The sequence below is a fragment of the Pseudomonas frederiksbergensis genome, assembly GCF_001952935.1.
In the GTDB taxonomy this organism is placed as follows: domain Bacteria; phylum Pseudomonadota; class Gammaproteobacteria; order Pseudomonadales; family Pseudomonadaceae; genus Aquipseudomonas; species Aquipseudomonas frederiksbergensis.
In genome coordinates, this window is the sequence record NZ_CP018319.1 from 3,430,001 (window position 1) to 3,487,671 (window position 57,671).

43 protein-coding genes, 1 tRNA gene, 2 rRNA genes and 5 pseudogenes (2 of these 51 running past the window's edge) are annotated in these 57,671 nt (G+C 55.4%); 24 read left to right on the top strand and 27 right to left on the bottom strand.

Features of this window, described 5'->3' with window-relative positions; translation table 11 throughout:
- From PFAS1_RS15920 to PFAS1_RS15940, 5 genes are all read left to right on the top strand, one after another.
- A 23S ribosomal RNA gene (locus PFAS1_RS15920) occupies nt 1-2,664 on the top strand (it extends 228 nt beyond the left edge of the window).
- Nucleotides 2,665-2,833: 169 nt separating this feature from the next.
- Nucleotides 2,834-2,949: ribosomal RNA gene (gene rrf, locus PFAS1_RS15925) — 5S ribosomal RNA — on the top strand.
- Nucleotides 2,950-3,098: 149 nt separating this feature from the next.
- A complete protein-coding gene (locus PFAS1_RS15930) occupies nt 3,099-3,758 on the top strand; it encodes a paraquat-inducible protein A (protein WP_076029750.1) in 660 nt (219 codons plus the stop codon).
- Nucleotides 3,745-4,368 carry a paraquat-inducible protein A gene (locus PFAS1_RS15935; protein ID WP_076029751.1) on the top strand — a complete coding sequence of 208 codons (624 nt, stop codon included), beginning with the start codon at nt 3,745-3,747 and terminating at the stop codon, nt 4,366-4,368. Before PFAS1_RS15930 ends, PFAS1_RS15935 begins: the two co-directional genes overlap by 14 nt.
- The gene (locus PFAS1_RS15940; RefSeq protein WP_076029752.1) at nt 4,361-6,664 is read left to right on the top strand and encodes a PqiB family protein; all 2,304 of its coding nucleotides are present in this window, start codon (nt 4,361-4,363) and stop codon (nt 6,662-6,664) included. Before PFAS1_RS15935 ends, PFAS1_RS15940 begins: the two co-directional genes overlap by 8 nt.
- Nucleotides 6,665-6,880: 216 nt before the next feature.
- On the opposite strand, the gene mksF is transcribed toward PFAS1_RS15940, so the two are convergent.
- Genes mksF through mksB form a run of 3 tightly spaced genes read right to left on the bottom strand, consistent with a single transcriptional unit; the run spans nt 6,881 to nt 11,686 of the window.
- Nucleotides 6,881-9,721, bottom strand: coding sequence for an Mks condensin complex protein MksF (gene mksF / locus PFAS1_RS15945; RefSeq protein ID WP_076029753.1), 2,841 nt, complete (start codon nt 9,719-9,721; stop codon nt 6,881-6,883).
- Entirely contained in the window at nt 9,718-10,419 is a 702-nt protein-coding gene (mksE, locus tag PFAS1_RS15950) for an Mks condensin complex protein MksE (RefSeq protein ID WP_038981553.1), read from the bottom strand. The genes mksF and mksE overlap by 4 nt, the downstream gene beginning before the upstream one ends.
- On the bottom strand, nt 10,409-11,686 hold the full coding sequence (gene mksB, locus PFAS1_RS15955; protein WP_162556247.1) for an Mks condensin complex protein MksB: 1,278 nt from the start codon (nt 11,684-11,686) through the stop codon (nt 10,409-10,411). The genes mksE and mksB overlap by 11 nt, the downstream gene beginning before the upstream one ends.
- Nucleotides 11,687-11,892: 206 nt before the next feature.
- Between mksB and PFAS1_RS15960 the strand changes: the two genes are divergently transcribed.
- Complete coding sequence (locus tag PFAS1_RS15960; protein WP_076029755.1) at nt 11,893-12,642, top strand: energy transducer TonB; 750 nt, start codon at nt 11,893-11,895, stop codon at nt 12,640-12,642.
- Nucleotides 12,635-13,087 carry a ribosomal protein S18-alanine N-acetyltransferase gene (rimI, locus tag PFAS1_RS15965; protein WP_008145534.1) on the top strand — a complete coding sequence of 151 codons (453 nt, stop codon included), beginning with the start codon at nt 12,635-12,637 and terminating at the stop codon, nt 13,085-13,087. Before PFAS1_RS15960 ends, rimI begins: the two co-directional genes overlap by 8 nt.
- Nucleotides 13,088-13,194: 107 nt before the next feature.
- Here the strand turns inward: rimI and PFAS1_RS15970 are convergent, their stop codons facing one another.
- Nucleotides 13,195-13,599 (bottom strand): serine kinase/phosphatase, encoded by a 405-nt coding sequence (locus PFAS1_RS15970; RefSeq protein WP_076029756.1) that lies wholly within the window; start codon nt 13,597-13,599, stop codon nt 13,195-13,197.
- A 152-nt stretch (nt 13,600-13,751) separates the two neighbouring features.
- Between PFAS1_RS15970 and can the strand changes: the two genes are divergently transcribed.
- A complete protein-coding gene (gene can / locus PFAS1_RS15975) occupies nt 13,752-14,396 on the top strand; it encodes a carbonate dehydratase (RefSeq protein ID WP_074880312.1) in 645 nt (214 codons plus the stop codon).
- A 6-nt stretch (nt 14,397-14,402) separates the two neighbouring features.
- Here the strand turns inward: can and PFAS1_RS15980 are convergent, their stop codons facing one another.
- The 3 genes from PFAS1_RS15980 to PFAS1_RS15990 all read right to left on the bottom strand — a co-directional run bounded on the left by PFAS1_RS15980 (nt 14,403) and on the right by PFAS1_RS15990 (nt 17,777).
- Entirely contained in the window at nt 14,403-14,927 is a 525-nt protein-coding gene (locus PFAS1_RS15980) for an SET domain-containing protein-lysine N-methyltransferase (protein WP_076029757.1), read from the bottom strand.
- A gap of 146 nt (nt 14,928-15,073) precedes the next feature.
- Nucleotides 15,074-16,246: a hypothetical protein gene (locus PFAS1_RS15985; RefSeq protein WP_076029758.1), complete on the bottom strand. Its 1,173-nt coding sequence runs from the start codon at nt 16,244-16,246 to the stop codon at nt 15,074-15,076.
- 112 nt (nt 16,247-16,358) lie between these two features.
- The gene (locus PFAS1_RS15990; protein WP_076029759.1) at nt 16,359-17,777 is read right to left on the bottom strand and encodes a short-chain fatty acid transporter; all 1,419 of its coding nucleotides are present in this window, start codon (nt 17,775-17,777) and stop codon (nt 16,359-16,361) included.
- 200 nt (nt 17,778-17,977) lie between these two features.
- Between PFAS1_RS15990 and PFAS1_RS15995 the strand changes: the two genes are divergently transcribed.
- The 5 genes and pseudogenes from PFAS1_RS15995 (at nt 17,978) to PFAS1_RS16010 (ending at nt 21,999) form a co-directional block, all read left to right on the top strand.
- Complete coding sequence (locus tag PFAS1_RS15995; RefSeq protein ID WP_076029760.1) at nt 17,978-19,291, top strand: MFS transporter; 1,314 nt, start codon at nt 17,978-17,980, stop codon at nt 19,289-19,291.
- 59 nt (nt 19,292-19,350) lie between these two features.
- Nucleotides 19,351-19,905, top strand: coding sequence for a UDP-4-amino-4,6-dideoxy-N-acetyl-beta-L-altrosamine N-acetyltransferase (gene pseH, locus PFAS1_RS16000; protein ID WP_074880295.1), 555 nt, complete (start codon nt 19,351-19,353; stop codon nt 19,903-19,905).
- Between the two features lie 210 nt (nt 19,906-20,115).
- Nucleotides 20,116-20,754: pseudogene (locus PFAS1_RS30400) on the top strand (PAS domain-containing protein); the annotation flags it as partial.
- Between the two features lie 150 nt (nt 20,755-20,904).
- Nucleotides 20,905-21,342: pseudogene (locus PFAS1_RS30405) on the top strand (methyl-accepting chemotaxis protein); the annotation flags it as partial.
- Between the two features lie 57 nt (nt 21,343-21,399).
- Entirely contained in the window at nt 21,400-21,999 is a 600-nt protein-coding gene (locus PFAS1_RS16010) for a flavin reductase family protein (protein WP_076029762.1), read from the top strand.
- A gap of 12 nt (nt 22,000-22,011) precedes the next feature.
- Here PFAS1_RS16010 and PFAS1_RS16015 read toward each other — a convergent pair whose 3' ends face one another.
- Both PFAS1_RS16015 and PFAS1_RS16020 read right to left on the bottom strand, forming a co-directional pair.
- Nucleotides 22,012-22,380, bottom strand: coding sequence for a cupin domain-containing protein (locus PFAS1_RS16015; RefSeq protein ID WP_076029763.1), 369 nt, complete (start codon nt 22,378-22,380; stop codon nt 22,012-22,014).
- Between the two features lie 77 nt (nt 22,381-22,457).
- Nucleotides 22,458-23,267, bottom strand: a complete 810-nt coding sequence (locus PFAS1_RS16020) for an AraC family transcriptional regulator (protein WP_076029764.1) — start codon at nt 23,265-23,267, stop codon at nt 22,458-22,460.
- A 149-nt stretch (nt 23,268-23,416) separates the two neighbouring features.
- Here PFAS1_RS16020 and PFAS1_RS16025 point away from each other — a divergent pair, with 149 nt between their 5' ends.
- A complete protein-coding gene (locus PFAS1_RS16025; RefSeq protein ID WP_076029765.1) occupies nt 23,417-24,058 on the top strand; it encodes a LysE family translocator in 642 nt (213 codons plus the stop codon).
- Between the two features lie 10 nt (nt 24,059-24,068).
- The gene (ddlA, locus tag PFAS1_RS16030; protein WP_076029766.1) at nt 24,069-25,163 is read left to right on the top strand and encodes a D-alanine--D-alanine ligase; all 1,095 of its coding nucleotides are present in this window, start codon (nt 24,069-24,071) and stop codon (nt 25,161-25,163) included.
- A gap of 110 nt (nt 25,164-25,273) precedes the next feature.
- Here ddlA and PFAS1_RS16035 read toward each other — a convergent pair.
- Nucleotides 25,274-25,426 (bottom strand): annotated as a pseudogene (locus PFAS1_RS16035) (transcriptional regulator); the annotation flags it as partial.
- 181 nt (nt 25,427-25,607) lie between these two features.
- Nucleotides 25,608-27,440 (bottom strand): gamma-glutamyltransferase, encoded by a 1,833-nt coding sequence (ggt, locus tag PFAS1_RS16040; protein WP_076029767.1) that lies wholly within the window; start codon nt 27,438-27,440, stop codon nt 25,608-25,610.
- Nucleotides 27,441-27,560: 120 nt separating this feature from the next.
- Here ggt and PFAS1_RS30410 point away from each other — a divergent pair.
- Nucleotides 27,561-27,680, top strand: a pseudogene (locus PFAS1_RS30410) (DUF2817 domain-containing protein); the annotation flags it as partial.
- A 134-nt stretch (nt 27,681-27,814) separates the two neighbouring features.
- Here PFAS1_RS30410 and PFAS1_RS30545 read toward each other — a convergent pair.
- The 3 genes and pseudogenes from PFAS1_RS30545 to PFAS1_RS16065 form a co-directional block, all read right to left on the bottom strand.
- Nucleotides 27,815-28,495 (bottom strand): annotated as a pseudogene (locus PFAS1_RS30545) (bestrophin-like domain); the annotation flags it as partial.
- 143 nt (nt 28,496-28,638) lie between these two features.
- A tRNA-Met gene (locus tag PFAS1_RS16060) sits at nt 28,639-28,715 on the bottom strand.
- 116 nt (nt 28,716-28,831) lie between these two features.
- Nucleotides 28,832-30,889 carry a methyl-accepting chemotaxis protein gene (locus PFAS1_RS16065; RefSeq protein WP_076029771.1) on the bottom strand — a complete coding sequence of 686 codons (2,058 nt, stop codon included), beginning with the start codon at nt 30,887-30,889 and terminating at the stop codon, nt 28,832-28,834.
- A 331-nt stretch (nt 30,890-31,220) separates the two neighbouring features.
- Here PFAS1_RS16065 and PFAS1_RS16070 point away from each other — a divergent pair, with 331 nt between their 5' ends.
- The 3 genes from PFAS1_RS16070 to PFAS1_RS16080 all read left to right on the top strand — a co-directional run bounded on the left by PFAS1_RS16070 (nt 31,221) and on the right by PFAS1_RS16080 (nt 33,248).
- A complete protein-coding gene (locus tag PFAS1_RS16070) occupies nt 31,221-32,438 on the top strand; it encodes an MFS transporter (protein ID WP_076029772.1) in 1,218 nt (405 codons plus the stop codon).
- Between the two features lie 80 nt (nt 32,439-32,518).
- Nucleotides 32,519-33,010 (top strand): hypothetical protein, encoded by a 492-nt coding sequence (locus tag PFAS1_RS16075; RefSeq protein ID WP_076029773.1) that lies wholly within the window; start codon nt 32,519-32,521, stop codon nt 33,008-33,010.
- A gap of 4 nt (nt 33,011-33,014) precedes the next feature.
- Nucleotides 33,015-33,248: a hypothetical protein gene (locus PFAS1_RS16080; protein ID WP_076029774.1), complete on the top strand. Its 234-nt coding sequence runs from the start codon at nt 33,015-33,017 to the stop codon at nt 33,246-33,248.
- A 756-nt stretch (nt 33,249-34,004) separates the two neighbouring features.
- Here the strand turns inward: PFAS1_RS16080 and PFAS1_RS16090 are convergent.
- From PFAS1_RS16090 to PFAS1_RS16105, 4 genes are all read right to left on the bottom strand, one after another.
- Entirely contained in the window at nt 34,005-34,637 is a 633-nt protein-coding gene (locus PFAS1_RS16090) for a hypothetical protein (RefSeq protein WP_083671741.1), read from the bottom strand.
- Between the two features lie 331 nt (nt 34,638-34,968).
- Nucleotides 34,969-35,391: a hypothetical protein gene (locus tag PFAS1_RS16095; RefSeq protein WP_076029776.1), complete on the bottom strand. Its 423-nt coding sequence runs from the start codon at nt 35,389-35,391 to the stop codon at nt 34,969-34,971.
- A 252-nt stretch (nt 35,392-35,643) separates the two neighbouring features.
- Nucleotides 35,644-35,841, bottom strand: coding sequence for a hypothetical protein (locus tag PFAS1_RS16100; RefSeq protein WP_076029777.1), 198 nt, complete (start codon nt 35,839-35,841; stop codon nt 35,644-35,646).
- 99 nt (nt 35,842-35,940) lie between these two features.
- Entirely contained in the window at nt 35,941-36,183 is a 243-nt protein-coding gene (locus PFAS1_RS16105) for a hypothetical protein (protein ID WP_076029778.1), read from the bottom strand.
- A 263-nt stretch (nt 36,184-36,446) separates the two neighbouring features.
- Here PFAS1_RS16105 and PFAS1_RS29525 point away from each other — a divergent pair, with 263 nt between their 5' ends.
- Nucleotides 36,447-37,085: a hypothetical protein gene (locus PFAS1_RS29525; RefSeq protein ID WP_156886723.1), complete on the top strand. Its 639-nt coding sequence runs from the start codon at nt 36,447-36,449 to the stop codon at nt 37,083-37,085.
- A gap of 67 nt (nt 37,086-37,152) precedes the next feature.
- On the opposite strand, the gene PFAS1_RS16110 is transcribed toward PFAS1_RS29525, so the two are convergent.
- The gene (locus PFAS1_RS16110) at nt 37,153-37,791 is read right to left on the bottom strand and encodes a glycoside hydrolase family 75 protein (RefSeq protein WP_076029779.1); all 639 of its coding nucleotides are present in this window, start codon (nt 37,789-37,791) and stop codon (nt 37,153-37,155) included.
- A 447-nt stretch (nt 37,792-38,238) separates the two neighbouring features.
- Here PFAS1_RS16110 and PFAS1_RS16115 point away from each other — a divergent pair, with 447 nt between their 5' ends.
- Nucleotides 38,239-39,429 carry a hypothetical protein gene (locus PFAS1_RS16115; protein WP_076029780.1) on the top strand — a complete coding sequence of 397 codons (1,191 nt, stop codon included), beginning with the start codon at nt 38,239-38,241 and terminating at the stop codon, nt 39,427-39,429.
- The gene (locus PFAS1_RS16120) at nt 39,426-41,579 is read left to right on the top strand and encodes a hypothetical protein (protein WP_076029781.1); all 2,154 of its coding nucleotides are present in this window, start codon (nt 39,426-39,428) and stop codon (nt 41,577-41,579) included. The genes PFAS1_RS16115 and PFAS1_RS16120 overlap by 4 nt, the downstream gene beginning before the upstream one ends.
- Nucleotides 41,580-41,837: 258 nt before the next feature.
- On the opposite strand, the gene PFAS1_RS16125 is transcribed toward PFAS1_RS16120, so the two are convergent.
- Nucleotides 41,838-42,149, bottom strand: coding sequence for a hypothetical protein (locus PFAS1_RS16125; protein WP_076029782.1), 312 nt, complete (start codon nt 42,147-42,149; stop codon nt 41,838-41,840).
- Between the two features lie 435 nt (nt 42,150-42,584).
- Between PFAS1_RS16125 and PFAS1_RS29745 the strand changes: the two genes are divergently transcribed.
- Nucleotides 42,585-47,666 carry a hypothetical protein gene (locus PFAS1_RS29745; protein ID WP_198044916.1) on the top strand — a complete coding sequence of 1,694 codons (5,082 nt, stop codon included), beginning with the start codon at nt 42,585-42,587 and terminating at the stop codon, nt 47,664-47,666.
- Nucleotides 47,667-48,185: 519 nt separating this feature from the next.
- Here PFAS1_RS29745 and PFAS1_RS16140 read toward each other — a convergent pair.
- The 3 genes from PFAS1_RS16140 to PFAS1_RS16150 all read right to left on the bottom strand — a co-directional run bounded on the left by PFAS1_RS16140 (nt 48,186) and on the right by PFAS1_RS16150 (nt 52,005).
- Nucleotides 48,186-48,806 (bottom strand): hypothetical protein, encoded by a 621-nt coding sequence (locus PFAS1_RS16140; RefSeq protein ID WP_083671742.1) that lies wholly within the window; start codon nt 48,804-48,806, stop codon nt 48,186-48,188.
- A gap of 181 nt (nt 48,807-48,987) precedes the next feature.
- Nucleotides 48,988-49,479, bottom strand: a complete 492-nt coding sequence (locus PFAS1_RS16145; protein WP_076029784.1) for a FliH/SctL family protein — start codon at nt 49,477-49,479, stop codon at nt 48,988-48,990.
- Nucleotides 49,480-49,491: 12 nt separating this feature from the next.
- The gene (locus PFAS1_RS16150) at nt 49,492-52,005 is read right to left on the bottom strand and encodes a DotA/TraY family protein (protein ID WP_076029785.1); all 2,514 of its coding nucleotides are present in this window, start codon (nt 52,003-52,005) and stop codon (nt 49,492-49,494) included.
- Between the two features lie 236 nt (nt 52,006-52,241).
- Between PFAS1_RS16150 and PFAS1_RS16155 the strand changes: the two genes are divergently transcribed.
- Nucleotides 52,242-52,841, top strand: coding sequence for a hypothetical protein (locus tag PFAS1_RS16155; protein WP_232252137.1), 600 nt, complete (start codon nt 52,242-52,244; stop codon nt 52,839-52,841).
- On the opposite strand, the gene PFAS1_RS16160 is transcribed toward PFAS1_RS16155, so the two are convergent.
- The 4 genes from PFAS1_RS16160 to PFAS1_RS16175 all read right to left on the bottom strand — a co-directional run.
- The gene (locus PFAS1_RS16160) at nt 52,838-53,197 is read right to left on the bottom strand and encodes a hypothetical protein (RefSeq protein ID WP_232252139.1); all 360 of its coding nucleotides are present in this window, start codon (nt 53,195-53,197) and stop codon (nt 52,838-52,840) included. The two genes, PFAS1_RS16155 and PFAS1_RS16160, sit on opposite strands and share 4 nt — an antisense overlap.
- Nucleotides 53,198-53,219: 22 nt before the next feature.
- A complete protein-coding gene (gene traI, locus PFAS1_RS16165) occupies nt 53,220-55,631 on the bottom strand; it encodes a TraI/MobA(P) family conjugative relaxase (RefSeq protein WP_076029787.1) in 2,412 nt (803 codons plus the stop codon).
- A complete protein-coding gene (mobA, locus tag PFAS1_RS30415; RefSeq protein ID WP_076029788.1) occupies nt 55,621-56,007 on the bottom strand; it encodes a plasmid mobilization protein MobA in 387 nt (128 codons plus the stop codon). The genes traI and mobA overlap by 11 nt, the downstream gene beginning before the upstream one ends.
- A 723-nt stretch (nt 56,008-56,730) precedes the next feature.
- Nucleotides 56,731-57,671, bottom strand: partial view of an ATP-binding protein gene (locus PFAS1_RS16175; RefSeq protein WP_076029789.1) — the 3' portion only. It continues 847 nt past the right edge of the window; the window shows 941 of its 1,788 coding nt (coding positions 848-1,788); its start codon lies beyond the right edge, outside the window — the gene reads right to left on this strand; it ends in the stop codon at nt 56,731-56,733.

Genomic DNA, 57,671 nt, shown 5'->3' on the forward strand with positions numbered 1-57,671 from the left:
CGAGATTCCCTTAGTAGTGGCGAGCGAACGGGGACTAGCCCTTAAGTGGCTTTGAGATTAGCGGAACGTTCTGGAAAGTACGGCCATAGTGGGTGATAGCCCTGTACGCGAAAATCTCTTAGTCATGAAATCGAGTAGGACGGAGCACGAGAAACTTTGTCTGAATATGGGGGGACCATCCTCCAAGGCTAAATACTACTGACTGACCGATAGTGAACTAGTACCGTGAGGGAAAGGCGAAAAGAACCCCGGAGAGGGGAGTGAAATAGATCCTGAAACCGTATGCGTACAAGCAGTGGGAGCCCACTTTGTTGGGTGACTGCGTACCTTTTGTATAATGGGTCAGCGACTTATTTTCAGTGGCGAGCTTAACCGAATAGGGGAGGCGTAGCGAAAGCGAGTCTTAATAGGGCGTCTAGTCGCTGGGAATAGACCCGAAACCGGGCGATCTATCCATGGGCAGGTTGAAGGTTGGGTAACACTAACTGGAGGACCGAACCGACTACCGTTGAAAAGTTAGCGGATGACCTGTGGATCGGAGTGAAAGGCTAATCAAGCTCGGAGATAGCTGGTTCTCCTCGAAAGCTATTTAGGTAGCGCCTCATGTATCACTGTAGGGGGTAGAGCACTGTTTCGGCTAGGGGGTCATCCCGACTTACCAAACCGATGCAAACTCCGAATACCTACAAGTGCCGAGCATGGGAGACACACGGCGGGTGCTAACGTCCGTCGTGAAAAGGGAAACAACCCAGACCGTCAGCTAAGGTCCCAAAGTTATGGTTAAGTGGGAAACGATGTGGGAAGGCTTAGACAGCTAGGAGGTTGGCTTAGAAGCAGCCACCCTTTAAAGAAAGCGTAATAGCTCACTAGTCGAGTCGGCCTGCGCGGAAGATGTAACGGGGCTCAAACCATACACCGAAGCTACGGGTATCACTTAGGTGATGCGGTAGAGGAGCGTTCTGTAAGCCTGTGAAGGTGAGTTGAGAAGCTTGCTGGAGGTATCAGAAGTGCGAATGCTGACATGAGTAACGACAATGGGTGTGAAAAACACCCACGCCGAAAGACCAAGGTTTCCTGCGCAACGTTAATCGACGCAGGGTTAGTCGGTCCCTAAGGCGAGGCTGAAAAGCGTAGTCGATGGAAAACAGGTTAATATTCCTGTACTTCTGGTTATTGCGATGGAGGGACGGAGAAGGCTAGGCCAGCTTGGCGTTGGTTGTCCAAGTTTAAGGTGGTAGGCTGGAATCTTAGGTAAATCCGGGATTTCAAGGCCGAGAGCTGATGACGAGTTACCCTTTGGGTGACGAAGTGGTTGATGCCATGCTTCCAAGAAAAGCTTCTAAGCTTCAGGTAACCAGGAACCGTACCCCAAACCGACACAGGTGGTTGGGTAGAGAATACCAAGGCGCTTGAGAGAACTCGGGTGAAGGAACTAGGCAAAATGGCACCGTAACTTCGGGAGAAGGTGCGCCGGTGAGGGTGAAGCATTTACTGCGTAAGCCCATGCCGGTCGAAGATACCAGGCCGCTGCGACTGTTTATTAAAAACACAGCACTCTGCAAACACGAAAGTGGACGTATAGGGTGTGACGCCTGCCCGGTGCCGGAAGGTTAATTGATGGGGTTAGCTAACGCGAAGCTCTTGATCGAAGCCCCGGTAAACGGCGGCCGTAACTATAACGGTCCTAAGGTAGCGAAATTCCTTGTCGGGTAAGTTCCGACCTGCACGAATGGCGTAACGATGGCGGCGCTGTCTCCACCCGAGACTCAGTGAAATTGAAATCGCTGTGAAGATGCAGTGTATCCGCGGCTAGACGGAAAGACCCCGTGAACCTTTACTATAGCTTTGCACTGGACTTTGAATTTGCTTGTGTAGGATAGGTGGGAGGCTTTGAAGCGTGGACGCCAGTTCGCGTGGAGCCAACCTTGAAATACCACCCTGGCAACTTTGAGGTTCTAACTCAGGTCCGTTATCCGGATCGAGGACAGTGTATGGTGGGTAGTTTGACTGGGGCGGTCTCCTCCTAAAGAGTAACGGAGGAGTACGAAGGTGCGCTCAGACCGGTCGGAAATCGGTCGTAGAGTATAAAGGCAAAAGCGCGCTTGACTGCGAGACAGACACGTCGAGCAGGTACGAAAGTAGGTCTTAGTGATCCGGTGGTTCTGTATGGAAGGGCCATCGCTCAACGGATAAAAGGTACTCCGGGGATAACAGGCTGATACCGCCCAAGAGTTCATATCGACGGCGGTGTTTGGCACCTCGATGTCGGCTCATCACATCCTGGGGCTGAAGCCGGTCCCAAGGGTATGGCTGTTCGCCATTTAAAGTGGTACGCGAGCTGGGTTTAGAACGTCGTGAGACAGTTCGGTCCCTATCTGCCGTGGACGTTTGAGATTTGAGAGGGGCTGCTCCTAGTACGAGAGGACCGGAGTGGACGAACCTCTGGTGTTCCGGTTGTCACGCCAGTGGCATTGCCGGGTAGCTATGTTCGGAATAGATAACCGCTGAAAGCATCTAAGCGGGAAACTAGCCTCAAGATGAGATCTCACTGGGACCTTGAGTCCCCTGAAGGGCCGTCGAAGACTACGACGTTGATAGGTTGGGTGTGTAAGCGCTGTGAGGCGTTGAGCTAACCAATACTAATTGCCCGTGAGGCTTGACCATATAACACCCAAGCAATTTGCTGACCCTTCTTTATAAATGAAAAGGGGCACCAGATTGCGGTGTGTGAAGACGATACAAAGTCGAAAATTCGAAACGAAACACACAAATCTATTACATACCCATTCGCTGGAGCGTGAACCGTAAGGTAAACGACCTGGCTACCGAATTTCTTGACGACCATAGAGCATTGGAACCACCTGATCCCATCCCGAACTCAGCAGTGAAACGATGCATCGCCGATGGTAGTGTGGGGTTTCCCCATGTGAGAGTAGGTCATCGTCAAGATTAAATTCCGAAACCCCTATCTGCGTATGCAGGTAGGGGTTTTGTTTTTGTCCGCGGGAAAGTGCCTTTCAGTTAAAGCACAAATTTGCACAGTTATTTTCGATCCATGACACTAGAATAGGTCCAACTTTTTCGGAGCCAGAGCCTTTATGCCAGAACCGGTTGACGCCCCAGGGCTGTCAGAATTACCGCTGGACGACTTGGTAGCGTGTCATGAGTGCGATTTGTTGATGCGCAAGCCCGAACTCGCCCATGGCGAGAAAGCCCTCTGTCCGCGCTGCGGCTACGAGCTCTACGCCCATCGGCATAACGTCGTACAGCGCAGTCTCGCGTTGGTTCTCGCCGCTCTGTTGTTGTACATCCCGGCGAACTTTTTACCCATCATGGAGCTCCATCTACTCGGGCAGTCATCGCACGACACCGTCTGGAGCGGCGTTGTTGGCCTTTTCGATACCGGAATGCAGGGCGTTGCAGTCGTGGTGTTTCTCTGCAGCATGGGAATCCCGCTGCTCAAGTTACTTTGCCAACTGGTTGTACTGCTGAGTATTCGTTTTGATATCGGACGCAGTTACGGCCTGTTGCTCTACCGCATTTATCACCACTTACGCGATTGGGGGATGCTCGAGGTCTACCTCATGGGCGTACTGGTGGCGATCGTCAAATTGGCAGATATGGCAGCAATTACCGTCGGGTTTGGCCTGGTGTGCTTCATCGGTTTGTTGTTGGTTCAGGTCTGGTTGGAGGTTGTGATGTCGCCCCATCAGATCTGGCAGGCTTTATCAGGAGAGGATGCCCATGCGGGCGATTGATGCAGGCATTCTGATTTGCGTCGAATGCCATGAATTGAACAAGCAGGAAGCCGATACCGACGAGCAGGTCTGCACCCGTTGTGGTGCGCTGGTTCACGCCCGTCGTCCGAACAGTGTGATGCGTACCTGGGCGCTGCTGGTGACCGCTGCGGTTCTCTACATCCCGGCCAACGTGTTGCCGATCATGACCGTCAGTTCACTGGGGCAGGGCGATCCCAGCACGATCATGTCCGGTGTGATCCAGCTCGTTCAGCACGGCATGATTCCCATCGCCGCCGTGGTTTTTATCGCCAGTATTCTGGTGCCAACGTTCAAATTGGTGGGCATCGCACTGCTGCTGTTTTCCGTGCAGCGCCGCCAACCCCTGTCGGCTCGCCAACGTATTTGGATGTACCGCTTTATTGAGTTCATTGGCCGCTGGTCGATGCTCGATATCTTTGTGATCGCCATCCTGGTGGCGGTTGTGAATTTCGGACGGCTTGCCAGCATCGAAGCCAATCTTGGCGCCATCGCTTTCGCCAGTGTGGTGATTCTGACGATGCTTGCCGCAGTAACTTTTGATCCCCGACTGATTTGGGATAACACGGAGTCGGACGACGACCATGACTGATTTGCCTACAGCAAAAACCCGACCGGCCTCGAACTGGTCAGCTATTTGGGTGTTGCCCCTTATTGCACTGATCATCGGCGGCTGGCTTGGCTGGCGAGCCTACAACGAGACTGGCATCGAGATTCAGGTGCGATTCGAAAGCGGTGAAGGCATTCAGGCCAACAAGACCGAGGTCGTCTACAAAGGTATGTCGGTCGGGAAGGTAAAGACCCTCAAACTCGATGACGAAGGCAGCTCCAAAGGCGTAATCGCTACCGTCGAGATGAACAAGGACGTGGAGCCATACTTGCGGACCAGCACCCGTTTCTGGCTGATCAAGCCGAGTGTGACGCTGGCCGGCATCACTGGCCTGGAGACACTGGTCTCGGGGAACTACGTGGCGATCAGTCCGGGCGAAGGTGAGCCGACCCGCAAGTTCAAAGCCCTGGCTGAAGAACCACCACTGTCGGACGCCCAGCCCGGTCTCCACTTGACCATCAAGGCTGATCGTCTCGGTTCACTCAATCGCGGTAGCCCGGTGTTTTACAAGCAGATCAAGGTCGGCCAGATCAAAAGTTATCTGCTGTCCGAAGACCAGAGCACCGTCGAACTCAAGGTTTTCATCGAGCCCACCTACGCCAAACTGGTGCGCAAACACACGCGTTTCTGGAATGCCAGCGGCATCAGCATCGACGCCAACCTGTCGGGTGTGAAAGTGCGCAGCGAGTCCCTGGCCAGCATCGTTGCCGGCGGTATCGCGTTTGCCACGCCGGAGAACCGCAAGGACAGCCCGCCCACCGACCCGAGCCTGCCGTTTCGTCTCTACGAAGATTTCGATGCGGCGGCGGCCGGTATTCGGGTCAAGGTCAAACTCAGCGACTTCGAAGGCATGCAGGCGGGTCGCACACCGGTAATGTACAAAGGCATCCAGGTCGGCAATCTGAAAGCGCTCAAGGTCGATCCTGATCTATCCAGTGCCACCGCCGAATTGACCCTCGATCCTCTGGCCGAAGATTACCTGGTCGAAGGCACCCAGTTCTGGGTGGTCAAACCGTCGATTTCGCTTGCCGGTATCACCGGTCTCGAAGCGTTGGTCAAAGGTAATTACATTGCCGTGCGTCCCGGGGACAAAGGCGCCGCACCGCAGCGCGAGTTTGTCGCACGGCCGAAGGCACCCCCGCTCGACTTGCGTGCGCCAGGATTACACCTGGTGCTGTTCACCGAAAACCTCGGCTCGCTGGAAGTCGGCAGCCCGATTCTCTACAAGCAGGTCAAGGTCGGTTCGGTCCAGAGTTATCAGTTTTCCCGCACCAAAAAACAGTTGGTGATCGGTGTTCACATCGAGAAGGAATACGAAGGGCTGGTCAACGCCTCGACACGGTTCTGGAATGCCAGCGGCATCACGCTCACCGGCGGGTTGACCGGTGGAATCCAGGTCAAAAGTGAGTCGCTGCAAAGCCTGATGGCTGGCGGCATTGCCTTTGAAACCCCGGAAGCCAAGGCGCCGTTGCAGAAGCGGATTCCACGTTTCCGTTTGTTCACCAGTCATGATGAGGCGACGCAAAAAGGCGCCGTGGTGACGATCAGGGTTGATCGCGCCGATGGCCTGCACAGCGGCACACCGATTCGCTTCAAAGGCCTGGATGTTGGCAAGATTGAAGACGTCGACCTCAGCGATGACCTTCAGTCGGTGCTGCTGACTGCACGAATCACCGAAGTGCCGGAGCGTATCGCCCGGGTCGGCAGTCAGTTCTGGGTCGTCAAACCTGAACTGGGTCTGATCAAGACATCCAACCTGGAAACGCTGGTCACTGGCCAATACATCGAAGTGGAACCGGCCGCGAAAAACCTCGGTCCGCAGAAGAACTTCGTGGCCCTGAGCAATCCACCGGAAACCGCTAAACAGGAAGCCGGTTTGAGTCTGGTGTTGAGCGCTGCTCGCCGTGGTTCGCTGAAAACAGGTGTGCCGGTCACTTATCGCGAAATCACCGTGGGCAAGGTGACAGGCTATGAACTCGGCCAGACGGCGGACCGTGTGTTGGTGCACATTCTGATCGAGCCGAAGTACGCGCCGCTGGTGCGCAGCGGTACGCGTTTCTGGAACTCCAGTGGTTTTGGTTTTGATTACGGCTTGTTCAAAGGTGCGACGATGCGTACCGAATCGCTGGAGACCCTGATTCAGGGCGGCATCGCTTTCGCCACACCGGACGGCGAGCGCATGGGCAGCCCGGCGCGACCTGAGCAAACGTTCCCGCTGTTCGATAAGTTCGAAGACGAATGGCTGACCTGGGCGCCGAAGATTTCAATCGGTAAGTAATCTATCGGCGTCTGCGCTGCCGCCTTCGCGAGCAAGCCCGCTCCCACAATGGATCGGTGACATACACAAAATCTGTAAATGACACTGATCCATTGTGGGAGCGGGCTTGCTCGCGAAGAGGCCCTCAAGTTCACTCAGCTTCAAGAATGTACCCACAAGTAAAAAGGCCGCGATCCATTGGATCGCGGCCTTTTTAATGCCTTCGATTAATGCAAATCAGACGGCATCCAGCTCCGGCTCATCCGCTTCAACATTAACGGCAGCCTTCACCTCATCGTGACGACGGATGTACTTCCAGTCCGCCTCGTCGATGTAGATCCCGTTCGGCCCGCTGCCACCTTCCAGGTCGATGGCGACACTGGCGCAGACCTGCGGCTTCACACTCGCCAGGATCGGCACGAAACCCAGTTGCAGACTGGTTTCCAGCAGCGCTGCCTGGTTCTTCTCGTCGATGTCCGCTGCCTCGTCGAGGTAGTACGGCAGGCGCACGCGACCGGCCTGGTCGCGGTCCATCAAGTGCAGCAACAAGTACATGTTGGTCAGCGCCTTGATGGTCATGGTGGTGCCGTTGGACGCCGCGCCGTCGATGTCGGTGTGAATCACCGGCTGACCGTTGACCTTGGTGATCTCGAACGCCAGCTCGAACAGGTCCTTGAGGCCGAGCTGATTGTGGTTAGCCGCCACCAGACGCGCCAGGTATTCCTTGGCCTCTTCGTTCTTGTTGTCCTGATCGGCGCTTTGGCTCAGGTCGAAGACCGAAAGGGTTTCACCTTCTTCGTACTGGCCGGCGCTGTGGATGATCTGGTCGATGTGCTTGAGCGCTTCCTTGTTCGGCGCCAGCACGATGCGGAAGCTCTGCAGGTTCGAGACCTGACGCTTGTTGATCTCGCGGTTGAACAGCGCCAGTTGATGCTCAAGGCTGTCGTAGTCGCTACGGATGTTGCGCAGGGTCCGGGCGATATCGGTAACGGCCGCGCGACGGGCCTTGCCAAGGGTCAGGGCTTCGTCGGTACGGTGTGCGTAAGCGTTGATCAGCAGTTGCAGGCGGCGCTCCATGTCGTCTTCGCTGTCGAACTTGGCCACACCCTTGAGACGGACCTGAGCGTACAGCGCCTCGATCTGACCATCGCTGCGCTGCAAACCCTGCCAGCTGTCCTGATAGTCGTTGAGCAGCGGCAGCAGGTTGTCCATGGAATCGTCGATCGGGTCCATGAACGGCGTACCGAACGGCAGGTCCGCGGGCAACAGCTGACGGCGACGCAGGGCATCGTCGAGGGTGCGTTGCTTGGCCTCCATGTCGCCGATCTGCCGGCCGACCAATTGCAGCTTGGCCGACAGTTGCTGGACGCGTTCGGTGAAGGCGTCGCTGGAGCGTTTCAATTCCTCCTGAGCGGCTTCCATCTGTGCCAATTGCTCAAGCTTGTCGCCTTCCTCGGCGCTCAGGGTTTGCGCCCGGCGGAAGTCTTCCAGGGCTTTCTGCGCATCCAGCACTTGCTGGTACAGCGCTTCGGTCTGGGTTTTGCTCGCGGCGCGGTCGGCGGCCACCGCAGCTTGAGTTTTCAGTTGCTTGAGTTCTTTGTCCAGGCGCTCTTTCTGATCGCGTAACGCCGCGCGGTCAGCCAAGGCTTGCAGCGCCGGCGGCTCGATGTGCGAGATGTCGATGGACAGGCCCGGTACTTCGAAGCGCTCGCCTTTGAAGCCATCGAGAATCAGCTCCATGGATTTGACCCACTGACCATCCTCATCCAGCGTAATGCCGTGCTCACCCAGCGGCAGGCTGAACAGTGCGCTGTTGAACAAACGCATCAGGCGCTCGACATCCTGTTGCGAGAACTCCTCGCGCAGACGGGCGTAGCTGTTGTTGTCGGCGTGATCGAGTTGCTGCTTGACCGACTTCAGGCGTTTTTCCAGATCCCGCAGACGCTCTTCCAAATCTTCGGCGCTGAACTGTCGCGACTGCGCCAGCGCACCGGCGAGTTCATCGTGCGCGTCCTTGGCCGCGAGCAGTTGCTGCTCCAGGACTTTGACGTCATCGACCAGCGCGAAGCGATGCTTGAGCACCGACAATTCGCCGAGCCAGCGCTGGATGCCGGTGATTTCCCGCTCCAGGCGCATCAGCTCTTGAGTGCCGCCGCGCTGATCGTTTTGCAGCGCGTCCTGCTCGTTGCGGTAGTGTTCGGCCTGAATCGTCAGTTCTTCCTTGCGCGCACTGGCGTAATCCGACCAGGTGCCGAGCAGGGAATCGAGCAGCGGCGAGATCCGGTGCAGTTTGCCGCGCAGGATATTGCGCTGGGTCACGCCTGCTGCAAGGGCTTCGACCAACGGGCCGGCAGTGACCAGCGAGTTGTAGTCCTGCTCCATGCGTCGTACATCGCGGAACGCTTCTTCGCACGCGGCGATGTAGTCGACGCTGCCGGAACGCAGGCTGTGTTCGAACGCATCGAGAAACAGCTGCTTGAGCTTGGCCGCGGTGATTTCGCGCATGTGCAGCAGGTTGATGAACAGTGCGCGGAACGTCTTCAGGCTCTGCTCGCTGGTGGAGCGCAGCGGGATCAGCGTCAGGTCCAACGGGATCGAGGTGTGACCGCCGACCAGCAAGCGACGCAGTTCATCCGGCTTGAGCTCGTAGGCTTTCAGGCCTTCGCGCTCAAGGTTGGTGAACAATTCTTTCTGACGCAGGCAGGTGTCGTTTTTCTGGTAATGGGCCAGATCCAGTTTGCCGGCGTAGGCAAAGAACTGGTGACCGAAACCACCGCCCGGGCCGCGCCCGACCACACCGATCACATGTGGGCCGTGGGGCAGCGAGACTTCGACCAGGATGTAACTGGTGTCCGAGGCGAAGTAGAAACGCCGGGATTGTTCCAGGCTGTACTTGCCGAAACTCATGTCCGACATGCGCGCCAGGATCGGGAACTGCAAGGCGTTGATCGAGGCGGATTTACCGAGGTTGTTCGCGCCGTAAACCGACAACGGTTCTTCCAGCGGGAACAGGCCGAGGCTGTAACCGGCGGTGTTCAAAAGGGCAAAGCGGCGAATGCCGTAGCGTTCCTTGCTCATGCGTCGGTCTCCTGTTCTTCGGCAATGGCGCGGGCCATGGCGTCTTCTTCGCTTTCTTCTTCGAAGTCACTCAAGTCGAGCGGATCATCGGTTTGCAGCAGCTTTTCGTCACTGTCGTCGTCGATCAGAACCGGCACCGGCAGAGGCAACACGCTGTGCAGGCTGGCCGCCAGATCACGGTCCTGCTGGACCGACAGGCAGACATCGAGGAAACGGTGCATCGGCGGCAGGAAACGGTAGATGCCGTTTTCTTCACCGGCAAAACCGAGCTGAGTCATGCGGCGCATGATTTTTTCTTCGAGTTCTTCGACGGTCTGCACTTCGGCCTGGATAAACAGGTCGCGGTATTTCTCCAGCAGCGATGGCAATTCATCGCGGCCGAGGCTGCCACCGTCGAGCACGGCGACCGGGTCGCGGCCCTGATCGGCCAGATGCTCGACGAGGATGAAGGTGAACAGCGCCAGACGTTGCGCGGTCTTGTTCACCGCTGCCGCCGCGAGGTCCGGGACGAAGTAGTAGAAACCACGGGTGTCGCAGACCAGTTCAAAGCCCAATGCCTTGAACAGCGTGCGGTACTGGTCCTGGAAGTTCGACAGTTGTGCGTAGAGCTCCGGGTCGCGGCGGCTGACGTGGTAGCCCTTGAACAGCTCGCGAAAGATCGGCGCCAGCTGGGACAGTTCGTTTAGATCAAGATGCATGTGGGGTGCTCGCAGAATCCTCGGCGGCGGTGTCGCGGGCCGAGAGCAGGGCGAAGGAGCGCAGGCTGACCTGATGCTCGTGAGTGTGGTAATCGCGGCGTTCCAGACGCTCGCGGGTGAAGCGCTTCTCCCGCGACAGGCGCGAGAACCAGTAAAGCAATTCGTCGGTAGCGCCGTCCGGTTCCTGCTCCAGCAACCAGGTCATCAGGTCCGGCATCGGCAGGGCGTCTTCGCAGCGTTCGAGCATTTCCCGAACCGTACGTGGCGCGCGCGGCGCTTCGCCTTTCTGCGTTTTGTGGGCCTTGGGGAAGCGCGCCGGTTTCGGCTCGAAACGGGCCAAAGCGTAAACGTAGGCTTCGACCTGACTGGCGCTGCCGAGAAAGGTGCTTTGCGGGCGGGTGAACATCGGCATCGCCGCTTGTGGCACCGCATCGATGCCTTTGCGACGAATGGCCGACAAGGCCAACGCCGCGCCACGGGTCACGGCGTTGTGCCGACGGGCTTCTTCACGCAGCGGCAGCAATAGCTCGCGGGCATGACGCAACGTCAGCTGGGCGCTGGTCTGCATCTCGAGGATGCGCGCGTGAGTGCGCAGCAGCATGTCGTCATCGACCAGATGGCCGAGGCGCTGCTGCTCGGTGAGCATCTTCAGCAGCACGTTCTCGACCTTGCGCACGCCTTGTTCGAAGGCGCCGTCGGCGTTCACCAACTGAATCATCGGCTCGACGTATTCGTCCCAGGTCGCCAGTACTTCGGCGTAACGCTGGCGCAGGGGAATCTGCCGGTCGCTGGTCTTGGCGCGCTCGGCGACGGCCACCAGGGCCTGTTCGTCGTTGGCGAGTTTCTTCAATACGTCCCGTACGCGCATGTCGAGCAGGCGCAACTGGCGCGCCAGGTCGTGGCCGTCGCGGATGTCGAAGGCGTCCTGGATATAACCGGCCAGGCGTTCGAGGTGGCGCAAATAGGCTTCGATTTCCAGGCACAGGCCCAGACGGTGCTCACGGCGCAGGTAGGCGAGGAAGTCGTGGATCTGCGCGTTGAGTTCAAAACGGTTCGGGCTTTTCGCCACGGGAACCAGAATGTCGAGGCGGATCCACACGTCCAGCAGGCTGGTGATGTCCTGCGGCGTACTGTCCAGTTGCTGGGCGGCCAACTGTGAACGCAATTCGTTGAGGCTCAAGGTGCCTTGGTCGAAGTGCTCGCACAGTGGCTCCAGAAGTGCCCAGTGTTCAGCGAGGGCGCGCAAGACGCGCTTGGGTTCGATCATCGGAATGGCCGGCTGGTTGGCGATTAAAAGTCGCGATTGTACTGCATCACGCCCGTTGCGATTCACTCTCGGGACGGACAGTTGGCTTTCTATCGATCAAGCGTGGGCGATCTTGAGCGAAGGGCGGTAGAATCACCGCACTTTAGTTATCCACAAGTGGCCGACCTTTGCTTATCGAGTCCCGTCGTCGCGCTTATTTGACCGCCATGCAGGTGGTCAACTGGCTGCCGCGCACCGAATTGCCCTTTGCTGCGCCCTCGCGCCCTGAGTTGCTGGAGATGCCCGAGCCGTTGGTCGTCGCGCCGGTTGCTCCGGTTGCGCCCGCACCTGTGGCTGATTCGCCCGTGGAACCGCTGGTCAAACCGGCCGAGCGGGTGAAAATCGAGGTGCCGCGGCCATCGTTGGCCAGCACGCGCACGAATGCCAAGGTTGAAGAAGAGGCCGCTCCGGTTGTGGCCAGGGCGCCCGTCGTGCCGCCACCGCGTTTCGCCCTGCAATTGCTGCGGGCCGGGCGTTGCCTGCTGCTGGTGGAGTTACCCACAGGCGAATCGTTCCAGACTCGCGACCCTGCCTATCTATTGCTCAAAGACATGCTGCGCGCCGCCGGTCTGCCGGACAGCCCGCAGATCGTCGGCGAGCCGGTGCGTTGGCCGCTGTTGTCTCGGGGCACCATGGATCAAGGCCCGGAAGCGGCTCGCGACTTCGTGCAAGGTTTTCTCTCGGCCCGGCTGGAAGACGCACCGTGCGTCTGCGTGTGGCTGATCGGCCTGCCGGCGGTGCGTTTCGCCGGTGAGGCGAACGCCGAATCCTTCAACCGTGAACTCCAGGTCGACGGCCTGGGCTCGGTCTGGGCCCTGCCGGGTCTGGAATTATTAATGGAAGAGCCACAGCGTAAGGCTGATGTCTGGCAAGCCATGCGTCGGCTGATGGCGCGTTGGAAAGAATCGAATGAGTGACGCTGTATCGTTCCGCCCGATGACCGAGGCGGACCTGGACGCTGTACTGAAAATCGAATACGCGGCTTACAGTCATCCCTGGACTCGCGGGATTTTTCTCGATGGGCTGGGTAAATATCAGATATGGCTGATGTTTGAAGGTCAGCAGCAGGTCGGCCACGGGGTGGTGCAGATCATTCTTGATGAAGCGCATCTGCTGAACATCACCGTCAAACCGGAGAACCAGGGCCGTGGCCTGGGCTTGACGCTGCTGGAGCATCTGATGTCCCGGGCGTATGACGCCAAGGCGCGGGAATGTTTTCTGGAAGTGCGCGACAGCAACCGTGGCGCGTTCAAGTTGTATGAGCGTTACGGGTTTAACGAGATTGGTCGGCGGCGCGATTACTACCCGGCGGTGGGTGGGCGTGAAGATGCCGTGGTAATGGCCTGCACTTTGGTCGATTGAGCTACAGCTAATGTGGCGAGGGAGCTTGCTCCCGCTAGGCCGCGAAGCGGTCCTGAAATTTTACGACTGCTTCGCAGCCGAGCGGGAGCAAGCTCCCTCGCCACAGATCAACGATTACCGTCCAGCGGATCCCGCCGCGCCAGTTCCTCTTCATCCAGCCCGTTCCCTCCGCCAATGTCGTCTTCATCGACAATGCTCAAATCCCAATCGGCCTGGCCCCCTTCACCCGCTTCGTGGGCGTCCCGTGCGCCGTCTTCACGGATCAGGGTTTCCGGGCTCATGTCGTCGTCGGTAGACTCATGGTCATCGGTCGAGGCCCCGGTCATACCAGCTTCACGTACGCGTTCGCGAGGCATCAGGCGTTCACGTTCCGTTTGCGTCAGCTCGTCGCCGATTTTGGCGCTGGGTTCTTCCTCGTCGAAATCCAGCTCATGCATCGAGCCCATGCGGTCTTCGTTGTCATCGATGGGCTCGGGTTGAGTCGCATCGAACGGACGTCGTGAATCAGTCATGGCAATTCCTCATACTGTAGGCCTTACTAGGGTGGACCCTCTGGGCTGCTGAGAATTCCTCCGGCATGGAAAACCGGGTATCTGCATCTGGCGCGTGACCCCGACAGATGGTTGTCTGTCATAGAAACGCATCATTCTCGAGGCTTCATTGCATGAACGAATTACAAGATCTGATTGATAACAACGAGCGTTGGGCTGACGCGATCACCAAAGAAGATCCTGATTTCTTCGCCAAGCTGGCCCGTCAGCAAACCCCGGAATACCTGTGGATCGGTTGCTCCGACGCCCGGGTGCCGGCGAACGAGATCGTCGGCATGCTGCCCGGCGATCTGTTTGTACACCGTAACGTGGCCAACGTAGTGCTGCACACCGACCTCAACTGCCTGTCGGTGATTCAGTACGCAGTCGATGTGCTGAAGGTCAAACACATCCTCGTGACCGGCCACTATGGCTGCGGCGGTGTGCGTGCCTCAATGCAGGACCGTCAGCTGGGCCTGATCGACGGCTGGCTGCGCTCGATTCGCGATCTCTATTATGAAAAACGCGAAGAGCTCGCCAAATTGCCCACTGAAGAAGAGCGGGTCGACCGCCTCTGCGAATACAACGTAATCCAGCAAGTGGCCAACGTCGGACACACCAGCATTGTGCAAAACGCCTGGCATCGCGGGCAGAGCCTGTCGATTCACGGCTGCATCTACGGCATCAAGGACGGTCGCTGGAAAAGCCTGAACGCCACCATCAGCGGTTTCGAGCAATTGCCGCCGCAATACCGTCTGCGTCCGGTCGAGGCGTTGTAACGCCCTTCAGCATAGACTTCGCCGGCGCCAGTGCTGCAGAAACAACTGGCCGTCGGCGTTCGGCGATTCATCGTAGCCGGTGATCCAGCCACGGCAGTCGAACGAACCGCACTGGCAGGCGAACTGACGCATGAGTTTGTCTTCGGTGGTGGCGTAGTCCATCGTCAGTCGATCGCCTTTTTTGATGTCCTTCAGTGCCCACAACCACAGCTCGCTCATGTCGAGAAATACGTTTGGGTCGCAGGAGTGTCGCAGCAGCCCGCAGAAGCGCGGGTCGTAGACATGGATGCCATGGGCCAGTTGCCGGGTATGCCGACAGCGATAAGGCAGCAGGTGCCCCGACGCCCGACAAATTCGGCTGATGCGTGGAAAGTCCCGAAGCACTGCGACGGCTGCCGCTGATCCGTGGATGTTGTCGATAATCTCGAAGTCGGTCCTGGAGGGAAATCCAAGACGAACGGGCAGCTCCGCAAATGGATAAATCCCATCGGGAGGTTGTGCAAGCGTCTCGTGTGCGACGTGGGTTTTCATAACGATCCTTGTTTTGGCTGGGTGCTGCGAGCGCAATCAGCTGACGATCCTGTCAGCCCTGCAGCACAAGGGTGCGATTCAAGCCTCTCGCAAATGAAACGGCCGGTCTACTGTCATAAGTGACAGTAGGCCGGCCGTTCATCGTTTTACAGTGCCGGGGTAGGGATCGCGGTCTCGGGGACCGGTGCTTTCAGCTGTTTGAGCTGAGATTTGATCGGCGCCGTTGCGCACTTGGCCACAGCTTTGTCGGGCGACAGGTTGCGAATCGAGGTGTAGAAAAGCTCGCAGGTTTTTTCTGCCTGGGCCACTTGCCAGGTTTGGGTGCAGCTTCTCAGTTCAATGTCGGGATTAGTGTCCGGTTGGCGGCCCATCGCGGCCTGCCAGCACGCGGCACTCAAATCCTGGCCCATGACTTTAAGGCCCGCCGTGTCGGCCTTGGCCTGTGCATCTTTGCCGGTATAGCTTTCCGGGTCGGCGGCGTACCAAATGTAGCTTGGGTGGTTGGAACCCAGAACGGGCACTTTCACCCCGTCGCTCGGACTGATGCTGACCAGGCCCAGCACATTCACGGTCGGCCCGTATTGCTGCTTGATCCAGTTACGCACCGGCGCGCCGAAGGCGACCATCGGCAACGCCGCACCACTGGCGTTCTGGCTGAGTTGCTTGACCATGGTGGTCTGGTAGTCCTTGAAGTAGTCGTAGACGCCTTCCAGATCCTTGCCGGCGTTGGATGGCGCGGCAATCGGTGCAATGTCGATGATGGTCTGGTAGCCCGGCGTCTGGTCGGCCGGAATTCCGTTGACAGTCAACAGTGTGGCCCAGCGATCGGTGGTGGCGGATCGCAGGTAATCCTGAGCCTGGGTCAGCGAATAGTCGGGTGGGAAGTGCAGCAATTCGATGCTTTTGCGGTTTTCCAGGGCCATGCCCAGTGGCAGGAACAGATACCAGCTGTATGCCCACTTGCCATCGGCATTCAGCTTGCTGGCGCCGGTATAGGCCAGATCACCGGCATCGAGTAACGCCGCCAGCGGTTTTTCGTAGCTGCGGGGTACCCCGGTGATTTCGGCGTAGAGCTGATTATTATCGGTTTTGACCAGCACTTTCGCCGCGCTGTAACCATCGCGCTGCACGCTTTGGGTCAGGTAATGCTCGACCGTTTGCTCCAGCGTCCAGTTGCGAAAGCAGATCACGTTGCAGTTGTTGGGGTAAGCGAAGAGGCGGGTGACGCGTTCGGTACTGCCCAGCTTCAGGCCGATATCGGCATGGGCGGCAGCACTCAGGGTGAGGGCCGCGAGGGTCAATCCTGCGAATTTGAACATGCTCAGATCCTTTCAGCGTGTGGGGCCCTCGTAGGCGGGGCGCATACATACTGAAACAGACTAGACCGAACAAGAAGTAGGGGCCGATAGATATATCGGCCCTTTTTTCACCTCAAGGCATCACCGGCGCCGTATACGTCAGCGTCGTCCCCAGCGCCCACAGCAGAAACAGCACCAGCGGCGTGTGCACCAGCAGTTGCACGAACGAAAACCCGATCAAGTCCCGCGCCTTCAACCCGAGCACGCCCAGCAGCGGCAGCATGTAGAACGGGTTGATCAGGTTCGGCAGGGCTTCGGCGGCGTTGTAGATCTGCACGGCCCAGCCCAGGTGGTAGTTCAGGTCGGTGGCCACTTGCATGACATACGGCGCTTCGATGATCCACTTACCGCCGCCGGACGGGATGAAGAAACCGAGGATCGCCGAGTACACGCCCATCAGCAGCGCGTAGGTGTCATGGGACGCGATTTGTACGAAAAAGGTCGAGATGTGGTGAGCCAGCGTCTGAGCGTCAGTGCCTTTGACGGTGGTCATCAGCGCGGCGATCGAGCCGTACAGCGGGAACTGAATCAGTACGCCCGTGGTGGTGGGGACCGCGCGAGACACTGCGTCAAGGAAGCTGCGCGGACGCCAGTGCAGCAGGGCACCGAGCATGATGAACAGGAAGTTGTAGGTGTTCAGTCCGGAAATCGCACTGATCGCCGGTTTGGTCGAGAACTCGTGGAACAGCCATCCGGCCGCCAGCAGCACCAGCAAAATCGTCAGCAACGGGCTGTGTTCCAGCCATTCGCCGGGTCGGGTGCGCGGTTGCAACGGCGGCAGGTTAAAGCTTGGATCGACGCCGCAGGCTTCGGCATCACGGGCCGAGTTCGGGCCGGGTGCAGTGGCGTAGGCAATGACCAGCGAGATCACGATCAGCGCCAGCAACATCACCCCGGACTGCCAGAGAAAGATCGTTTGCGTGAAAGGAATCACCCCGGTGATCGACAGAATCGACGGCGGCAGGCTGGCCGGGTTGGCCTGCAATTGCGCGGCGGACGAGGACAGGCCCAAGGCCCACACCGCGCCCAGACCCAGATAGGCGGCAGCGCCGGCAGCGCGGTAGTCCATTTTCAGATCGGTACGGCGGGCGAGGGCGCGCACCAGCAAACCGCCAAACACCAGCGACAGCCCCCAGTTCAGCAGCGAAGCGACCATGGAGATCAACGCCACCCAGGCCACGGCCGAGCGGCCGTTTTTCGGGATCCGCGCCAGCCGGTCGATCAGTTTCACTGCCGGCGGCGAGCTGGCGACCACATAACCGCCGATCACCACGAAAGCCATTTGCATGGTGAACGGGATCAGGCTCCAGAAGCCGTCACCGAAGGCCATGGCGGCGGCGGAGGGTTTGGCGCCCATGAACAGGGTGGCCACGGCGACGATAATCACCGCCAGTGCAGCAAACACCCAGGAGTCAGGAAACCAGCGTTCGGCAAAACTTGAGCAGCGCAGGGCAAAGCGGGCAGAGCGGGTATCTTCGATATCAGCAGCCACGGGTGTACCTCGGATTTTTATGTTTGTTGTGGTCTTTGGGGCCGAGAAGGTCCGTCTAGACAGCTGCCAACAGTAAAACAATCGGTTCAAATTTGTGACCAGGTTTTACGCATCCAGGACTTTGGTCTAACGGGTTGTCCGTTGGCGCGTTTGCGTAGACCATGGGCGCCTTGGTTTTTGCCTATGCCAGAGTTCTTTTCATGACTGCCATCACCCACTCGCACCCGGCGCCGTTCACCCGCTCGGATTACAAGACCCTCGGCCTTGCGGCTCTTGGCGGCGCGCTGGAAATCTACGATTTCATCATTTTCGTATTTTTCGCCCTGACCCTCAGCCAGCTGTTCTTCCCGCCGGAAATGCCTGAGTGGCTGCGACTGCTGCAAAGCTTCGGGATCTTCGCGACCGGTTATCTGGCGCGGCCATTGGGCGGGATTCTGATGGCGCATTTCGCCGATCGACTGGGCCGCAAGAAGGTCTTCAGCCTGAGCATCCTGATGATGGCGCTGCCGTGCCTGTTGATCGGCATCATGCCGACCTACGCTCAAATCGGTTATTTCGCACCGCTGCTGCTGTTGGCGCTGCGAATCCTCCAGGGCGCGGCGGTGGGCGGTGAAGTGCCGAGTGCCTGGGTCTTCGTCGCCGAACATGCACCGGTCGGGCATCGCGGTTATGCCCTCGGTTTCCTGCAGGCCGGGTTGACGTTTGGTTACCTGATCGGCGCACTGACGGCGACGTTTCTGGCACAGGCATTCACCCCGGCAGAAATCCTTGATTACGCCTGGCGCTACCCGTTCCTGCTGGGCGGCGTGTTTGGCGTGATTGGCGTCTGGCTACGCCGCTGGCTCAGCGAAACCCCGGTGTTCATGGCCATGCAGGCCCAACGTGATGCGGCCGTCGAACTGCCGCTGCGCACGGTCTTGCGTGAACACCGCCTGGCCATGCTGCCGGCGATGATCCTCACCTGCGTACTGACCTCGGCAGTGGTGGTGTTCGTGGTGATCACCCCAACCATGATGCAGAAAACCTTCGGTATGACCGCCAGCCACACCTTCGCCCTGAGTGCCTTGGGCATTGTCTTTCTGAATATCGGCTGTGTACTTGCCGGGCTGCTGGTCGACCGCATTGGCGCCTGGCGCACCGTGATGCTCTATAGCTTGCTGCTGCCTTTGGGTATCGGCGTGCTCTATACCTGCCTGATCATCGGAGGCGGCTGGATCGGTCTGGCGTACGCGGTGGCCGGCCTTGGTTGCGGAGTGGTCGGCGCGGTGCCGTCGGTGATGGTCAGCCTGTTCCCGGCGCGGATTCGTGTCTCGGGGATTTCCTTCACCTACAACATTGCCTACGCCGTCTGGGCGAGTATCACACCGTTGCTGCTGATCGGTCTGATGCCGTGGAGCCCATGGATCTGCGTGATCTTCTGCGCGGTGATGGGGGCAGTGGGTGTGAGCTGTGCCGCGTATTTCGGGACGCGGATGCCTAATGTCGGAAGTCGCAGCGCGGCTTCCTGCGTTTAGTGACTGTTGAAGGGGTCCTGCGATGTACAAAAGCAACACAATGCAAAGGAGCAGCATCAGTGCAATTGGTACCCATCCTTGAAGTGTCCCGTCAGGTTCAGTCGCGGGTGCGCGATTTGCGCAATCAGCCTGATGTTCGCCAATACATGTACACCGATCATGAGATATCCGAGGCCGAGCATGCTGCCTGGCTTGACTCGTTAACGGACAATCTCCGTCAATCGGTGTTCGTACTCATGCTCGACGGCGCAGCCCGTGGCGTGGTGTCGCTGAACGCGATCAGCACATTGCACAAAACGGCTGACTGGGCTTTTTATCTCGATAGCGATCTGCAGGGACAAGGGCTGGGCAGTCGATTGGAGTTCTGGCTTCTGGACCACGCGTTTGGTGTGGCAGGTCTGGAAAAGCTCAACTGTGAGGTGTTACAGAGCAACCCGGCGGTGATCAGCCTGCACCAGAAGTTCGGCTTTTCCGTTGAAGGCGTGCGACGGCAGAACATCATCAAGGACAACGTCAGAGTCGATGTGGTGATGCTGGGCATTACGCGACAGGAATGGGCGGCGCGACGGCCGAAGATGGAAGACGTGATGGCACGGCTAAACCGTGTCAGTTGATCAGATGAGCACACCGCAACTATTTTTGTAGGACAACCCTGAAACACTCTTCAGAAAATATCCTTTAGGCCGATGGCTAGGCTGCATGCCGCTTTCTTTCCCTGTCCATCGGTGTATCCCATGTTCAACAAACGCTTGAAGCAGGAGCTGTCGGCTCTTCGCGAAGAACTCTCCAGCCTCCAGCAAGTGAAGGAAAGCCTGGAAAGCGAGATGCTGGTCCTGACCCTCGATGCCGATGGGCGGATTCAATCGGTCAACCAGAACTTCATCGGCGAGATGCTTTACAAAAGCAACGACCTGATAGGGCGACACATCGAAGACATCGTCCCGGCCCATGTGAAGTCGGACGAATTCCACAAGCGCTTCAAGGTCGCACTGACCCGTGGCGAGCACTTTGCCGGCACGGTGCGTTTGTTGCGCGGCAATGGCCAGGAAGCCTGGCTGCGCTCGATCGTGCAGCCGGTTCGGTCCGCGGAGGGCCGGATCAAGCACTTCTCGATTTACTCCAGTGACCTGACCCGCACCATCGAGGCGTCTCGTGAGCATGAGAACCTGATCGGCGCGCTTGTGCGCTCCACGGCAGTGATCGAGTTTGACCTCAATGGCAACGTGCTGGCGGCCAACGAACGGTTCCTCAGTAGTATGGGTTACAGCCTGGCGCAAATCCAGGGCAAACATCACCGCATGTTCTGCGAACCCGAGGATTACAACAGCACCGCGTACCAAGACTTCTGGCGCCGCTTGAATGCAGGCGAGTTCGTCGCCGCCCGTTTCAAGCGCATCGACAGCCACGGTCGCGTGGTCTGGCTGGAGGCTTCCTACAATCCGGTGGTCGATGCCAACAACAAACTCTACAAAGTGGTGAAATTCGCCACGGTGATTACCGATCAAGTCAATCAGGAGCAAGCCGTCGCCGAAGCCGCCAACATTGCCTATAGCACCTCGCAGCAAACCGACAGCAGCGCGCAGCGCGGGAATGCGGTGGTGACCCAGGCGGTCAACGTGATGCGTGACCTTGCTTCGCACATGCAAACCGCCGGCGAAGGCATCGAAGCGCTGAACGAGCAGTCGCTGGTGATCGGCACCATCGTCAAAACCATCAGCGGGATTGCCGAACAGACCAACCTGCTGGCGCTCAACGCGGCCATCGAAGCGGCTCGGGCCGGGGAACAGGGACGTGGCTTCGCGGTGGTGGCGGATGAGGTCCGGCAATTGGCTTCGCGCACCAGCCAGGCAACCGATGAGATTGTCGGCGTAGTGCGGCAGAACCAGGACATGGCGCGCAACGCCGTGGCGCTGATGACCGAGGGCAAACTCCAGGCTGAACAGGGGCTGGCGCTGGCGGCAGAGGCGGGGACGGTGATTGTCGAAATTCAGGATGGTGCACAGAAAGTGGTGAACGCGGTCGGGCAGTTTGCCAATCAGCTAGCGACTTGATGCCTGCCATCGCGGCGTAAATCGCTACAATCGGCGTTTTTCCCAGGAGCAGCCATCATGAGCGTTTCTCACCGCCGTCCGGTTCCTTTGCCCAAGGCGTATCGTCTGCTCAATCACGGCCCGACCGTGCTGGTCAGCGCGGCCCACGACGGTCAGCGCAACATCATGGCGGCGGCCTGGGCCATGCCGCTGGATTTCGAGCCGCCGAAAATTGCCGTGGTGCTGGACAAGTCCACCTGGACACGGCAATTGCTGGAGGCTTCGGGCACATTTGTGCTGAATGTTCCCTGCGCCGCCCAAGCCGATATCGTCCAGACGGTGGGTTCGACGTCCGGCCTGGAATTGACCCGGGATCAAGGCCGGGACAAGTTCCAGATCTATGATTTGCCGACGTTCAGCGCTGAATTGATCGATGCGCCGATGCTTGAAGGCTGCGTCGCCTGGCTGGAATGCCGACTGCTGCCGGAACCCGAAAATCACCAGCAATACGATCTGTTTCTGGCCGAAGTGATTGCCGCTCAGGCGGACGAGCGAGTGTTCAGTGACGGTCGCTGGCACTTCGAAGGGCAAGACGCGTTGCGCACCTTGCACCATGTGGCGGGCGGACATTTCCTGAAAATCGGCGATCCAGTAGACGGCAAAACCTTGCAGCCGTAAGCCGCCTGCCTTTCAGACCCAGACGTCATTTTGCGCAGTGCGCTCGCCACCTTGGCTCCCGGTGTTCAGCACACCCTTGGGCTCGATCAGCAGGAGTTTCACCTCCTGCTCGGCGAACGGTTTGTGCTCGACACCTTTTGACACCACATACATTTCGCCGGCGTTCACCAGCACGTGGCCATCGCGAAAGTCGATCCGCAGTTGTCCTTCGAGGACGATGAAGGTTTCGTCGGTATCCTGGTGATCGTGCCAGATGAAATCCCCCAGCAGTTTCACCACCTTGAACTGGTAGTCGTTCATTTCGGCGATGACCCTGGGCGTCCAGTACGGCCCGATCCTGGAGATTTTCTCAGCGAAATTAAGGCTTTCGTAAGCGTTCATGCAGCAGCTCTCGTGGTTTGATCGTGCATCCACGATAACCAGCGCATCGGTGGGCTTCTTGAACGATTGTGCGTGGCTCAGCGGCGGTGCATTTTCATCCAGCGTGCCGGCGACAAGCCGTAGGTTTTGCTGAATTGCCGGGTCATGTGGCTCTGATCGGTGAAGCCGGCGATCAGCGCGGCGCTGACCAGTGACTGGCCCTGGATCAACAGCGAGCGGACCAGGTCGAGGCGGCGCATGGTCAGGTATCGATAAGGGCTGGTGCCGAACAACAGGCGAAAATCCCGCGACAGACTCCAGCGATCTCGACCGCTGTGTTGCGCCAGTTCTTCCAGCGTCACGGTGCGATCCAGCGCGCTGTGGATGAATTCGCGCGCGCGTTCGGCGGCCACGTAGTCGAAGCTCTGGCGTGTGGCAGGCACGCCGGAAACGCTGTTCAAGGCTTGGGCCAGATCGAACAGCGCGTCTTGCTCTTCCAGAGGTTCGAGGGGGCAATCGAGGCTTCGCAGCAGCACGGCGGTGGCGGTGAACAAACGTGGATCGGCTGACAGGCCAGTCTTGATAAACGGCAACGGCTGGCCGCCGAGCATTTGCTGGATCAGCGCCGGTTCGATGTACATCATTCGGTACTGGAACCCGGTCTCGGTGCCGGCTTCGCCATCGTGAACTTCGTCCGGGTGCAGCACCATGGTCCCGCCCGGCAGACTGTGGCGCCAGCCACCGCGGTACTGAAAACTCTGCACCCCGGCCAGTGTATGGCCAATGGCGTAGGTATCGTGACGGTGAAGGTCGTAGCCGTGTCCGGCAAAAAACGCCTCGAAACGCTGAAGCCCGCCAACGTCGGGCGCGCGGTGGAACCAATCGATGGGAGGCGTGTGCTTGGCCATGGTGGTGTTGCCTTGAACTCAATGCTGAACACGTTACCCCACTGACCAACCGCCTGTCTGCTGCCGATCGAATCACCCGGCCGGTAGAAATAACCCGACTAATGTTGCAAGGTGTTGCATGTTTTTAAGCCACGAAGGCGCTCCACATCATGGAAATATCCCACCTGAGCTACGCTGCCCCGTTGTTGTCATTGGCGCTGTTGTGGACGGTTGCGGTGGTGACGCCGGGGCCGAACTTCTTCAACACCGCGCAACTGGCTGCCAGTTGCTCCCGGCGCCACGGGGTCGTCGCCGCACTCGGCGTGGCCACGGGCACGGTGCTTTGGGGGTTGGCGGGTGGTCTGGGCATCAAGTCGCTGTTCAGCGCAGCGCCGACGCTCTACCTGAGCTTCAAGATTGCCGGCGGTTGTTACCTGATCTATCTGGGTTTGAAGCAGTTCAAACGCAAACCACCGAGTGTGCCGGGCGATAACGGCTCGCTGAATGTCGCCGGTCGCACGCTGCTCTCGGCTTATGGCCGGGGCTTTGTGGGCAACATGACCAATCCCAAGGCCGCGCTGTTCGTTGCGACAATTTTCGCTACGGCCATGCCGGCCTCGCCGCCACCGATGTTGCTGGCGCTGGCCGTGCTGACCATGGCGACCTTGTCATTCAGTTGGTATTGCAGCGTGGCGCTGCTGTTCGCCAGCCGGCGGGTGGCGGGTGCTTATGATCGTTCGCGTAAATGGCTGGATCGCTTCGCCGGCAGTTGCTATCTGCTGTTCGGCGCGCATCTGGTGGCCAATCGTTGAGGAGTTCTGAATGAGCAAACTGCGGGTAGGTATTATTTTTGGCGGCCGTTCGGCTGAACACGAAGTGTCGCTGCAATCGGCGAAAAACATCGTCGATGCCCTGGACCGTTCGCGCTTCGAGCCGGTGCTGATCGGCATCGACAAGCAAGGCCACTGGCACCTGAATGACCCTTCGAACTTCCTGCTCAACCAGGAAAACCCGGCGCTGATCGCCCTTAATCAATCCAACCGCGAACTGGCCGTCGTGCCGGGCAAGGCCAGTCAGCAGTTGGTGGAAACCTCCAGTCAGGAAATGCTGGGACACGTCGATGTGATCTTCCCGATCGTCCACGGCACCCTGGGCGAAGACGGTTGCCTGCAAGGCTTGCTGCGCATGGCCGATCTGCCGTTTGTCGGCTCCGATGTGCTTGGTTCGGCCGTCTGCATGGACAAGGACATCAGCAAGCGCCTGCTGCGTGACGCCGGGTTGGCGGTCACGCCGTTCGTCACCCTGACCCGCGCCACCGCAGCGCGCACCGGGTTCGCCGAGGTGCAAGGCAAACTCGGCTTGCCGCTGTTCGTCAAACCGGCGAACCAGGGATCTTCCGTGGGCGTCAGCAAGGTGAATGATGAAACCGAGTACGCGGCAGCGGTGGAGCTGGCCTTGGGGTTCGATGAGAAAGTCCTGGTCGAGTCCGCCGTCCGTGGCCGCGAGATTGAGTGCGCGGTGCTCGGCAACGAAGACGCCATCGCCAGCGGTTGCGGCGAAATCGTGGTGCGTAGCGGGTTTTATTCCTACGACAGCAAATACATCGACGCTCAAGCGGCGGAAGTGTTGGTGCCGGCAAACATCAGCATCGAAGCCAGTGAGCGCATCCGTGCCCTGGCCGTCGAGGCGTTTCAGGTGCTGGGCTGTTCCGGGCTGGCGCGGGTCGACGTATTCCTGACCGAGAGTGGCGAAGTGCTGATCAATGAGATCAACTCGTTGCCCGGATTCACCCGCATCAGCATGTACCCCAAGCTATGGCAGGCCACTGGTATGACTTACAGCGAGTTGGTCAGCCGTTTGATCGACCTCGCGCTGGAGAAGCATCAGGCGCGACAGGCGCTGAAGATCTCTCGCTAGGTTGAATCAGGCGCGCCGTGACCTCCGAAGTCGTCATCCAGCTCGATGGCGACGCTCACGGCGTCTCATATCATTTTGGGTATGTCGGCCTGATTCGTCTGCTGACGCAACCGCTTCGATTCATAGGCTTCGATCAGCGTGATCATAATGTCGAAGTAATCACCCTCAGGAGTGCCAGGCTCTGGTTCGTTGTCGAACAACGCTGACACGTTCTTGAGGGCTGCACGATATTCCTCGTCGGTGTGAATGGGGCGGATGTTCATGGGTTACTCCATCTCGACGGTATCAGCGTCGATTGCGTCTTACTGTTTGTGAGTGCCGACTCTATCCAAGAAGCAGTCATTTGTAGGTAGGAAAAGGCTGCGTGAAGTGGCCGATCAGGATGTATCAGGTGTAAAAAAGGGCCTACCTCCCGGTAAGCCCTTGCTCATTCCCACGTAAGACTCAATCCCCCAACGCCGCCCCCTCACGCCGCGGATCGGCCCCGCCCGCCAGCGACGTTTTCCCTTGCGCATCCTTGACCCGCACAATCGCCTGGGTCCCGCTGGTCATGTCGATCTCGTTCACGCTGTGGCCTTTGTCTTTCAGCGTTTGAATCAGCGCCGGGCTGAACTGCCCCTGTTCCAGTTCGGTCGGGCCGTTGCGGCTGCCGAAGTTGGGTAGGCTGATGGCGGTTTGTGGGTCGAGGTTCCAGTCGAGCAGGCCGATGGTGGATTTGGCGACGTATTCGATGATCTGCGAGCCGCCGGGGGAGCCGATGGTGGCGAGGAATTCGCCGCTCTGACGGTCGAAAATCAGGGTCGGTGCCATGGACGAGCGTGGGCGTTTGCCGGGTTCGACGCGGTTGGCAACCTTCTGGCCATTCTCTTCGGGGATGAACGAGAAGTCGGTCATCTGGTTGTTCAGCAGGAAACCCTGAACCATCAGGTGCGAGCCAAACGCGGATTCCACCGTGGTGGTCATGGACACGGCGCCGCCTTCGTCATCCACCGCCACCACTTGCGAGGTGGAAATGCGCAGCGGCGAGCGGTCCGGTGCGTAGGCGACCTGAATGCCCGGCGGGGTGCCGGGTTTGGCCGTGCCCATGCTGCGATCGCCGATCAGGGCCGCGCGGTCGGCCAGATACGCAGGGGCCACCAGACCTTTGACGGGGACGGGCACGAAGTCTGCGTCGGCCACGTACAGCGCGCGGTCGGCGTAAGCCAGGCGCTCGGCCTCGGAGATCAGGTGCACGGCTTCAGGCGCCGGTTCGATGCCCGCAGGTTTGTTGGTCTTGACCGGTTTGAGCGGCGCCAGGGCAAAACGCGGGTCACGGGTTTCCAGGGCCTGCAAGGTGCCGAGGATCTGCGCCACGGCAATTCCGCCCGACGACGGTGGCGGCATGCCGCAGACCTGCCAGCGTTTGTAGTCGGTGCACAGCGGCGCGCGCTCCTTGGCGCTGTAGCCGTTGAGGTCGTTCAACGACAGGCTGCCCGGGTTGGCGTGGCCCTGAACCTTGGCGACGATTTCCTGTGCAACGGGGCCTTTGTACAACGCGTCCGGTCCTTCCTTGGCGATGCGTTTGAACACCGCGGCCAGTGCCGGGTTTCTCAGTGGGGTGCCTGCGGCTTTCGGGCTGCCATCGGCATTCAGGAAGTAGGCGGCCATGTCCGGCGAGCGTCGAATGGACGAATCCGAAGCGATCAACTGGTGTAGGCGTGGCGAGATGGCGAAACCTTGATCCGCGAGTTTGATCGCCGGTTCGAACAGCTGTGCCCAGGGCAGACGACCGTGTTTCTGATGGGCCAACTCAAGGGCCCGCAACACGCCCGGTGTCCCGACTGAACGACCGCCAATCTGCGCCTGGGTGAACGGCATCGGTTTACCGTCGGCTTGCAGGAACAGCTTCTCGGTGGCGCCGGCCGGAGCGGTTTCGCGACCGTCATAAGTGCGCACCGCCTTGCCATCCCAGAGCACGATAAAGGCACCACCGCCAATGCCTGAAGATTGTGGCTCGACCAAGGTCAGCACGGCTTGCATCGCAATCGCGGCATCGATTGCCGAACCGCCCTGACGCAACATCTCCCGCCCAGCCTCGGCCGCCAGCGGATTGGCCGCGGCTGCCATGTGTTTCGAGGCGTATTGGGTCTGCAGGTCGGCGCGATAACCTGACGCGGCTTCGGGCGCGACAGGCAACGTTGAAGTGGTCGGGGCGCTACAGGCTGCGAGGGTTAAAGCTGCGGCGATCAGCGAAAAGGCTGACAGGCGATAGCGGCTCAAGTGAAAGGCTGAGAACACGTGGGGGCACTCCGTCCGTGGGAAAGATCAGGGGACTTTATCGGCCGAACGGAAGCGACGCAAACCACGCGCGCTGCCGCAGGTGCGGTCGATGCCACTTTGTGATCGAGTGCGGGACGTATCAAACTGAATCTGATTGAGCAGCTCTATCCCGCCGACAGTGACTGGCAGGCGATGGTCTGGCTGCGGACCTGGCAGATCTGGGGGCGGGCGTTACCAACATTGTCGGCAATGCGTTCCTGGCGGGATTGGCGCGGACGTGGCCTCTCTTTGCCCGAACTCGTGCGGTTCAAATTCTCCTGCAACCGCAGCAGGCTTTCTTCGCCGACGCGGATGAAGCCGCTGCGGGGCTGATCCAGGTCGAGGATGAGGGTGAAGACCATGGCAATCAGCACCGCGAAAATGGCCGTCGAGCCGTGCCGTCGACGGTGGCCCAGGCCATAGCTGTAAGCGATCAAACCCAACGCGCCGATGGCCACGACGAACAGCAGATTGATGACGGTTGCCGGGACATGATTGTCCTGCTCGGCGCGACGCTTTTCATTGGCGTTGTAGACGTCGGTCATCGACTGGATCATCAGGTTCATGGCGGCTGTCGCTTCGCCCTGGGCCTCGGCGGCGGTGGCCAGATTCCATAACTGGTCCTCGATCGTCCGCGACGATGCGCTGGCCGTTTTCAGCAGTTTCTCGTCCGTGCCGGCGCGCAGGTACTCAATCCGCGCCGAGACATAATCCTTGAGCAGCGCTGTCACCTTCCCGCGCAGGTCAGGCGGCAGCAACTTCGCTCGCAGATAGGCCGAGCCGATGACCGTGACTTCATCTTGAATCAGTGTCTTGCGCGCTTCGAAACGTGAAGTGGCCATGGCGAAGTTGAAACCCAGCAACAACGTGAGCAAAACGAGGAGGGCGGTTTGCAAAACGGTGAGGTGGGATCGGGCCGAATCACTGCTGTGAGTTCGGTGATGACGGCCGAGACGAAAAGCGAGTTCCAGCACCACGCAGAAAATGGCGACCGCGATGAAAAACACAATGATCTCGTCCAGGCCCCAGTACATAGGGTGGTCTCTCTGCGTTTAGCTTTGGCGTTAACTGTAGGAGAGAACCGCGAAGTGTGGGGACTAACCGCCCTGTGGACAGGGAGCACTTTTCTCGAGGCATAAAAAAACGGCCTACCTTTCGGTAAGCCGTTTTTAGTACTTGGTGGCTACACAGGGACTTGAACCCCGGACCCCAGCATTATGAATGCTATGCTCTAACCAACTGAGCTATGTAGCCAAGTGGCGCGCATTATTGGCTCGTAACGGAGATGTGTCAAGCGTAAATCTAAAATATTTCTCTACGCTTTCAACCGCTTATCCGCCTGACCCGAAAAAACCGGCCAGGGGAGGGTGTCAACTGAGCTGAAATCTCCCGGTATTGGCACTCAAGGCCTTGCTGCCTTGGCTCAAGGTGTCCGCTGCCAGGTTCACCGCCCGTGCGCCTTCGAGCAAGCGTACCGCCGCCTGATCGACTTGCTGGATATTGCCGCTGACCTCGTCGGCGGTGGTCGCTTGCTCGTCGACCGCTGTGGCGATCTGCGCCAGGGTATCGGTGACGCTCTGCACGGCACTGGCGATTTCCCCCAGGCGTTCGCCGAGGCCAGTGACGGCCTGGGCGTCGGACTGAGCCTGGCCGCAAGCGGCTTCCATCAGGCTCACCGCTTCGTTTACGGTGTTGCGCAGGCTATCGACAGTCCCGGCAATCTGCGCGGTGGAGGACTGGGTGCGTTGCGACAGGCTGCGTACTTCATCGGCCACCACCGCAAAGCCACGACCTTGCTCACCGGCGCGAGCGGCCTCGATGGCGGCATTAAGTGCCAACAAGTTCGTCTGCTCAGCAACCCCGCGGATGGTATCCACTACCAACTGAATCTGTTGCCCCTGCTCACTGACCCGGCCCAGTGCGGCAGCGGTGTCGTTCAAACGCTGATTGAGTTGCTGAATGCTCGCCGTCGTGCGCAGGCTGTCACGGCTGCTGTCGGCGGCGATGCGCTGGGTATGCTGAGCGCTGCCGGAGGCCTGTTCGCAACTCTGGGCGACCCCTTGGGAGGTCGCCGCCAATTGCGTGGCTGCCGCGGCGATCTGGCTGATCTGCAACTGCTGGGCTTCGACTTCCCCCAAGGCGCCGCTGGAGTGATGGTTAAGGGTGCGCACCGCGTTGCTCAGCTGCAAGGTTTCATGATCGACCCCCAGCAGGCTGTTGCGCAGTTGCACCACCGCGACGTTGAGGGCGGTGCTGATGGCGGCCAGCTCGTCGCGGCCTTCTACCGGTACTTGCAGGCTCAGATTGCCGTCGCGCAAGGCTTCGGCCAGCAGGGTAATGCCGCTGGCGCTACGACGGATCGAGGCCTGCAAGCAGATGAACAGGTACAGCGCGGCCAGCAGCAGGCAGCCGAAAATGCTCGCGACCAGGATGAACTGGCGGATGGCGGAGCCGTGGTAATAGTCCAGACGCTGGTCCAGCGACACCAACGATTGCTGACGCAGCGAAGCGAGGTCGGCGAGCAGGGTGTCGAGGCTGCGTTCGAACTCGTCCGGCTTGAGCTTGATGCTGCCGCCGAACACACCGTCATCGAGGACTTTCAACTCGGCGTCCAAATGCTTGAGGCTGTCATGGTATTGCCCGGCCCAGGCTTGCAGCGCGCTAGGCAGTCGCGCTTCCAGCAGGCTGGCGGTTTTGACCAGTTGCTCCCGGGCGTCACCGATGCGGCTGCGCAAGTCCCGCAGTTGCAGACGACTTTGCAGGGTGAACTGCCCGGACACTACAGAGGCCTGGCCAACGCTGGCGAGACGGCCGACTCGTTCAATCAGGTCCGGTGCGTGCTGCGTGGAGATCTGCGTCAGTAGATAGGTTTCCAGCCACGGCGCCAGCGTCAGGCGATTGTCCATGGCAATCTGCTCGCGCAAGGCTTGCAGCGCGCTCAAGGCATTGGTGAAGCGATCGTAACCGTCCGGCCACCAACCGACGCTGCTCAGGCTTTTCGAGTCCAGGCCGTTGAGGGCGCTTTGCAGCGCTTGATAACGGGCCAGGGTTTCGCCCTCGGCGCCTTCGGTTTGCAGTGCGTTGCCGAGGTCCATGGTGGCTTGGGCGACGGCGGGCTGAACCGTATCGAAAGCCGCCATCGCCGCGATCGTCGCGGGGGTCGGCTGACGATTGGTTTCCGTGGCGCGCCAGCGAGCTGCGCGGTCACGCTGAGCGGCGAGCAGGTTATCCAGAGCGTCCAGGGCGAGCAGTTGCCGAACCCCGGCACGTTCGCCGGAGATCAGGTTCAGTTTGTCGCGATAGTCCTGCCCGATCATCCACAGGCTGCCCGTCAGCGGCAGGATAAACAGTAGAAATAACAGCTGAAATTTGCGTGCGAAGCCAAAACGCCCCAGCAACCCGATCCCCGGTGATAAAAAAGCCTGCATGCCCCATGACTCCTCTGGACACCACGCACCATTGGCGTGCGTCGCAACCGTTGCGGTCGCGACCGGTGCCCTTCTAAAAGGCCTCGAAAGTTCACCCTCGCCAGCTCTGTAGGCCGGCTCTGTAGCGAAACTTCCCATTCTCGGTCCCCTTTGTAAGGGGCCGCGTTGAAGCGGATTACCAAGGCAAGATTCAGACCATGGCGTTGCGCTATCACCTTTTCAACGATGAAAACGAGGTCGTTAGCAGGCTAAGGGGATGGCGCGGTTGCACCGAAAAATGGCACATTGGCGCACCTGCCCGTGTGCACCCATCTGTTGTATGGAAACTCTTATGGCTATCAGCAATGTCCAGACCGGCGCGCCGCCGGCATCCGCGACTTCACAAAGCAGCCCTTTGGTCATGCGCATCATCGGCGCCGTGGCGCTGGCGCATTTGATCAACGACTTGATCCAGTCGGTGCTGCCGTCGATCTATCCGATGCTCAAGGCCAGCTACGGCCTGACCTTCACCCAGGTTGGCCTGATCACCTTGACGTTCCAGCTGACGGCTTCGCTGTTGCAGCCGTGGGTCGGTTACTACACTGATCGGCACCCCAAACCCTGGCTGTTACCGGCCGGGACGATCTGCACATTGATCGGCATTTTGATGATGTCGGTGGTCGGCACCTTTCCGATGATTTTGCTGGCGGCAGGTTTGATCGGTATCGGCTCCTCGACCTTTCACCCGGAAGCTTCTCGCGTGGCGCGGCTGGCTTCGGGCGGGCGGTTTGGTTTGGCGCAGTCGACGTTTCAGGTCGGCGGCAATGCTGGCTCAGCCTTCGGTCCTTTGCTGGCTGCGGCGATCATCATTCCGTTCGGTCAGGGCCATGTCGCCTGGTTCGGGCTGTTCGCGGTGTTTGCGCTGTTCGTGCTTTATCGGATCAGCCGCTGGTACGCCAATCACTTGAGCCTGTTCAAACTCAAACAAGGCCAGGCGGCGACACATGGTTTGTCGAAAAACCGTGTGATCAGTGCGCTGGTGGTACTCGGGCTGCTGGTGTTTTCCAAGTATTTCTACATGTCCAGCCTCACCAGTTACTTCACCTTCTACCTGATCGAAAAATTCGACCTGTCGGTGGCGAGTTCGCAGTTGCACCTGTTCCTGTTTCTTGGCGCGGTAGCGGCGGGGACCTTCTTCGGTGGGCCGATCGGCGACAAGATCGGGCGCAAGGCGGTGATCTGGTTCTCGATCCTCGGCGTAGCGCCGTTCACCCTGATCCTGCCGCATGTCGACCTGTTTTGGACCAGCATCCTCAGCGTCGTGATCGGCTTCATCCTGGCCTCGGCTTTCTCGGCGATCGTGGTGTATGCCCAGGAACTGGTGCCGGGCAATGTCGGGATGATTGCCGGGGTGTTCTTCGGATTGATGTTCGGTTTTGGCGGGATTGGTGCGGCGTTGCTTGGGCATCTGGCGGACATTCACGGCATTGAGTACGTGTATTTCTTGTGTTCGTTCTTGCCGCTGCTTGGGGTGTTGGCGATCTTTCTGCCGCGGAGCAAAAAAGTCTGACGTGGACTGATCGGGATTTGCGAAAACCCCAGTCCTGATGGACACTTCGCGCCTTTCTGGATTCGTTAAGGATGCGAACAGTGGAGTTTGACAGGAATCAATTTACCGCCAATCACGGCATTGTCTTCAGCGTAATCCGTTTCAGCGTCACACCCAGTGACCGAGGCAGTCTGAGGACACTTCATTTCGGGGAAGCGAAATCGGCGCATTTTGAGGTCAGCAGTATGCTGGTCGATCTGTACGACAAGATGCTCGCCAAAGACCTGCCCTGCGTGATGATGGTAGGTATCTCCAGCCCGTTGACCCGCAAGCAGGGTGACCTGCTCAACGACCAGCGCATGAGTATTGCCAACATCACCGCCGGGATCTTTACGGCGGCGGGCTCTAAAGTGCCGGTTATTGGTCTCGCTGTCGGACCGGCGGCAGGTTATTTTGGCCGAGAGTTGGTAAAGAGCAAGTTACCGTCCTATCACGCTGGCGATGTGATTGTCAGTCTGGACGCTCAAGTCAGTGGCGGCATCGGGCCGCAGCGCTCAGTGTCCTCCATGATCATCAAGTCACAAGGCGCATAGGCCCATGAGTCTCTACATTCAGTATGCGTTGGCAGGGGTGGGGATGCTGCTGCTATACACTTGCGTAAGGAGCTATGTGCTCAGGAAATGGCTTGGTATTGCTCTGGTCGGTGTGGGCTTTTGCGTGATGTTTGTGCTGCCGCCCTATATTGGCAGCATTGATGTCGGGATCTTTGCAATCGCGGTAGTGGGGGCGGGGTCTTCGATGTTCTTCAATCGAAGTAAGTACCGGTTGTGAGATAGCAGAGCCGCCGTAGCATTTGTTGTGCTGGTTTAATCAATGAAAAAGCAGGCACAAAAAAGCCGCGTCTAAACGCGGCTTTTTCTTGGGCGGGTGCTTCGTTCTAAATAAAGTTAGACGTTAATCACACGTTAAAGCAGAATGGAGTCATTTGCTTTTGATAAAAAATCAATAATATCAATGGTTTGAAAGAAATAAGATGGCTGGATTATTTCGCGTTGCTCTAGAAAATCCCCCCATTTATACCCCCATCTTTTCTATATCCATTTGCTTAGCGAAAACCGCCCCCTCCTACCGCCAAAGCCCCCTTAGGCGGCCTGGTGATGCAGCGGCTTTTCCTATGGTCTAACGTGGTTTGCTTGCCGAGAGAACTGTTTCATGATGCTCTCGACTGCATCACGCGTTACGGTATCTCCGACCTGGGCCGAGATTACCCACAAGCCGAACAAGTCGGTCCCTAACTTAGCCTGCTTGTGGTCCTGCATGTGTCCTAACCGCTTTATGTATTCGTTTTGAACCTCGCGAGGCCGACTACAAAATTCACTCAGGCTGCCGAACTCTCCGGCCAATGCGCCATGGAGCACATCAATTACCATCCCCGCACCAGCCTGTTCGGTAGGCTGCGCCCGGCGGCACTTACGCCGGATAATTAAACATGCTTTTTGCGTAGGGGATTTTTTTCGGAAGAACCAGAGCATGGGGCGATTTTCCTATTCACTTGGGCTTGCAGGTGGTTGCTCTGTTTAGAACCGGCTAGCGGCTCACTTTGCCCGAGCGCACGTCGAGGTACAGTCGATTCGCTGTGGTCATGCCGCCGCAGTACATGAAATACATATCTCGACCTTTGGCAGGGGATGCCATCCACCCGCCGATTTCTTCGAAGTCACCGGCGGTGCAGGTGCCGTTGTCTATGAGCTCACGGGCTGCTTTGGTGAACTGGGCGCGGTAGAGACGGTAATCGTCCGAGTTTTTGACCAGCACGTCGTCACCGATCGCACCCTCCCCTGGGTCTGCAGGCCTGTCTTTTGTAAGCGACTTTGTAGGCACCCACTCTGCGAACATCCCGTTATTAATGCCGTTGCTGGCGACGCACGCGGAGTTACCGCTTTTCACGTATTCACTGATGCCACCCGAGCAAGAGGCCGAGTAGGGCTTGGTAACGCGGACCCAAGCGCCTTTCGTCTCCAAAACCTCGACTCCTTCGCGGAACATTAGCTGGCCAGCAACCCCGCATTTAACGGACGGACAGGTATGGCGCGCCACTCGGTCGGCAGACACCCAGAGATTCGGTTCTGCAACAGCAATGTTAGCGGACATCGATAAGGCCATTGCAGTGAGCAAGGCGGGGGAGGCCATATAACGCTGCATTTTGGTTGCGATGTCCATGTCGTCATTCCTTTGTTTTCGCGGACGCGAAAATGGGCGTCCTAATACGGGCTTATGGACATGGCTTTTATGTGGACAACGAAGCCCTCCGTGTCCATATATGAACGCCATAAATGCCTATTAAAATTGAGATCAGAGCGGCACCCTTCCAGTCGCTGTAGCTCCAGATGCGAAATTGCAGTTCCTCACTAATTAAAAGTGAGTCTTGTTCTAGCGACGTTTGTCTTGATTAGATAAGTAGGAGGGTGGATTGCCTCTAAGGTGAAAGGGGGCAGCAAAAAACGCCCGAAATAATGGGCGTTTTGAGGAGGCGGTATATGGCCATAATTTTTTATGAGTTTCTGACGCCAATTATTGTTGCCTTGTCGGAGTTGTAGTCAATGTAGTGCCATGAGTTAAAAGTTGTACTGCATGGATAAATATCGCCAGTTTCGTCTTTGAATTGGAATTCCCATCCTTTGCTGTTCTGGAAGTTAATGCGGTATTCGTAAATTGGTCCTCTGTCATGGCTAACATAACCTGCCGCAATCCCTATTTTTTGAACTTCTGCTGAAGGGCTAGTCTGCGGAGCCCCAGGAATCCATTGCAAGCTTAAAAATGGACTGTCTTGTAGTTCGTGCGATTTAATGTTTTCGAGAATTTTCTCTTCGGTGTATCCATCCTTTATTGGATACCCAACCTCATACTTGTGGCCTGCTTTAGATGAAAGCTCAACAACTATGTGGGTGTTGGTGGTGCGGATTTTGTGAGTCATTTTCTTGTCCTTGAAAGAAGTTTTCCATGGGTGAAGCAAGTTGAGCATAGCAGTGATAAAGCCTAGCGCCAGTTGAGGGTGTGCAGAATTTTGTGTAACCGGGGGGGGGCGGCTACTGCCTCGGCAGTCTTTCCGCGTAGCTCATCATAAATCGGGCCATGTGAGTAACAGCGATCCCCTTGCGTCCCTCCGCTGAAGGTTCCGACCGGTTTTCACAGCGAATTTCAATCCATGTACCCATGATCTTTTCCCTTACGAATGGCTTCTTTCCGACCACTCAACATAAACAGCGCGACTGGCAGCAGCGGCTACAAACCATAAGCCCCCAATCGACATCCAGTCGAACCAACGTTTGGAAAGCGGCGCGTAGAAAAACGTAACGATGGACGCACCGTAGATGGCTACCAATGCTATTGCCACCAAGGCGATGAAACTCAAATAGCGGTTCATACCGGATTTTCCTAGGCGTTTCCACTGATACCGCAAAGCAGGTATCGGCATTTGTACGGTGCTGTGCGAGAGCGCGGCGGTCGCCGTTAACTCTTGCTTTCACTTTTGAGAGACGACAGATTTCAAGGTTATATCCATCGCTTTCAGCTGTTCTGCCGAAAATGTCCCACCGTGGTTTGTTCCCTCAGCAAAAGCCTGGTACTTGGCCATACGTTCCCTACTCTCAGGGGAGGCTCTTAGTAACTCGCGGATGACTAGGGTTTGTGCCTGTGCAATGCCGCTGAGGTATTCCAGGTCCAAACGCAGGCTTTCAATCTCGGCCTTTAGGTTTCCAACGTCCATGGCATTTTCCTATGATTCAGGGGGTCCGATTTACTTGATAAGGCGAATCACTGGTATTTACCCCAACTTGTGCACGGAGTACATGCGTGCTCCCACGATCTACAAAGGGAAATCTTGCTTTCGCTTGATAGTTCGCGAACAATGCGGAACTATAAGAAAACGTGGCAAAAATATTATTTTTGGGTGGGGATAGGGAAATGAATATAGTTACAAGGCTAGTTTTGCCTGTCAGCATAATCGTGCTAACTGCAAGTTGCTCTAACATGCGTCCTCAACTGGATAGCTCCAAAGGAACTTTTCCAGCAACATCAATTCCTAATTTCATTACTCAGGCCGATATCCGAATTTCTGGGTATACCAAGGCGTGGAAAAGGCTCGAAGCCTACGAGTGGCAAGTAGCAACAACAAATTTCGGTGGCGGCGCTATTGCTGTAGCGGGTGCTGTGGCCCAGTCAACACCATGGGCATTAGGAGGTGCGGCCACTGCGGGAGTGGCAACCATGTACTCATCCTTTTACGGCACCGAACGCCAGAACGATGCCTTCACGAAAGCCAGCCAGGCAACAAAGTGCCTCCGAGCTCTCGCAGAAAATATTAAATCCCCTAACCTCAAGTTAGTTGACGCGCCAGAGGGCTGGGAGGATGACGGAGAGAGTTACTCAATCCGCTTGCTAAATAACGGAATTTCACGAATTGATGACACCCTATTTTCTCGACTTCGTAAACGAGCTGTGTCTACTGAACCTGATTTCGCAAGTCTACAAGCCAGCCTTACAAGAGCTATGACAAGTAAGCCGACAAGTATAAAGGCGGGGGTTGCACCTCCACCGGATGGCGCCAGGCTTTCTGCTGCTGTGGGAAGATTAGAGAGCGATATTGGCATTTGCATTTCAGCAAACTGAGTTAAATGGTCTGACCGTCACCTTACGGTCAGACCTTTCTCGCGGGCTAAAGTTTCTGTTTTCTCATTTAAGATGGGATCAGAACAAAACCCGGCGCAGGGACACCCGGCCACAACTCATACAAGACATTAGGGTCGTTAGTGCCGCCATTCCTCGGGCTTGACTTTATGCCTAGCGCTTCAGCTGCGGCGATGCTTAATTCACCGACTTTCTTACTTGAACTCACGTCCGCGACAACGCAGTCAACTGATTGCCCGTTGTAGGTCGCACGAGCAAGACAACCGAGAACGATGCCCTCAGTTAATTTGATGACCTGCACAGGGACAACGATATAAGGAATCGTGGCTGCATCGATATATGCGGTGAGATCAGATACCGATTTTGTTGGGTCTTTGTACGAAGTTTTACATCCCACAATGCCGCCGTCGTAGATACGTGGGTGGCCGTCATCACCAACGATGGCGATATTGTCTTTTCCTGGCGCATAACAGTAGACCTTGCCGTCTTCCTCATACATGCCACCGTTTTCAAGATAGTCACTCCCTTTGTCACCAACCATATAAGCCGCTTGAGCACCGTATTGGCCATTTGCACCATCTGCATCGATGTCCGCATCAGCGGTGAAAAAAACCCGCAGATCTTCGTCTTCCCAAATCTCGCACTCAGGCTCGTTTTTCCGTGGTGCAATCGTCGCGATCAACCGCATATCCGCATCCTCCTGATGGGGTCTCTGGAATCCCCAGCATAGCTGAGATCAGAACGGACAAAGGGTGAGCGCGTTGCGGGGTATTTACTCAGGCCCAAAAAGCTAAGCCTTTGGGCACGATCCAGCAGCACCTGAAACGATACAGGTGCCTCAACCTCCACTGGCATCTTCTCCAAGTGAAAGTCAGCCGACTCGCAGGCCTACGGGAGGCCCGTCTCCCGGAGTATCAGGCCGCTGCCCGGTCGACCCTAAGCTAGACTACGTACGCTACGAGCGATATTACTGAGAAAAACTTGAGGAGGTCGCAATGGAGAACGGGCGCACGCAGGACCGTTTGTCACGTTTAGGAGGTAAGCGTGCTATAAACTCGACCATCAGTTACGTGGTTGCGGGCGGAGTGAATTTGAAAGATCCAGGAGTTAGGCATTTAAACTGATGGAGGGGTAAATGAATTTCGAATTTCCGACAAACTTATCTATAGAAAGTTGTGAGTTTTTTTTGGCTAAACTCGCAAGCGCTGATTCCGTGGATGATATTTTGATACCGGAAGGCACAAAAAATATTGCTTTTGGCAGTTATGCGGCGGCCATTCAAGCGATTAATACTTGGGCTCGTCGCAGCAGCAGTCGGAATGTCTACATAAAAGCTACAGAAGCAGAAATTCCGGAGAGAGTTAGCGAACTGTTGAGTAGACCGCATAAATTTTGCCTTTCGATGCTTGCTAAAAATATATACATCGAGGGTAGTCTGGACGATCTTCGACCGTCAGTTAATCTTGGAGCTCGCGACGCTATAGAGCAGCAAGGAAACTCAAAGTTCGGGCAGCAACGCGGAGGATTGTGCTGGTTTGCGTTAGTGGACCATAGCACCAAGGGGTTTGATCGAAACTTTTATCTTCATAGTTATGACAAAAAACCAACGGTTAGGGATCAGCTCCAATTTCGATCAGTAATGTCAGCGATGGTCGGTAAGTCAACTAACCTTGTGGGTGGTGCAGAGCCCCTCAATGATGAGGAAAGCGGGTACTTAGGCAGGGCGTTCTACGAATTATTCCTGAACACTCATGAGCATGGAAGTCGAAGTGTAAAAAAGGATGTATGGCTTAAACCTGGCATGCGAATAATCTACACGAACGGCGTCAATCTCACCGCATCAAGCGTGGATGCGAGGGCAGCTGCAAGTGGAGCAATGAGCAATTATTTTTCCTCTATTGATGAACTTCCATTAGAGCGAAGGAAGTTCATTGAGATAAGCATTGTGGATTCAGGGCTGGGATATGAAGGCAGATGGCGCGCCGATCAGCCGCAAATAGAGTCTGAATCAGGGCTATCACGCTTGGATGCAGAGTACGAAATATTCAAAAAATGTTTCACATTTCGACAAACCTCTTCAGGGAAAAGCTCAAAGGGCCATGGCTTGCCAGTAGTAATGGAGCGTCTTACTAAGCTTAAAGCATTCATGAGGGTCCGTAGCGGACGACTATCGCTATTTAGGGATTTTGTTAATAATCCATTTCAAAGCGACGACCTTTGTGAGTTTGAAGACTGGGAAACACAAGAAAGGGGCGCGAGGACTGAGATGGCTCCGGTATCAGGTGTGGCAGTTACCTTTCTAATCCCCTTGGAGATGAGTGAATGAACGGATGCTTTTCTTTTCGGTTTGAAAAATCGAGTGGCTCCCGGAAAAGTCTTCTTTTGTTTTTCTCTGGAGAGGTTTCAAGTGATTCTATTGCCAAAGTGGTGAAGGCGGATGTCGAAAAAAATCTGGTACCCGCAAACGTTTATGTATTGGCATCAAAAGATCAGCAGCAATCACTTTCTGACTTGAGTGCAGATATTACACTACGGGAAGAAATAGAATCCTTCGTAGGTGATATAAAAGAAAAACTCATATGTATATTTTTTTCTCCTGACGGGAAAATATTTTTCAATGAGGACTCGCAATTAATATCAGCCAACCTTGAGAAAGAGATAATCCAATCTGGTGTTATTGATATTTTTCAACGTCGGTGCGGAGTAATTGCATCACAGTCGAATTATCACTTTCTAAAACCGTCAGGAGACCACTGCAATGCATTTATACGCGCGTCCAATCTATTGATTTCAAGTGTTGAAGTATCATTTTTGGCTATTGGCTTGCTGCCGTTCTTTGCTGCAGGACTAAAAAGAATTTACGTTGATACTTCTTCAATATCTTACTTGGTGAGCCAAGCGTTGAGTATGTCGGGGAAGTTTGGAGCAACACTTCCGTTGATCGACAGCTTTGAATCTTATGCCGCTTTTAATAGGGATTATGATTTTATAGCGGACACTGAAAGTCTTGTTCTAATTTCCGCTACCACTAGCGGAGGATTGGCGCAGAAGCTTGTTAAAAATAACGGGTTTGTAACTGACTCCGTGAGAAATATCTTTTATAGTCACCTTCCGCCAGGAATAAATGGGGTCTTCAATATTGCGGGCGCATTAACTGGTCACGAAGACTCATATCGCGCTAACGATTGCCCGCTTTGCAAAAGAGGTTCTCGCTTAATTAGAATAGTTGGTGATCAGTTTCTGCCGGAAACTCCTACCCATGAGCAGTTAATGATTAAAAGGGCAGACTTCAATAAGGATCGCGCAAGTTTTTTCAAAGAGTTTGCGACAAAAAACATTCTTTGCTGGTCTCAGTCGTCTAGTCCCTCATCTGACTTTAGAGAACTTTACTACATCGATATTGAACGTGTTTTAAGCGAGCCATCTCCTGAGTTTCGTAAGATTTTTGAGCGAAAGGTTAGGAAGAACTTTGCAATTGATGTTGAGCTTGTTGTGTCATTAGATGATTCAGGTTCAAAGGCATTTTCTGATGCGATAAGGTCTCAAGTTGGCGCCGCTGCCGAAAATATTAAGTGGTGTTCTGTATCCGAACTTCAACATAACCAATTAGTAAACGTCGGCTCAGTGGTTGTAGTCGCAGGTGCGATAACGTCTGGCGGGAAGTTGCTGGATATGTCAAGACGCCTCAGAAAAATGCAGCCTAGCGCGTCAATCTTATATTTTGTAGGCTTTTCCAAAATCTCTAGCTCCGTATCGCTCGAGCAAGTCAGAAAAGACTTAGAGCAGGGTGGGCATGAACTAGTTGTGCTGCAGAAAGTCCCCATGCCTCGGGTGACAGAAAATAGCAAGAACTCTTGGGATATTGAGCATGATAATTTGATGGTGGTTGGAGGCGACGATCCACTTGGAGACTCTGAGTCGCTACCCGAAATTTTGGCACAAAGATTAAGCTCCTATGGTGTTACGAATGACAAATTATTCCTTCCTGCTACTAGCGGAAAATCTCTAACGCTTCGCCCAACATTTGCATTTTGGCATGAGTTAGAACTGGATACAGATCGAGCAACTCAGGCTGATGTCTACTGGACTATCCAGGCATTGATACACGACTTGAGATGTAGAGTCGGAAAAGACGGTCTCGATAACTTTTATCATGCAACGGTTATCAGTCCAGCTTGTTTTGATCGGTACAACGACGGTGTGATCCAAGCTGCGTTGCTTCGTTCAGCAAGTCCTACTGAGCTTGATTACTCAGTTAGCGATGATTTCAGTAATAAAATGTTAGGTGTGATTATTTCTATAGTAGAAAATCATGCGATTGAACAGGGTGAAGCAGCATTGGAATTCTTGATGGCAATGTGGATCGGAACGATGCGCCTGACGGCGGAAGACACTAAAAAACTATGCAAAAGGTTTGCTGCCGGATCAGGGTCAGCAGATCTAGATTTTCTACTAAATAAGGTCTCTAAGGGTTGAATATTAGTTTCGGTAGCAACACGTTGTTGTAGTGTTGCTACCTCTGTAATAAATTAAGCCAAGACATCGATTTTTTTGAAAGTATTTTAATCGAACTATGGAGGCGGACGGTCAATTGGCTACCAACAAACAGGGTTTATTGGAGATTTACAGCGCATTTTTTTCCACCTAATCGAGTGTCCGTTTCTGGCCGATAGTTGCCGGTCGCGAGGTCCTTCGAAATCTGAACGGCGGTTGAAGTCAGTTGGCTGATCAACTTCATTCGCTCATAAAGGAGTCGTTAGGGATCAGACCGAAATCATCGCCGACAATAGCCCTATCAGCACGACCATCATCGCTGAAGAGAGCCTGGGTACGCCGTTCCTGCTTGAGATTGGCAACTGCCTGAAAGAAGCAGCCTTCACATAGGTGCAGCTCGTAGCGCTCGCCATGATGTTTTGTGCCGTCCCCCCAGTGCGCTTGGAGCGTGGCGAATTGAAGCCCGCCATCTGTCACCCGAGTGGAGAGCTGGCAGACGTCGCACACGACATCCATGACGGATTCGATTTCGACCTTACCGATAATTTTCATCACTACCTCCCAAACAACCGGTTCAAATGACGATATCAGCATACAGCCGCTGTCAGCTGGCGGTGCAACAACACAGTGTGTTGCTGAGCCGTTGCCAAAACCTGTCTGGGATGGTCTTTCGTCCCGACGCGGACGTTGGCAACAGGAAGGAGGTGACCGGGAGGGGTTGAGATCAGGTCAGATTACGGCCAATTGCAGACATTCAGCTAGCAATAATGGCTGAGCTGTTTGCAGAATAGCTCAGATCCTACATAGCTTACCCGCGAGCTTGCCATCCATCTGCATAGTAGGATGTTCAACCCCTCGTAGGGGGGTTGACTTACGGCTAACTTAACTGGTCACCTTCAGATCGCCTTTTCACCTGACTGATAACTTCACCATATGGGCATTTCAGCAACAGTAATTCGGATCCTTGGCTCTATCGCGGGAGCCCTATTGCCGAAAGGCAAGCAGCTTTACTCCGAGCGTTCTGCCGGAAAAGCTCCAGACACGTTTTCAGCCAGCATCTCTCAGGAAATATTCGACGAGGCGCTCGCAAGACTTGGTGCCGCCGATCCGGAGCAGCTTTGGTGGAGGGATGCTTTGGCGAAGATGGGCGGTGCTGTAATCAAGCCTGACTGGTTCAAAAAGCCATACGTACAAGAGTGGCTTTCACAAACTGAAGTTAAGGGTCTGCTCAAAGAAGTTGCTCAGGCGAATCTTGTTGGATCGACAGATCATCAAGATACGTATGAGCGCCTCATAGAAAGCTACATCCAGCATTCGTACGAGGATCGCCAGCATGCTGAGTCGGTGATCTCGCTTGCTGTGGCTGTGCTCAATGCGAGCATCAAGGGGGCAGTCCGTGATCCGGGAACTGCAGCGCTAGTACAGGCCACCGCAGCAGATCAGCGGGATCTTCTGGATGCTATAGATGAGAAGCTCCAGGCGATGGGGCTTGGAGGGGATCTCAAAAAACTAGTAGAACTCGCTAAGAGCTACGCAAATCTGATTCCAGATGATATTGGCGGAACGCACGTCAATAGACCAAGACTTCTTGAGGGTTTGGATTCCAAACTTGCAGCGGCTCGATTGGTACAAGTACGTGGTTTACCTGGCAGTGGCAAGTCAGTAGTAGTGAAGCATGCGGTCAAACGAGCAATTGAGCATGGGCCGGCGCTCTTCCTTAAAGCCGAACAGCTTGAGGGTAACAGTTGGATTAGTTACGCCGCTTCACAAGGCCTTTCGGGTGCTCCTTTGGAGCAGCTGCTGGTTGAGGTTGGGAGGGCTGGATCTCCCATACTCTTCATTGATGCAATTGATCGAGTTGAGAAGGAACAGCAGCCCGTAATTCTTGACGTGATCCGTGTCATCGTAGAGTCGACTCAGCTCAGCGACTGGCGTGTAGTGGTCTCGCTTCGAGATACTGGTATAGAAGTACTTCGAAACTGGTTAGGAGATTTTCTAGCTGTCTTGAAAGTCGAGACTCTCGCTGTTGAGCAACTGAGTGAGGAGGAGGCCGAGGCCCTTGCAGAGGCCAAACCACACTTAAGGCCACTTCTATTTGGCTCTGCCCAAGTTAAAGAGGTCGTCCGGCGCCCCTTCTTTGCGAAAGTTCTGCATAAGAGCTACATGGCCGCCCCTGCCCACCCAGCATTCACCCCTCAGTCTGAAGTTGATCTGATTGCGAATTGGTGGCGGTTTGGCGGTTACAACGAAACTGGCCAAAGTGCATTCGAACGTCAGCGCGCGCTACTCGACTTAGCTCGCATTCGTGCTCGTCAGCTTAGCCAACCGATTGGGCTTGGCCAGCTCAATTCGCTTGCGCACATCAACGACCTGATATCGGATGGAATCCTCCAGCATGCTCGGGAAGGAATATCCGTGCGCTTTGCTCACGATATCTTCTTTGAATGGGCGTTCTTCCATGTTCTAGCTGATCGTGGAGAGCTCTGGATGGAAGAGATCAAGGCGTGCGGTGAGCCGCCTGCGATTGCACGTGTTGTCGAACTTGCTTCCCAATGGGAATACAGCCAGGGTGAGGCTTGGTCTGATTACCTTGCGCTCACTGAAAACACAGATTTCAGATCTCAATGGCAACGAGCATGGCTGGTTGGCCCTATTGGGACTGCAGGGTTCGATGCCGATAACCAGCAGTTCGCGCATGCCGTATTTGCCGACGACTTCCGACTCTTTAGGAAAGCTCTCGTTTGGTTTCAAGCTGAGAAGACTTCGCCGAATCCAACTATTCTCTCTGGTGCGTTTCCCCAAGAACAACTGCAGAGGGCCGCTGACCTTCTTGGGTGGCCATCTGACTTCGCTGCGTGGCGACGTCTCATCGATTTTATCCTTCGGCAGGTATCAGGCATTCCCCAGAGGCTTTACCCGGAAATCGTATCTATTTTCGAGGTTTGGCAGAATGCTCTAGCTGATCACACAAATCCGACATCCCGAGCACTATTGCAGCTGTGCGCTAGGTGGCTTTCTGATATAGACGCGCTTAGCACAGCGGACGCCCCGAACGGGAACTCTAGATACTGGCGAGAAGTCCCTCACTTAGGCAGTTTCAAAAAGTCTCTGGTGCGACTCATATTGAGAGCCTCCAGAGCCGAGCCGAACCTAGCAGATAACTATATACGGCGGATGGCCAGCTCAGAGCGCATTGATGACGATGTTTTTAGCGATATTACTGCCTTTGCTCCGGTCCTAGCACAGTCACTTCCCGCATCAGTTGTCGAGCTGTCACTGGCGTTCCTCCGGAAGGAACTCCCAAATGATCAAGTCGCTCGAGAAGAGTTGGAGCTTCATAACTCAGCTACTTGGCGAAATGAGATTCAGGCCAAGCCAGAAGCGGAGCGCACGCGTCCGGAGCAAATGGCTCTATCGTGTTCGCCATTTTTTAGATCCGTTGGGGATTTCAGTCGCCACGACTGGGAAAGGCTATCAATCTATGACGATCACCAAAGCTTCTGGCCCTCATCGCCACTTCGAGAACCTTTTCACTCGCTGTTTCAGTTTTCATCTGACGAAGGGCTTCGGCTTTTCCGAGAGCTCTGCAATCACGCCATGGTTTCTTGGCGACAGTTGCACGTTCAATCGTACGAGCGGGTAGGAACTCCTATACCGCTCGAATTGACGTTTCCCTGGGGGACTCAATATTTCTGGGGTTCTGATCGCGAGTACTTGTGGTGTCGATCAACGTGGGCACCGAAAGCAGTTGGCTGTGGATTCATGGCACTTGAGGAGTGGTGCTTTGCCGAGCTTTCACGCGGTCGGCCAGTTGAAGAGCTGATCCAGAAAATCGTTGAAGGGAATGAGTGCATTGCAATCTTGGGCACTGCGGCGATGCTCACGCTTCACACCGAACAGATGGCTGAGTCGACAATCCCGCTATTTACTTCACAACGTTTACTAGCCGCAGATCATCATCGAATGGCAGGGGATCTCTCATCCGCTGCGAGGTTCATCGGTTTTACGAAGCCCAGTGACAAGCCTCATTTTGAGGCGGTCCAAGCCGCAGATGCTCGGCCGGTTCGTAAGTCTCAGCTCAGCTGGATGGTGCGCAAGGCGTTTTTTGCGGCAGGGCCAATCAGCGATACGGTCCGCAACAAGATACTTGGTTTTCAGGACAACCTGCCCTTCCAATATGAAGAGCAGCGTAGCAACCCGGAAGTGCAGGAGGACCTAGCAGCTCAGGCTCTTGAGTATTCCTATTTAGTGGATCCGAAGAACTATCAGGCCTACCGCGTTGAAGAGGATCCGAATCGCGTTGCAATGGTCCATGTCAGCCCTTCAGCAGCGAAGCCTGAAAACACTACCAAGGCAGAGAATGCTACGAGATTCCTGACTCTATCTGCTCTGTCTACATGGGCGTCAAAGTCCTTTGAAAGCGGAGCGGTACACGGCACGTTCACGATCACAGATGCTATAGCTCTAGGCAGAGAGGCGGACTGCAGCAACTTGTATGAGCTTTCAAACGGCACTCCCGAAGATATCGAGCTGGCAACCTGTCGAGGTGCGGTCGCTGCTGTTGCAGCTATGGTGCTCAACTACCGAGAAGGGCTTGTAGCACTAGACCTCGATTGGGCTCGTGATGTCCTAAGCCGCGCGATGCGTCTACCAGAAAAAACCCATCTGATGTGGACACCCAGTGCTGTTATCCCGTGGCACCAAGCAATCTACGCGGCGCGAGGCTTGGCAGCGGATCTCCGCGAAGGCACTGCGGCGGTTGGAAGTGTGCGCGACCTACTCGCTCTAGTTGCGCACCCACTTGAAATCGTGTCGCTAGCTGCAGCGGCAGAAGCCTGCCAGCTTTGGAGTAAGGATCCTAAGCTGACCTGGTCAGCGCTTTTCTTGGCATTTTCCCTTTGCCATGTTCCACCGCGCCCAGGTGGCCATCATCACGGAGAACCGCTCCAGTTGCCGAGTATGGCGCAAGCGGCGGTTGACGAGGCGTTTTCGCTCTATATGAGCGGAAGCGGATGGGCACCCCTTTATTTACCCCCTCCAGCCTGGGTTAAGGTCAAATCCGGGCCGTCTCGGCGTAGGCCTAATAGATACATAGAACACGACGGGGACGTCTCTGGTGCGGCCGAAGAGTGGGGTGAGCCCGATGTCTACTGGCATTCAAAACATGCTGCTGAAATTCTCGAACTCATCCCGTTCGATAGGATCCTGAGTAGTCCCGCGAAAGGTGCTCTCCTAGCTTTTCTGGAGGGGGTACTCGATTGGACCAATCAAAAAAACTCTCCTCCTTGGGTAAAGACTGGACACCGAGATCATTCGGAAACTCGTATTTTTGAATGGACATACGGCTTAGGGGCGACACTTGGTAGAGTAGCCGGACTTCTACCCCTTAGTGACTTCCAGAACCGATTTCTCGACCCGATTTTGAAATTGGAGGCCGACAAATGCTGGGCTCTTCTATCCCCCTTCGTGGACCGATACATTTGTTTGTTCGTGTACGACTCGCCAGTTGTGCCTGCTGACGCAGTTGCTACCCTTGATCTCTGTCTTGGGCGCGTCCTTCAAGACCCTACCTTCACTCGCGATGCTTATCGAAGCGGGGAACTGTCAGGCTTCGATAAACCCCGGCTTGTTCGGGCGCTGATGTTTATATCAGTCGAGCATGCTGGCTTGGCTGCTCGCTATGTCAATGGGGACTGGTCCGAAGTAAGCGTTGTATTGCCTCTGATTGATCGTTTCATTCGTGTTGCAGGCTGGGCTGCTTCAGTTATGGACCCCTTCTTGACGCTCTGTGAGCGTGCGAGGGCCCACTACCCAGCCGATGCTTTTGCAGATCAAGTGCTCGCTATTATCGGGGTCGGGCCGGGTGGCTTTCCGGGATGGCGTGGAACGCTGATCCCCACGCGTATCGCGGAGCTAGTGCAGCACTTCGCGCATCGTGATGCGCCAATGAAGCAGGCTCTGGCTCAGAAGTTTCTGAGGATTCTCGACATTCTGGTCGACATGGGCGATCGGCGAAGTGCAGCTCTTCAGCTCGGAGAGGCATTCCGGGAGACTCGTTTGTCCCCTTAAGCCAAGTATTCCTTAAGCTAGCTCTGCTCCAACATGGTGAATGGCTGCTTCTGGCCGTTCTCTGTCAGTCATTGTCCTGAAACTTGTTGGTCAAATCCGATATAAATGGCTGGTCAAGTCCATGCTATTACTCACATACACCAATTCTTTGTGTTTCTGCGTGGATAAAGTGGAACGCCGGGTCAAGGGCCGCCGCACCGGCTCATCGGGCTTGCCCGATGAACGGAGCGCCGGGGCGAAGCCTCCACCCTTGATGCGGTTGGAACGACCCCAGCCTCTGCAAGGGTAGCTGAGGGGTGCTCTTCCCGTCAGCTTCCCGCCGCGTCGCAAGGCAGACCTGGGGTGTCCAGAGGGGCAAAGCCCCTATGGCCCTAGCGGAGCGGTTGGAACCATCCTTGAGGGTTGTGTTGTTCCGGACCGATGCCTCACGAGCCAAGAACTGATCCGCCGCATATTCCAGCGCAGCCCAGTAGTTGGCGTCCTCGATTACCAGCTCGCCCTCGACAACTCTGTGCGCAATCATATTTCCACCCTCGGAATCCAAAGGCCACGCTTCACGAACTGCTTAAATGCGCCTTCGACGTACAGCGTCCCGGTACGCACCTGCCATGCTCGATAGCTCCATTTGATAGCAAGGATCGAGAAGGGCAGTGTCATCGACAAAATGCTGATGCAAGTTAGACCCACACTACCTGTTGCGAAGCTGTATAAAGCGATAAGCGGGCAAAGCGCGGCAAATACCCAGAAGATGCGCGATTGTCGCGTGTGTGACTTGATTAGGCCCGTCTGCTCTTCTTCACTCATGCCATTGAGTTGTGCACGCCCTTTTTTAGTGATGAGCGGAAGCAGAACCTCATTAATTGCTTTTTGGTTCTTTTGGGTAAATACCCCAAAGCCACAACCACCCGAACAAGTCCACGGATAAAGCGCGTTTTCGTCTGGCTCTGCGTCCTTGTGAACAAACATCACTCCCTTTTCACACATCGGGCAATGCGGGTTTCTAAGCGTGTCCATCATGTCTGTCAGGTGTTGGTGGTTCGACACGATGCTGCGCCATCCGAAGATTGAACGAGGCATTGTCCAGAACATGAATTTTGGTGTGTTTTTTACAACTGCTTTTGCTTTCTTCAAAATTTCCACTTCAAAGCACCTTACGCGCACGGCGGCGACGTTTCACAGTATTAGTCAGAACTTTTTCAGCTACAGCGATAAGCACTGCCATGATGTCCTGAGAGGGGATTTCTTCTACCTTACATCCTTGTTTCATGGTTCCGACCTCCGGGTCAGTGGTACAAATTACCGGCCCTTCCGGGCCGGATCATTACGGCGACGGGACGCTGTCATTCTTGTCATTCTTGTTATTTTGGGTTGCTGGCTTCGTGGCTTCTAACGTCTGATCCCACCACTTTTGCATGACAGATACAATGTGTGGCGAATGCTGTTGAAGCACAGGTTCATTAGCAGGTAGCTCACGGATATATTTACCATCTGACCAATTTTTAGACAGATTGGAGTAATGCAAAACAAGTTTAGTGATCGTAGCTTGTGGAGCATTTTTTAACGCTTCCATTGTGCTCATAGAAATAATGGAAAGGCTGGCTAGCGCATAATTTGCTTCTTGGATTGTTTCCCTTAGTTGCGCGTTCTCTTTCTGCAACGCCGCATAGCCCGCCTTCCATTTATTGTTTACCTCAATCCATTGGCTATTCGAATCTTCAAACCCTGCGTCATAACCTTCGTCACGGCCCTTTTGATATCCCTGTCTGCGGCCAATAACGACCCCAGTGGTTTCAGCGTTAAAGTCATAAGACATAGTTCTAGTCCCTTAAATAATTATCGGATTGTCATTGTTTGCATTGCTATCTCGGCCATTAGGCTTCGACGAAGCAAAGGATGGCGACCCTCCACCGAATCCGCTAGGCCCTTCATCAGCAGCCCCGGACGGGGCAACCCCCTGTGGGCCGAAACTGAGCACCTTAGGTGCACTGCTCGGGCTACCGCCACGACCGCCACCGCTATCGCTGCCTTCGTGTTGAAGGCCTGACGTGCCTCCACCGGGAATTGGCTTTCTCCCGCCACCGCCGCCACCCAAGCCGCTTGGGCCATATTTCTCTGTGTAAGAGCGCATCTCACCCGTGGCCTGCGTAGACCCCATAGAGTCGATGCCGATGCCGATCCGTTTCAAGACCTCATCCGGCAAAGTCTGCGAAAGCCCAAAGATCATGTAGATGACAGGCAGCAATAACAGGCCGTACATGATGAGCCAGTTGCGCCATTGGAAGAACTCAACAAACCAGCCCAAAGATTCCGCACTGGTCACGTTAGCCGTGCGCATCGCCCAAAACGCTTTGCTGATATATAACAGGACCGGATTTGCTATTGCCATAGCTGCAAACAAACCCAAAACAATCAACACAGGTCGAGCAAACAGCGACAGCAGCATTAAATAGCCTTGGGTCTGCGAACCAACAAACGAACGCTCAGGCGTCATGTGCATCAGCGCCCACAGTGGCGCGGCTACAACTGATTGCAGAACGCCAAGAACCCACCCGACCACAGCAATAATGAAAATTGTATAGGGTAGGGATGGCAGAAAAACACCAAAGTAAAACGCTAACAGTCCTACCCAGCTAGCGACTTCAACGAGTGGCGTTAAGAAATTATAGATTACCCATTCAAGCAATGTATCAGCCAACGGCGTTGCATCAATACTAGTTCCGAAAAACGATACTGAGCCAACCCCAGCAGCTACCGCTTTAGCGCCTGATAGAGCGGTATGCACGATGCGATTTGTTGCTATAGCGGACGCCTGCATGAGTGCCAGAACATCACCAGTGGTCTTGATCCGGGCAATTGCATCAACATCACCGTCCGTACCAATTAGCGTGGCTGTAACTCGCTCCATGCCCCAGCCGATAAAGTTGCTCATGATGCTGTCGCCGCGACTACCCAAGGTGTCGATGTTCAAATCATCCAGCGATGCCGGAGCTAAAGCCGCTTTAATATCTGCTGCATTGGGCGTTACGGGCTGTTTGTAGCTTGAACCATCAAGCGACTTACTAATGATCGCCTGATAAACCGTTTGATAACTGCTCAATGCCAACTGGCCCGCAGCATCTCTAGGCAACATATTGAGGTTTGGCTGCGTTGCAACAGCTACAGGCTCCGCAAACATAGCCCCCATCTCTTGCCGAATACCAGAGAGGCGCTGATAAAAGCCCCCACCCATCGCCCAGCCGTCTTTAGTCACATCATCGACGTACTGCTTCATGATTTGTTGAAGCGTCGTATCGTTCGCCATTTGCGACGTTAGATTTTGAGTAAGCGTATTTTGGGCTTGGTTAATAATAGTATTGAAGCGGTCGCTTTTAACGGTATCCCAGCCAGTCTGAGTTAGGTCACTGGGCCAAGTGTTCACCCACGTATCAATATCGGCCATAACCTTGTTCATGGCGGCTATCTTAGCGTTCAGCGTGGCATGTCGCACCGCCTGCATAGCGGCTTTGTTGCTGGTAATCATAGCGGGGTCGAAAATAGAACCCGTGGAGGTCGAGGTTGTCACCAGCTCCGCAGGAACGCTAAAGCTATAGACCTTGATCGACCCACAAATTGGGGTGCCACCGCCAAGGTTGGTGGCCGCATTGCGATCCTTAACGAGATAGGTCGCAGCCTGTCGCCCTACGCCGTCATCCACCTTGGAGTCAGGCGTGGAAAGCGCCTGTACAGCAGTAGGCTGGTCAAGCGAGCCGTAAATGGCATTCAGCGACCGAGCGCACCAGCTCGACGCCAAATAGGCTTGGCCGAACTGGCGAATGTCGTACAACGGATAGTTGGGGTTAGGCTTCGCGCCGCGGCCAAACCCAAGCTGGCTGCTAACACTGCTGAGTGAGCCGTTAACGATCCCGTTTTCAACACCGGCTTTAAACACACCGTTGGCAAAGCCAATGCCCCAAAGTCCAATCGTCAGCACGATGATCTGGATAAATGAATAGCCGCTTGATGCGGGCAGTAAGGCCCCGCCGCCGAACACGATACGCAGCGGAGTCCAAAGCGTACTCCATGCCTTGCCCATCGCTTCGCCTTCATTGGCCGTATTCGCGACCCCGACAAAGGCAATATATGAAACGAACAATGAAGCCAGCACCATCAGGCCCGAGTTGTATTGCACAAACATCGAAGCCAGCACGTTAGAGCTTGCCGTAACGGTTTCCGGGTCGCTGCCTTGCGCTAAAGCCTCAATGACCGGCCCAAAGATCGCTTGAAGCACTCCAACACTTGCGTCTGAGCAACTGCTCGCGCCGTCCGTGGTGTCGCACGGTGAAAAGGGCATGCCTGCCATTTGTAGAGCCTCGTGGGAAATTTACAATTAAGTCTATATGTCAAAAACCTCCTTTAAAATACGGGCCAAATTCGCACATGGACTATAGTCCATAACTTTTCATTAACTAGCTGATCTTATTGGTTAAAATATATTTTCAGTAGCGCGAATAGACGCTAAAAAAGGCGATCACAATAATGTTTATTAAAAGCTGGGCATAACTTAGACTCGGGGCGTTCACGAACTTGCTAGCAGAGATGGCAAAATTGAGATTTAAGCTCAAGTACCAAGACAGCAAAACACTAGGCATCCAGTACATCGGCAACCCTGTGACTTGTTTTCGCCTCCTGAATGAAACGACAAAAGGCGGCAATCAAAAGCAAAGCTACGTCTGCACAATTAGTCGATGGGACACCGAGCTACCGGAGCATGCTGTCCGGTTACTGACAGAGGTTGAAATAGGGGAGTGGAAAGCGTGGAAGAAGTCTCACGATGCTGGATTCAGACGCAAGCAACTTGAGGCTTCGCTGGATGCCTTGCCGCTCACACTGCGGTATGCGGCGGCGGCGCTGGCTGAGAGCGCACCTACCGCCAATGAGGTGCAAAAGGCCGCCATCTGGTCGGCCCTGGACGCATTCACACGAGCCTTGGAAAAGGCCGGAGTGGAGCGACCACCACGAGGGCGCGGTCGCCCGCCTGCACTAGACCTACCTGCGCCAGAAGAGGGGCTGCCCATAATGTCTAACCTCGATCAGCTCGGCTCCCCACTTGAGTGTGCCTACCGCTCCCTCGTAGAACGCTACAAGGCCTTACAAGCGCGAAGTAAGCTCTCCAACGAAAACGACGACATTGCTTAGCGGCCACGACGGGTGTTCAGTTGCTCGCGCATCCATTGACCATCCCGCCTCATCTCTGCTCGCAGTTCATCGACCTGTTCAGGCAGCAGCGAAAACAACGACCGCAAGGGCGGCTCTTTGGTCGTGCGCTGACCATCTACCCTTTCCGGGTCGAACTGCTCTCTGTCCAAGGTCATACCGTATACCTCTACATATTCAAAATGTGCCGGGCACTCACGACCCCAAGGATCGTGCACCCATAAATCACCGAGACCGTTCCGGATGACGTAATACGCGCCGGGATCGTTCCGCACCATGAGCGGCAGAACAGCGTGGAACTCCTGCGCGTCCGGGTCGAACCGCCATGCATACTTCATTCTTTCTAACATGATCCCGCCCTCATATATCCAAGTCCGGCGTGTCTCGGTCGAGTAAGTTCTGACGCTCCTGCTCCTGCTCTTCCTGTCGCTGCTGCAATCGCTGAGCCTCGGCTTGTCGAGCGGCTCGCTGATCGTGCTGGCTCGGTGGAGGCTCGCTGTCTAGGTGAAAATCCATCAGTGTCTGCCTCGCATAATCGCGCATCTCTGTCCAATCAATGACCGATGAATCGTGTTCTATGATCGCCCGGTTCCAAGCATCATCTCTAAATTTAACGGCATCGGGATGATTACTATTTAAGTGCTCGCGCCGCACCGCCAATGGCCGGGTCACATTCTTGTCAAAATCTTCGTCCCACTGCATGGCCTTGCCTTTCGCCATATGTCGACCAATAAAGCCGCCCGCCTTCTCCGGGTCTGGACGTTCGCCCAATGACTCCCGGAATGTATAATCCAGCTTAGACCGATACCGAATTATGTCGGCATCGATTGCTTCCATCTCTACATAGTCACGGACTGGCCGGACCGGCTCCCTTGCTGATAGAACTTGTTTTGCGGCCTCTCGCATCATTTCAGGCTGCTGGGTTGCTATCTTGGCCTCCGCCTGCGTCCACAAAACATCGACCTGCTTTTGATCTTCCACAACACGCTGCCGCTTTTGATCTATATCGGCCTTGATAGCGTCCTTACGCCGTTGCTCAAGCTCAGGATCTGCAAACCGTACGTCTAGCCGCCGCTCAGCCGCCACCGCAAGTACACGATCCGAAAACTCTTGATCACCATGCACGACTACAGCGCCGAATTTTTCCTTGGCGAGCAGCAATCCGACCTCGATGCTGTCCGCATCGCTATGGCTGGCGTTGTTGAAGGTGATGCGCTGGCCTTCATCACGGAAGGCAACCAGGTTATTGACTGAGTAGTTGACGGCACCAGTAGACCGATCGATAGTCCACGTCACGCGATCAGAGAGCCCTACAGGCTGCGTAACCTGAATGTCGCTGTCAGAAGCTGACATGAAGTACGGCTGCTGCGCGTTAGTCATTTCTGGCTGCTGCAGTTGCTTACCCTTGCGCTTGTCTGCGTAGGCGAAACCACGAAGCTGTGCAATCGCCGCAGGATTACCAAACTCGGCGAGGTCCGCGACCCATTCCCTGTAAGACGGTGACTTTTCTCGCCTGAGGCTAGAGTTCTCAGCCTTAAATGTTTCGTTGAGCTCCTTACGGCGTAAGGCAACTTCAAATGCCAACACCGACAGAAGTGCCTTGCGCTGCTTGCTATCCAATCCGTTTGAGCGGATAGCATCACGATCAGTCTTGTGCGTTGATGTGAGAGCTTTGCGCCGCGCCTTCTGATTAAGGGATAGCTCCAATTTCACCGGGGCTTTCGCAATTTTCCATTGAGCAATGAAGACATCATATTTTCCACGAAGAATTTCACGCTCTTTGGCTCGTAAGTCTCGGCTGTTTGCACGGTTTTCCGGATCACGCAGCGAGCGATATTTGCTGTATGTATGCCTGTATTCTGGCACCGGATAAACTTTTTCAATCCCAACCGGCGAAAATGCACCAAGCAGCTTGATAAGTTTGCCGCCGCCCAACCCGATGGCCGATGCCTTAATTGGCGCTTGAGTTGGATCTAGCATCGACGCGACATAGAAAGCGTTGTTGCGATCATTGGCTGGCCTAAGCTCAAGGCCATTAGCGGCCAAGACGGAATGCAATCCCTGCCATGAAGCTTTATCCGATCTCAGTAAATTGCTTGCATCCTTCTTTGGCTTACCCCTGGCATACGCGGAAAGGGATTCGTTGCCCGTATGAATTTCGAACTGTCTCGCTTTTTCCGGTAAGTCCGCGCGTTTTCCTTCACGCGCTTTAAGCCGTTCTGCTCTGCTCGCATGTGCCCAATCTATAGTCTTCTTACCTTCTACCTCCTTAACAGCAAACGGTCCGTTAGTGTGACTCCAACCCTGGTCGATCTCGATCTGACGCATGGCCTTATCCAGAGCAAATTTTGTATACGACATTCTTGGTACCTTGCGACGCTCTGGATGTACCTTGTTCACCATCACATGCAGGTGAACATTATCCGTATCTCTATGCACCGCAGAAAGGTATTGATGTTCCTCTAGCCCAATAGCGTTTAAAGCAAATTGCCCAGCATCAAACGCTTGTTTGTCCGTTGGGTTCTCGTGGCTTGCCCAGCTTAATACCAAATGCATTACTGGGTCCTTTGTACGCGTACTGTGCACGGATGCTCCCCACATCTCAATCCACGCGGTCCTTACAGACAAACAGTTAGTTTGTACTGAAACAGCACCAGTAATGATCTCGCCTGTTTCTGGATCAGGGCCGCTTCTTAAGCTATTAATATAACTACAAAGACTACGAAAACTTGTCTTTCCATCGCCACGACGCCCACCGATTTTAGCGATCATCGTCGTCGGCTTCCTCGACATCTGGCGCTATACGCTGAAGCGCACTAATCGCCTCATTAACAGCGGCCTGCACTGCAACTAAAATCTCTGCTGTCTGCGTTGAGTAAGCCCCTCCGCTGTTATTATATAGCTCCTTTTGCAGGCCGCCCAAGCTTCTCAGCTGCGCTGCAAATCGCTCAATGTCTGCACACAGAATTCGGTCTGATTGGTTTCGAATACGCCTGCCGAGACCTGCGCAACGAATATACATAGATAAAGATATTCCCGCTGATTCCGCTTTCTTTTTGAGTAGCTCTGATTCTTCGGGCAAACAACGAGTGTGAACAACAACAGTTCGCTTACGTGTACTTGAACCGGAACGACCACTAGAGGCCATAGCAACTCCGCTTTTAATGGCCGCATAGCGGCTGGGGTCTCGGGGCGCAGCCCTGAGCAAGGCAGGTTAGTGGGGATGACGAGCGCAGCGAGGAAAGCCCACGGTGAGATACCCGCACGAAGTGCGCGGTAGCTCAAACCACACCTTGTCCTCAATCAATCATCATGACTCACCACGGAGAAGGTAACTTAGAGTTTCTATATGGGCAAATATAGCTAGACGCCTAGAAAGCAGAATATTTCTACACAATGCTGACACTATAAAGCCACAGAGTTGCCGCTATGTAAACACAGTCTCGCCCCACAGTTGCCACGTTACTACCATACGGTTGCCACATTGTTAACACGCTATCTACCACATAATTACCAACTAGTTAGCACAATGTCACCACACTGCTAACACTATTCACATGGCGGTATATGCGCAGGAATTTTTGGTTGTTTTATAAATTAACTAGGCTCTACACAAAAAATAGAGTGCTTTTTACTGGAGAAGGTTGATCAACCTTTAGAATTCCGCGTGGTTTCCGATGCGCCCCATAGGGGCTTTGCCCCTCTGGACTCCCCACACTCGCCCGCGTGGCGTCGGGAGCCAGGGATAGAAGCGTTCCCTGTCCCCCTAGCGAAGGCTATTAGCTTCGAACGCGTCAAGGGGCCGAGTCCTCGCCCCTTCGGTGCTGTGGGCCGCACCAACCCCTTGACTCGCCCTGCGTTCATCGACGGTCTAACGGCAGCGGTCCATGATGGCCCCAAACCAACCAAGTATTTCGCTATGGGGATCTTGCTCAGCTAAGCGCTGCATCGTCATGTGTTTAGCTGTATTCTTGTTCAACCTCCGCTTGGCCGTTCTATCGTTTACTCCCATAGCGTTCCCCACTAAGGTGGGCACGTCGCAGGTATCAGTGAACTGTATTCGTATGTTTAGGCTCTCTTGGATCGCATCAACGTGCAGATAGTTTTCTGCTTCACGTTTGCTCGTTATAAATGCAATAGAGCCGTCGTTTCGTGCGTTTACTGCATCGGCGGTAGCTTGATACTTTGGTGGGGTGTTGGTATCTCGGTCATATATATGGACCTCTGGTTTTCCGATATTTTTTAGGTAATGCCCATTAACCCAGTCTCGAAGTGTATCTCCCCCTAGTGGTAGCAGTACTATCCTTGGGTCATTATCGAAGTCGGGTACAACGACTCCTTCAGAAGCAAGCGATGACGAAAGGTTTTTAAAAAAAGCAATATCATTGGGGCCCTCTACACAGACAATAACCTGTGCTCTACTGTCAGGTAATACGCCCAAGTCTTTTGCGATAGAGCGATACATTCCGTCTGAGCTAGAATTTATTGTTATTTCGCCTTCATGATCTCGATAAATGTGCCTGAGAGTCTCGACTGGTAGCTGTTCGGCAAGTGCCGGTACGTGTGTTGAAATTATTATCTGGCAGCCCTTTTTTTCCGCCATCTCCGAAAATGCTTCAACAAGTAATTTCTGCTTGTCAGGGTGCTGTGATGTCTCCGGTTCTTCGATTGCATAAATGACTCCCCGGTCTCGGTACTCGCGTTTTATTCTTTCTGCTTCGGCCTTGAAAAAGCTAATTAAGACTAAGCGCCTAACTCCGCTTCCTCGTTTGTTGATTGGAATATTATCCTCACCCGCTAGGGATAATTTAA

Excerpts from the sequence above, each read along its gene's own strand:
- PFAS1_RS16105 (WP_076029778.1), bottom strand. The coding sequence starts at position 36,183 with ATGGACGTTGGAAACCTAAAGGCCGAGATTGAAAGCCTGCGTTTGGAC.
- mksF (WP_076029753.1), bottom strand. The coding sequence starts at position 9,721 with ATGAGCAAGGAACGCTACGGCATTCGCCGCTTTGCCCTTTTGAACACC.
- rimI (WP_008145534.1), top strand. The coding sequence starts at position 12,635 with ATGAGTGACGCTGTATCGTTCCGCCCGATGACCGAGGCGGACCTGGAC.
- PFAS1_RS16015 (WP_076029763.1), bottom strand. The coding sequence starts at position 22,380 with ATGAACGCTTACGAAAGCCTTAATTTCGCTGAGAAAATCTCCAGGATC.
- PFAS1_RS16080 (WP_076029774.1), top strand. The coding sequence starts at position 33,015 with ATGAGTCTCTACATTCAGTATGCGTTGGCAGGGGTGGGGATGCTGCTG.
- PFAS1_RS16025 (WP_076029765.1), top strand. The coding sequence starts at position 23,417 with ATGGAAATATCCCACCTGAGCTACGCTGCCCCGTTGTTGTCATTGGCG.
- PFAS1_RS15960 (WP_076029755.1), top strand. The coding sequence starts at position 11,893 with ATGCAGGTGGTCAACTGGCTGCCGCGCACCGAATTGCCCTTTGCTGCG.
- PFAS1_RS16160 (WP_232252139.1), bottom strand. The coding sequence starts at position 53,197 with ATGAAGTATGCATGGCGGTTCGACCCGGACGCGCAGGAGTTCCACGCT.
- PFAS1_RS15930 (WP_076029750.1), top strand. The coding sequence starts at position 3,099 with ATGCCAGAACCGGTTGACGCCCCAGGGCTGTCAGAATTACCGCTGGAC.
- PFAS1_RS16120 (WP_076029781.1), top strand. The coding sequence starts at position 39,426 with ATGAACGGATGCTTTTCTTTTCGGTTTGAAAAATCGAGTGGCTCCCGG.
- PFAS1_RS15995 (WP_076029760.1), top strand. The coding sequence starts at position 17,978 with ATGACTGCCATCACCCACTCGCACCCGGCGCCGTTCACCCGCTCGGAT.
- PFAS1_RS15935 (WP_076029751.1), top strand. The coding sequence starts at position 3,745 with ATGCGGGCGATTGATGCAGGCATTCTGATTTGCGTCGAATGCCATGAA.
- PFAS1_RS15980 (WP_076029757.1), bottom strand. The coding sequence starts at position 14,927 with ATGAAAACCCACGTCGCACACGAGACGCTTGCACAACCTCCCGATGGG.
- PFAS1_RS15970 (WP_076029756.1), bottom strand. The coding sequence starts at position 13,599 with ATGACTGATTCACGACGTCCGTTCGATGCGACTCAACCCGAGCCCATC.
- PFAS1_RS16100 (WP_076029777.1), bottom strand. The coding sequence starts at position 35,841 with ATGAACCGCTATTTGAGTTTCATCGCCTTGGTGGCAATAGCATTGGTA.
- PFAS1_RS16125 (WP_076029782.1), bottom strand. The coding sequence starts at position 42,149 with ATGAAAATTATCGGTAAGGTCGAAATCGAATCCGTCATGGATGTCGTG.
- ddlA (WP_076029766.1), top strand. The coding sequence starts at position 24,069 with ATGAGCAAACTGCGGGTAGGTATTATTTTTGGCGGCCGTTCGGCTGAA.
- PFAS1_RS16065 (WP_076029771.1), bottom strand. The coding sequence starts at position 30,889 with ATGCAGGCTTTTTTATCACCGGGGATCGGGTTGCTGGGGCGTTTTGGC.
- PFAS1_RS16110 (WP_076029779.1), bottom strand. The coding sequence starts at position 37,791 with ATGCGGTTGATCGCGACGATTGCACCACGGAAAAACGAGCCTGAGTGC.
- mksB (WP_162556247.1), bottom strand. The coding sequence starts at position 11,686 with ATGATCGAACCCAAGCGCGTCTTGCGCGCCCTCGCTGAACACTGGGCA.
- can (WP_074880312.1), top strand. The coding sequence starts at position 13,752 with ATGAACGAATTACAAGATCTGATTGATAACAACGAGCGTTGGGCTGAC.
- PFAS1_RS16115 (WP_076029780.1), top strand. The coding sequence starts at position 38,239 with ATGAATTTCGAATTTCCGACAAACTTATCTATAGAAAGTTGTGAGTTT.
- PFAS1_RS16020 (WP_076029764.1), bottom strand. The coding sequence starts at position 23,267 with ATGGCCAAGCACACGCCTCCCATCGATTGGTTCCACCGCGCGCCCGAC.
- PFAS1_RS29525 (WP_156886723.1), top strand. The coding sequence starts at position 36,447 with ATGCGTCCTCAACTGGATAGCTCCAAAGGAACTTTTCCAGCAACATCA.
- traI (WP_076029787.1), bottom strand. The coding sequence starts at position 55,631 with ATGATCGCTAAAATCGGTGGGCGTCGTGGCGATGGAAAGACAAGTTTT.
- mobA (WP_076029788.1), bottom strand. The coding sequence starts at position 56,007 with ATGGCCTCTAGTGGTCGTTCCGGTTCAAGTACACGTAAGCGAACTGTT.
- PFAS1_RS16070 (WP_076029772.1), top strand. The coding sequence starts at position 31,221 with ATGGCTATCAGCAATGTCCAGACCGGCGCGCCGCCGGCATCCGCGACT.
- PFAS1_RS16145 (WP_076029784.1), bottom strand. The coding sequence starts at position 49,479 with ATGTCTTATGACTTTAACGCTGAAACCACTGGGGTCGTTATTGGCCGC.
- PFAS1_RS16150 (WP_076029785.1), bottom strand. The coding sequence starts at position 52,005 with ATGGCAGGCATGCCCTTTTCACCGTGCGACACCACGGACGGCGCGAGC.
- PFAS1_RS16010 (WP_076029762.1), top strand. The coding sequence starts at position 21,400 with ATGAGCGTTTCTCACCGCCGTCCGGTTCCTTTGCCCAAGGCGTATCGT.
- PFAS1_RS16095 (WP_076029776.1), bottom strand. The coding sequence starts at position 35,391 with ATGACTCACAAAATCCGCACCACCAACACCCACATAGTTGTTGAGCTT.
- PFAS1_RS16090 (WP_083671741.1), bottom strand. The coding sequence starts at position 34,637 with ATGGACATCGCAACCAAAATGCAGCGTTATATGGCCTCCCCCGCCTTG.
- PFAS1_RS16155 (WP_232252137.1), top strand. The coding sequence starts at position 52,242 with ATGGCAAAATTGAGATTTAAGCTCAAGTACCAAGACAGCAAAACACTA.
- PFAS1_RS15985 (WP_076029758.1), bottom strand. The coding sequence starts at position 16,246 with ATGTTCAAATTCGCAGGATTGACCCTCGCGGCCCTCACCCTGAGTGCT.
- mksE (WP_038981553.1), bottom strand. The coding sequence starts at position 10,419 with ATGCATCTTGATCTAAACGAACTGTCCCAGCTGGCGCCGATCTTTCGC.
- PFAS1_RS15940 (WP_076029752.1), top strand. The coding sequence starts at position 4,361 with ATGACTGATTTGCCTACAGCAAAAACCCGACCGGCCTCGAACTGGTCA.